This window comes from Tritonibacter sp. SIMBA_163 (assembly GCF_046535935.1).
GTDB lineage: Bacteria > Pseudomonadota > Alphaproteobacteria > Rhodobacterales > Rhodobacteraceae > Epibacterium > Epibacterium scottomollicae.
This window is the reverse complement of sequence record NZ_JAWJBP010000003.1, coordinates 110,869-167,955: the sequence shown is the minus strand read 5'-3', so window position 1 is coordinate 167,955 and position 57,087 is coordinate 110,869. Positions and strand designations below refer to the sequence as shown.

The 57,087-nt window shown below is 61.8% G+C and carries 51 protein-coding genes, 1 other RNA gene, 1 pseudogene and 1 riboswitch (2 of these 54 cut by a window edge); of the genes and pseudogenes, 17 read left to right on the top strand and 36 right to left on the bottom strand.

Features of this window, described 5'->3' with window-relative positions:
• The 4 genes from ubiA to R0J92_RS07685 all read left to right on the top strand — a co-directional run.
• Positions 1-702, top strand: partial view of a 4-hydroxybenzoate octaprenyltransferase gene (gene ubiA / locus R0J92_RS07700; RefSeq protein WP_411051270.1) — the 3' portion only. 261 nt of this gene lie to the left of the window's left edge; 702 of the gene's 963 nt are visible here — the last part of the coding sequence; its start codon lies beyond the left edge, outside the window; it ends in the stop codon at positions 700-702.
• Positions 703-783: 81 nt separating this feature from the next.
• Entirely contained in the window at positions 784-2,706 is a 1,923-nt protein-coding gene (locus R0J92_RS07695; RefSeq protein WP_411051269.1) for an OmpA family protein, read from the top strand.
• Positions 2,706-3,026, top strand: a complete 321-nt coding sequence (locus tag R0J92_RS07690) for a hypothetical protein (protein ID WP_106161581.1) — start codon at positions 2,706-2,708, stop codon at positions 3,024-3,026. The genes R0J92_RS07695 and R0J92_RS07690 overlap by 1 nt, the downstream gene beginning before the upstream one ends.
• A 5-nt stretch (positions 3,027-3,031) precedes the next feature.
• Positions 3,032-3,463 carry a DUF4440 domain-containing protein gene (locus R0J92_RS07685; protein ID WP_411051268.1) on the top strand — a complete coding sequence of 144 codons (432 nt, stop codon included), beginning with the start codon at positions 3,032-3,034 and terminating at the stop codon, positions 3,461-3,463.
• Between the two features lie 333 nt (positions 3,464-3,796).
• Here the strand turns inward: R0J92_RS07685 and R0J92_RS07680 are convergent, their stop codons facing one another.
• The 10 genes and pseudogenes from R0J92_RS07680 to R0J92_RS07635 form a co-directional block, all read right to left on the bottom strand.
• A complete protein-coding gene (locus tag R0J92_RS07680) occupies positions 3,797-4,243 on the bottom strand; it encodes a molybdenum cofactor biosynthesis protein MoaE (RefSeq protein ID WP_411051267.1) in 447 nt (148 codons plus the stop codon).
• 4 nt (positions 4,244-4,247) lie between these two features.
• Positions 4,248-4,493, bottom strand: a complete 246-nt coding sequence (moaD, locus tag R0J92_RS07675) for a molybdopterin converting factor subunit 1 (protein ID WP_106161576.1) — start codon at positions 4,491-4,493, stop codon at positions 4,248-4,250.
• The gene (gene pgsA / locus R0J92_RS07670) at positions 4,493-5,164 is read right to left on the bottom strand and encodes a CDP-diacylglycerol--glycerol-3-phosphate 3-phosphatidyltransferase (RefSeq protein ID WP_106161574.1); all 672 of its coding nucleotides are present in this window, start codon (positions 5,162-5,164) and stop codon (positions 4,493-4,495) included. The genes moaD and pgsA overlap by 1 nt, the downstream gene beginning before the upstream one ends.
• 134 nt (positions 5,165-5,298) lie before the next feature.
• Positions 5,299-7,179, bottom strand: a complete 1,881-nt coding sequence (gene uvrC / locus R0J92_RS07665; RefSeq protein ID WP_411051266.1) for an excinuclease ABC subunit UvrC — start codon at positions 7,177-7,179, stop codon at positions 5,299-5,301.
• A gap of 323 nt (positions 7,180-7,502) precedes the next feature.
• A pseudogene (locus R0J92_RS07660) lies at positions 7,503-8,285 on the bottom strand (SDR family oxidoreductase); the annotation flags it as partial.
• Between the two features lie 30 nt (positions 8,286-8,315).
• The gene (locus R0J92_RS07655; RefSeq protein ID WP_411051265.1) at positions 8,316-9,260 is read right to left on the bottom strand and encodes a calcium/sodium antiporter; all 945 of its coding nucleotides are present in this window, start codon (positions 9,258-9,260) and stop codon (positions 8,316-8,318) included.
• A gap of 171 nt (positions 9,261-9,431) precedes the next feature.
• Positions 9,432-10,229 (bottom strand): S49 family peptidase, encoded by a 798-nt coding sequence (locus R0J92_RS07650; protein ID WP_106161567.1) that lies wholly within the window; start codon positions 10,227-10,229, stop codon positions 9,432-9,434.
• 265 nt (positions 10,230-10,494) lie between these two features.
• Entirely contained in the window at positions 10,495-11,256 is a 762-nt protein-coding gene (locus tag R0J92_RS07645) for an ABC transporter permease (protein ID WP_317384436.1), read from the bottom strand.
• Complete coding sequence (locus R0J92_RS07640; RefSeq protein WP_411051264.1) at positions 11,253-12,182, bottom strand: ABC transporter ATP-binding protein; 930 nt, start codon at positions 12,180-12,182, stop codon at positions 11,253-11,255. The genes R0J92_RS07645 and R0J92_RS07640 overlap by 4 nt, the downstream gene beginning before the upstream one ends.
• Before the next feature lie 181 nt (positions 12,183-12,363).
• Positions 12,364-12,903 carry a CoxG family protein gene (locus tag R0J92_RS07635; RefSeq protein WP_411051263.1) on the bottom strand — a complete coding sequence of 180 codons (540 nt, stop codon included), beginning with the start codon at positions 12,901-12,903 and terminating at the stop codon, positions 12,364-12,366.
• Positions 12,904-13,126: 223 nt separating this feature from the next.
• Between R0J92_RS07635 and R0J92_RS07630 the strand changes: the two genes are divergently transcribed.
• The gene (locus R0J92_RS07630) at positions 13,127-14,224 is read left to right on the top strand and encodes a CaiB/BaiF CoA transferase family protein (protein WP_411051262.1); all 1,098 of its coding nucleotides are present in this window, start codon (positions 13,127-13,129) and stop codon (positions 14,222-14,224) included.
• 124 nt (positions 14,225-14,348) lie between these two features.
• Here R0J92_RS07630 and hemE read toward each other — a convergent pair whose 3' ends face one another.
• Complete coding sequence (gene hemE / locus R0J92_RS07625) at positions 14,349-15,392, bottom strand: uroporphyrinogen decarboxylase (protein ID WP_411051261.1); 1,044 nt, start codon at positions 15,390-15,392, stop codon at positions 14,349-14,351.
• A 121-nt stretch (positions 15,393-15,513) separates the two neighbouring features.
• Between hemE and hemC the strand changes: the two genes are divergently transcribed.
• Positions 15,514-16,470: a hydroxymethylbilane synthase gene (hemC, locus tag R0J92_RS07620; RefSeq protein ID WP_411051260.1), complete on the top strand. Its 957-nt coding sequence runs from the start codon at positions 15,514-15,516 to the stop codon at positions 16,468-16,470.
• A gap of 607 nt (positions 16,471-17,077) precedes the next feature.
• Here hemC and R0J92_RS07615 read toward each other — a convergent pair.
• The 5 genes from R0J92_RS07615 to clpS form a co-directional block, all read right to left on the bottom strand.
• Complete coding sequence (locus tag R0J92_RS07615; RefSeq protein ID WP_411051411.1) at positions 17,078-17,974, bottom strand: GH25 family lysozyme; 897 nt, start codon at positions 17,972-17,974, stop codon at positions 17,078-17,080.
• A gap of 123 nt (positions 17,975-18,097) precedes the next feature.
• A complete protein-coding gene (gene hemF, locus R0J92_RS07610; RefSeq protein WP_411051259.1) occupies positions 18,098-19,000 on the bottom strand; it encodes an oxygen-dependent coproporphyrinogen oxidase in 903 nt (300 codons plus the stop codon).
• Positions 19,001-19,039: 39 nt separating this feature from the next.
• Complete coding sequence (locus R0J92_RS07605; RefSeq protein WP_106161548.1) at positions 19,040-19,843, bottom strand: SDR family NAD(P)-dependent oxidoreductase; 804 nt, start codon at positions 19,841-19,843, stop codon at positions 19,040-19,042.
• Positions 19,844-20,005: 162 nt separating this feature from the next.
• A complete protein-coding gene (locus R0J92_RS07600) occupies positions 20,006-20,992 on the bottom strand; it encodes a methyltransferase (RefSeq protein WP_411051258.1) in 987 nt (328 codons plus the stop codon).
• A 40-nt stretch (positions 20,993-21,032) separates the two neighbouring features.
• Complete coding sequence (clpS, locus tag R0J92_RS07595; protein ID WP_172599694.1) at positions 21,033-21,374, bottom strand: ATP-dependent Clp protease adapter ClpS; 342 nt, start codon at positions 21,372-21,374, stop codon at positions 21,033-21,035.
• A gap of 90 nt (positions 21,375-21,464) precedes the next feature.
• On the opposite strand from clpS, the gene R0J92_RS07590 reads away from it, so the two are divergent.
• Together R0J92_RS07590 and R0J92_RS07585 are read left to right on the top strand one after the other, a co-directional pair.
• On the top strand, positions 21,465-22,178 hold the full coding sequence (locus R0J92_RS07590) for an HAD family hydrolase (protein ID WP_411051257.1): 714 nt from the start codon (positions 21,465-21,467) through the stop codon (positions 22,176-22,178).
• A gap of 329 nt (positions 22,179-22,507) precedes the next feature.
• Positions 22,508-24,211, top strand: a complete 1,704-nt coding sequence (locus R0J92_RS07585; RefSeq protein WP_411051256.1) for a D-alanyl-D-alanine carboxypeptidase family protein — start codon at positions 22,508-22,510, stop codon at positions 24,209-24,211.
• Positions 24,212-24,394: 183 nt separating this feature from the next.
• Here R0J92_RS07585 and ccoS read toward each other — a convergent pair whose 3' ends face one another.
• From ccoS to ccoN, 9 genes are all read right to left on the bottom strand, one after another.
• The gene (gene ccoS, locus R0J92_RS07580; RefSeq protein WP_106161540.1) at positions 24,395-24,553 is read right to left on the bottom strand and encodes a cbb3-type cytochrome oxidase assembly protein CcoS; all 159 of its coding nucleotides are present in this window, start codon (positions 24,551-24,553) and stop codon (positions 24,395-24,397) included.
• 18 nt (positions 24,554-24,571) lie between these two features.
• Positions 24,572-26,758, bottom strand: a complete 2,187-nt coding sequence (locus R0J92_RS07575) for a heavy metal translocating P-type ATPase (protein WP_411051255.1) — start codon at positions 26,756-26,758, stop codon at positions 24,572-24,574.
• A gap of 88 nt (positions 26,759-26,846) precedes the next feature.
• On the bottom strand, positions 26,847-27,323 hold the full coding sequence (locus tag R0J92_RS07570) for a FixH family protein (protein WP_106161537.1): 477 nt from the start codon (positions 27,321-27,323) through the stop codon (positions 26,847-26,849).
• Positions 27,324-27,326: 3 nt separating this feature from the next.
• On the bottom strand, positions 27,327-28,757 hold the full coding sequence (gene ccoG / locus R0J92_RS07565; RefSeq protein WP_106161535.1) for a cytochrome c oxidase accessory protein CcoG: 1,431 nt from the start codon (positions 28,755-28,757) through the stop codon (positions 27,327-27,329).
• Between the two features lie 147 nt (positions 28,758-28,904).
• Positions 28,905-29,789 (bottom strand): LysR substrate-binding domain-containing protein, encoded by an 885-nt coding sequence (locus R0J92_RS07560; protein WP_106161533.1) that lies wholly within the window; start codon positions 29,787-29,789, stop codon positions 28,905-28,907.
• A 624-nt stretch (positions 29,790-30,413) separates the two neighbouring features.
• Positions 30,414-31,298 (bottom strand): cytochrome-c oxidase, cbb3-type subunit III, encoded by an 885-nt coding sequence (gene ccoP / locus R0J92_RS07555; RefSeq protein ID WP_317384448.1) that lies wholly within the window; start codon positions 31,296-31,298, stop codon positions 30,414-30,416.
• Positions 31,295-31,492, bottom strand: coding sequence for a cbb3-type cytochrome c oxidase subunit 3 (locus tag R0J92_RS07550; RefSeq protein ID WP_106161527.1), 198 nt, complete (start codon positions 31,490-31,492; stop codon positions 31,295-31,297). Before R0J92_RS07550 ends, ccoP begins: the two co-directional genes overlap by 4 nt.
• A 15-nt stretch (positions 31,493-31,507) precedes the next feature.
• Positions 31,508-32,236: a cytochrome-c oxidase, cbb3-type subunit II gene (ccoO, locus tag R0J92_RS07545; RefSeq protein ID WP_106161525.1), complete on the bottom strand. Its 729-nt coding sequence runs from the start codon at positions 32,234-32,236 to the stop codon at positions 31,508-31,510.
• A gap of 14 nt (positions 32,237-32,250) precedes the next feature.
• Positions 32,251-33,855 (bottom strand): cytochrome-c oxidase, cbb3-type subunit I, encoded by a 1,605-nt coding sequence (gene ccoN, locus R0J92_RS07540; RefSeq protein WP_106161523.1) that lies wholly within the window; start codon positions 33,853-33,855, stop codon positions 32,251-32,253.
• Positions 33,856-34,083: 228 nt separating this feature from the next.
• On the opposite strand from ccoN, the gene R0J92_RS07535 reads away from it, so the two are divergent.
• A complete protein-coding gene (locus R0J92_RS07535) occupies positions 34,084-34,923 on the top strand; it encodes a universal stress protein (RefSeq protein ID WP_411051254.1) in 840 nt (279 codons plus the stop codon).
• A gap of 295 nt (positions 34,924-35,218) precedes the next feature.
• Here the strand turns inward: R0J92_RS07535 and fnrL are convergent, their stop codons facing one another.
• Positions 35,219-35,959 (bottom strand): transcriptional regulator FnrL, encoded by a 741-nt coding sequence (fnrL, locus tag R0J92_RS07530; protein WP_106161519.1) that lies wholly within the window; start codon positions 35,957-35,959, stop codon positions 35,219-35,221.
• Positions 35,960-36,019: 60 nt separating this feature from the next.
• On the opposite strand from fnrL, the gene hemN reads away from it, so the two are divergent.
• Positions 36,020-37,375 carry an oxygen-independent coproporphyrinogen III oxidase gene (gene hemN, locus R0J92_RS07525; RefSeq protein ID WP_411051253.1) on the top strand — a complete coding sequence of 452 codons (1,356 nt, stop codon included), beginning with the start codon at positions 36,020-36,022 and terminating at the stop codon, positions 37,373-37,375.
• 172 nt (positions 37,376-37,547) lie between these two features.
• On the opposite strand, the gene R0J92_RS07520 is transcribed toward hemN, so the two are convergent.
• The 5 genes from R0J92_RS07520 to R0J92_RS07500 all read right to left on the bottom strand — a co-directional run bounded on the left by R0J92_RS07520 (position 37,548) and on the right by R0J92_RS07500 (position 44,297).
• Positions 37,548-39,143 carry an ABC transporter ATP-binding protein gene (locus R0J92_RS07520; RefSeq protein WP_411051252.1) on the bottom strand — a complete coding sequence of 532 codons (1,596 nt, stop codon included), beginning with the start codon at positions 39,141-39,143 and terminating at the stop codon, positions 37,548-37,550.
• A gap of 58 nt (positions 39,144-39,201) precedes the next feature.
• Entirely contained in the window at positions 39,202-40,308 is a 1,107-nt protein-coding gene (locus R0J92_RS07515) for an ABC transporter permease (RefSeq protein WP_411051251.1), read from the bottom strand.
• A 130-nt stretch (positions 40,309-40,438) separates the two neighbouring features.
• On the bottom strand, positions 40,439-41,527 hold the full coding sequence (locus R0J92_RS07510) for a microcin C ABC transporter permease YejB (RefSeq protein WP_106161514.1): 1,089 nt from the start codon (positions 41,525-41,527) through the stop codon (positions 40,439-40,441).
• Between the two features lie 7 nt (positions 41,528-41,534).
• Positions 41,535-43,475: an extracellular solute-binding protein gene (locus R0J92_RS07505; protein ID WP_411051250.1), complete on the bottom strand. Its 1,941-nt coding sequence runs from the start codon at positions 43,473-43,475 to the stop codon at positions 41,535-41,537.
• A gap of 321 nt (positions 43,476-43,796) precedes the next feature.
• Positions 43,797-44,297, bottom strand: a complete 501-nt coding sequence (locus R0J92_RS07500) for a c-type cytochrome (protein WP_106161510.1) — start codon at positions 44,295-44,297, stop codon at positions 43,797-43,799.
• Positions 44,298-44,417: 120 nt separating this feature from the next.
• Here R0J92_RS07500 and R0J92_RS07495 point away from each other — a divergent pair, with 120 nt between their 5' ends.
• Positions 44,418-45,248 carry a prephenate dehydratase gene (locus R0J92_RS07495; protein WP_411051249.1) on the top strand — a complete coding sequence of 277 codons (831 nt, stop codon included), beginning with the start codon at positions 44,418-44,420 and terminating at the stop codon, positions 45,246-45,248.
• 63 nt (positions 45,249-45,311) lie between these two features.
• Positions 45,312-45,995, top strand: coding sequence for a pentapeptide repeat-containing protein (locus tag R0J92_RS07490; protein WP_411051248.1), 684 nt, complete (start codon positions 45,312-45,314; stop codon positions 45,993-45,995).
• A gap of 191 nt (positions 45,996-46,186) precedes the next feature.
• On the opposite strand, the gene R0J92_RS07485 is transcribed toward R0J92_RS07490, so the two are convergent.
• The 3 genes from R0J92_RS07485 to nudC form a co-directional block, all read right to left on the bottom strand.
• Positions 46,187-48,250, bottom strand: a complete 2,064-nt coding sequence (locus tag R0J92_RS07485; protein WP_411051247.1) for a putative bifunctional diguanylate cyclase/phosphodiesterase — start codon at positions 48,248-48,250, stop codon at positions 46,187-46,189.
• 220 nt (positions 48,251-48,470) lie between these two features.
• Positions 48,471-48,938 (bottom strand): SRPBCC family protein, encoded by a 468-nt coding sequence (locus R0J92_RS07480; protein WP_411051246.1) that lies wholly within the window; start codon positions 48,936-48,938, stop codon positions 48,471-48,473.
• Positions 48,939-49,008: 70 nt separating this feature from the next.
• Positions 49,009-49,992 (bottom strand): NAD(+) diphosphatase, encoded by a 984-nt coding sequence (nudC, locus tag R0J92_RS07475; protein ID WP_411051245.1) that lies wholly within the window; start codon positions 49,990-49,992, stop codon positions 49,009-49,011.
• 272 nt (positions 49,993-50,264) lie between these two features.
• On the opposite strand from nudC, the gene R0J92_RS07470 reads away from it, so the two are divergent.
• From R0J92_RS07470 to R0J92_RS07460, 3 genes are all read left to right on the top strand, one after another.
• On the top strand, positions 50,265-52,163 hold the full coding sequence (locus R0J92_RS07470) for a 5'-nucleotidase C-terminal domain-containing protein (RefSeq protein WP_411051244.1): 1,899 nt from the start codon (positions 50,265-50,267) through the stop codon (positions 52,161-52,163).
• Between the two features lie 75 nt (positions 52,164-52,238).
• An RNA gene (ffs, locus tag R0J92_RS07465) (signal recognition particle sRNA small type) lies at positions 52,239-52,337 on the top strand.
• Between the two features lie 122 nt (positions 52,338-52,459).
• Positions 52,460-52,701: riboswitch (cobalamin riboswitch) on the top strand.
• Positions 52,702-52,822: 121 nt separating this feature from the next.
• Positions 52,823-53,221: a hypothetical protein gene (locus tag R0J92_RS07460; RefSeq protein WP_411051243.1), complete on the top strand. Its 399-nt coding sequence runs from the start codon at positions 52,823-52,825 to the stop codon at positions 53,219-53,221.
• Positions 53,222-53,302: 81 nt separating this feature from the next.
• Here R0J92_RS07460 and R0J92_RS07455 read toward each other — a convergent pair whose 3' ends face one another.
• Entirely contained in the window at positions 53,303-53,833 is a 531-nt protein-coding gene (locus R0J92_RS07455; protein ID WP_411051242.1) for a dual specificity protein phosphatase family protein, read from the bottom strand.
• A gap of 252 nt (positions 53,834-54,085) precedes the next feature.
• Between R0J92_RS07455 and R0J92_RS07450 the strand changes: the two genes are divergently transcribed.
• On the top strand, positions 54,086-55,909 hold the full coding sequence (locus R0J92_RS07450) for a DNA polymerase III subunit gamma/tau (protein ID WP_411051241.1): 1,824 nt from the start codon (positions 54,086-54,088) through the stop codon (positions 55,907-55,909).
• 67 nt (positions 55,910-55,976) lie between these two features.
• Here R0J92_RS07450 and R0J92_RS07445 read toward each other — a convergent pair whose 3' ends face one another.
• Entirely contained in the window at positions 55,977-56,522 is a 546-nt protein-coding gene (locus R0J92_RS07445; RefSeq protein WP_411051240.1) for a cysteine hydrolase family protein, read from the bottom strand.
• Positions 56,523-56,604: 82 nt separating this feature from the next.
• Between R0J92_RS07445 and R0J92_RS07440 the strand changes: the two genes are divergently transcribed.
• A protein-coding gene (locus R0J92_RS07440) for a GlxA family transcriptional regulator (RefSeq protein ID WP_411051239.1) crosses the window boundary here: on the top strand, positions 56,605-57,087 show its 5' portion. Its footprint extends 441 nt past the window's final position; only the first 483 of its 924 coding nucleotides appear in the window; the start codon lies at positions 56,605-56,607; its stop codon lies beyond the right edge, outside the window.

Below are 57,087 nucleotides of genomic sequence, written 5' to 3'. Positions count from 1 at the left end.
TGTACATGGAATGACATCACCGACCGCGACATCGATGGCGGGGTGGAGCGCACGCGCTCTCGCCCCATTCCCTCCGGCCAAGTCTCCGTAAAGGGCGCTCTCACCTGGATGGCACTGCAGTGCCTGCTGGCCTTCGGCATACTTTTGACCTTCAATCAGGCTGCCATTGCCATGGGCATCCTCGCGCTGTTCCCGGTGGCGATTTACCCCTTTGCCAAGCGCTTTACCTGGTGGCCGCAGATCTTCCTCGGCCTGGCCTTCAACTGGGGCGCGATGCTGACTTGGGTTGCCCATAGTGGTCGCCTGGAGTGGCCTGCGGTGGTGCTGTATATGGCAGGCATGGCGTGGACGCTGTTTTATGACACCATTTATGCCCATCAAGACACCGAGGACGACGCGTTGATCGGGGTGAAATCCACCGCGCGGCTGTTTGGGGAGCGCTCTCCGACCTGGCTGCGCCGCTTTATCGTGGCCACCGTCAGCCTGATGGGACTGGCAATCCTCGTGGCGGTGCAGCCCGCAGGATCGGTTCTGGCGCTGGCGCTGGCACTTTGTGCCCCATGGGCGATGGGCTGGCACATGACGTGGCAGTTGCGCGCCTTTGATGCGGAAAACAACGACAGGTTGCTTTCCCTGTTTCGCCTCAACCGTGACACCGGCTTGATTCCGCTCATATTCCTTGGTCTGGCTCTGTTTGCCTGACTGCGCGCTGCCTTGTGATTGATCCCTCGCGGGTGCCCTTGTAAGACCGTTAACATCAAAACTGCCGGAATTCCTTACCTCATGCGCTTATCTTCGCTTCTGCTCTCTACCGCCGCTTTTGCCGGTGCAGCCGGTCTTAGTCTGGTGGTGGCGGGGTTTGCAGCGACCGCACTGGAGGACAATTCGGAAATCGTGGTCCGCCGTACCCTCGACGAGGCCGGACTGTCCTGGGCCGAAGTGGTCGCGGATGGGTTGCGGGTGGAGCTTTCAGGCGTGGCCCCGGACGAGGCCAAGCGATTTACTGCGATTTCGCGTGTGGGTGCCGTGGTCGACGCGACGCGGATCATCGACATGATGGAAATCACCCCATCGAAGGGCATCGCGCCGCCCCGGTTTTCGACCGAGATCCTGCGCAACGATGCAGGCATCTCAATCATCGGCCTGATCCCTGCCGCCAGCAATCACGCCGCGCTGATCAAGCGCCTGAGCGCCATTCGCGGCACGCCGCAGGTCACCGATTTTGTCGAAACAGCCGACCATCCGATGCCCAAAGGCTGGGCCGACGCGATGGCCTATGCATTGAAGGCACTGGCGCTTTTACCGCGGACCAAGATCTCGGTCGAGGCGGGCGCGGTGCGCATCACCGCCATTGCGGACAGCCCGGAGGCAAAGGAACAGCTGGAAACCGAGCTGAACCGCATGCTGCCACCGAATGTGCATGTCACACTTGATATCGCCGCCCCGCGCCCGGTCATCTCTCCGTTCACCCTGCGCTATGTCCTGGGCCCGCAAGGGGGGCGTTTTGACGCCTGTTCGGCCGAGAGCGAAGACAGCCGTCGCCGTATTCTGAAAGCCGCAAAAGACGCCGAATTGCGGGTGGAGACAGAATGCACCATTGGCCTTGGCGTCCCGTCGGCCAGTTGGTCTCGTGCAGTTGAGGTCGGCCTTTCGGCACTCAAAGAGCTCGGTCAGGGCTCGATCACCTACTCTAACGGCGAGGTGACGCTGGTGGCCGCACAAGGCACGGCGCAAGCAAGGTTCGACCATGTGGTGGGCGAGCTGGAGAATGCATTGCCGCAGGTCTTCGTGCTGCACGCCGTGCTGCCGGAACCCGAGGAACAGACATCCGATGCCACCCCGGAGTTTTCCGCCACCCTCAGCCCCGAAGGACAGGTACAGCTGCGCGGGCGACTGAGCGATGATGCCCAGCGGCGCACCGTTGACAGCTACGCGAAGGCCCGGTTTGGCACCGGTGCCATCCATCTGGCCACCCGCAACGTGCCCGATTTGCCAGCTGCCTGGCCGATCCGCGTGCTGGCCGCACTGGATGCGCTGGCACAGCTGGAACGTGGCGCAGTCACCGTCACACCGGATCTGGTGACCGTGCGCGGCATGACCCATCTGGAAAACGCCAGCGCCGAGATTTCGCGCATGCTGTCGGCCAAGCTGGGCGAGGCCGAGGATTACGAGCTGGACATCACCTATGAGGCGCCTCCCGAGCCAGAAGACCGGTTGATGGCACCCGCCCTCTGCGAGGCCGAGCTGGCCGCGATCCAGCGGGCGGACAAGATCGCATTTGAACCGGGCTCTGCCACCGTCGCCGCCGACAGCGCCCGCGTGATCGACAAGATCGCCAAGCTGTTGCAGCAATGTGGCGAAATCCCGTTGGAAATCCAGGGCCACACCGACAGTCAGGGCCGCGAGGAAATGAACCAGAACCTCAGCCAGGCACGGGCGCAATCGGTGCTGAACGCACTGCGCGCCCGGCGCATTCTGACCGGTAGCTTTGTCGCCAAAGGCTATGGCGAAGACACCCCTATCGCCACAAATGACACCGAAGAGGGCCGCGAGGCCAACCGCCGCATCGAGTTCCGCCTGATTGAAAGCGAACTGCCCGAGGCTAGCAGCGGCGACGCAGCCCCAGATACGGACGATACGGCAGAGCCTGACGACGCCGAAGCCGATTCCACTGACGCCGGCACCAACGAGGAGACCGACGGATAATGAACAGAACAGAGTTCATCCTCACGACAGCCATCATCCTCTTTGTCGCCTTTGCGATGGGGTGGTTTGCCAATTGGCTTATGCACCGCTTTACCCGTGTGCGGCAGAGCGACGTGGCCGATCTGGACCGCATGAGCCAGGAGCTGCACGAGGCGGAAGAGACCCGCGATCAGGCGATCACCTATCTGCAGCAGCGCGAAGCCGAACTGACCAACCAGCTGAGCCAGACCGAAGCCGAGCTGCGCGCCGCCATGGATGGGCTGCGCGAGGCGCGTCACGAGGCGGAAGAGCTGCGCAATCAGCTGCATGGCGCGGGCTGACCCGCGTGGGCGCTCTTCAGGACGCCGATGTGCTGCTGCAAGAGCTATCCGCCTGTGAGCGGGCAGTCTGGGACGCGCTGGTCCGGGGGGATGCCGATGCTGATGCCGCGCTGCTCTGCGAGAGTTTTCTCGGGGTCTATTCGAGCGGGTTCGCAGATCGAGCCGACCACAGCGCACAGCTACACCACGGCCCCACAGTAGAGGCCTACGACCTTACTGAGCTGCAGGCACGGGCACTGGGGGCGGGCCACGGCCTGCTCAGCTATCGCGCGTCGTTTCAGCGGACTGGCCGCCAGAACCCGGAGGTGATGTTCGTCAGCTCCATCTGGCAACGCCGGGGCGCAGGCTGGATCAACATTTTCAGCCAAGACACCCCCGCACTGCCCGAGACCCACGATGGAATACAGCGTGCGTCCTCAGAGCCGACGCCAATCTAAGCTCAGTATCGGCGCGAATGTGCCATGATGATCGAGCCAGATTTGCTGCGCGCGCATAGCTTTTGAAACTGGCCTCGCCCCAGGCGAGCATGGCAGCCGTTCCGTCCCGTCTTTGCAGGACCGCAGCACGCGCATGCCCCTTCGTTACAGTCGGCCATCGCCGCGCCGCAGGTGCGGCGCCCGGCCCAACGGGCGCGGCTGCATTTTCAATGCAGTTGCAACGGGCGGGAGCCTCCCCCGTCCGGATCAGCAAGCGATATAAAACTTGGGATAGAAAGTGGCCGGGCGTCACGGCTCATAGCGCCTCTCCACCGGTCGGCCTGCAACGGCTTATTACCAGCGACGGAGCGCGTCCTCGTCGGCATCCTTTGCCGCAACCCAGTCGGCGCTGCCATCCTGAAGGATTTCCTTCTTCCAGAACGGAGCGCGGGACTTCAAGTAATCCATCAGATATTCCGCCGCATCAAAGGCGGCGACGCGGTGGCGCGCGGCGGTGGCGACCATCATGATCTGCGCGCCGGGCGCAAGCCGCCCGTAGCGGTGTATCACCAGCGCATCCGTCAGATCCCAGCGGCTCATCGCCTCTGTTGCGATCTGTTCCAGCGCCTTTTGCGTCATGCCGGGGTAATGCTCAATTTCCATACACGCCATGGCGCCGCTGTCAGCCTCTCGGACCACGCCAGTAAACGTCACAACGGCCCCGGCGCCCCCCGCCCCGCGGGCAAAGGCCTCGGCTTCGGCGCCGAAATCGAAGGGCGCCTCCTGCACAGCGACCCGCATGGCCTCAGCCACCGGTCATTGGTGGAAAAAAGGCCACCTCACGTACGCCCGCAAGCGGCGCATCAAACTCCGCCAGCTCCTGGTCCAGCGCCACCCGCAGGGCGGAAAGGTCGGCAAAGGCGGCAGCATAGCGTTCTTCGCGCGCCTTCAGTTCCTCGACCAATTCCGCAACGGTTACGGCAGACGTCTCAACGCGCTCTTTCGGCAGGCCGATGCGCTCGCGCACCCAGGCGAAATACAGAACCTCCATCAGCGCGTCTCCTTCAGGTGTGGCAGGGCCTTCTTCAGGTAGTCAAAGCCGGTGATCAGCGTCAGCGCCGCGGCAATCCACAACAGCCACAACCCAAGCCGACCGGACCAGACCATGCCCTCGTAATAAAACCGCAGCCCCTGTGTATCTTCGACCGCGCCGGACAGCACATCCTGCACCATCTGGCGATCCATGCCAAAGCCACCCATGCCGAGATGATGTTCAAAGATGCCCTGCGAGAACAAGGTCGCGATGGCAATCATCTGGGCCGTGGTCTTCCACTTCGCAAGCTTGGTCACCTTCAGCGTGCCCGCCGTGTCGCCCAAGAACTCACGCAAGCCCGAGACAAAGACCTCGCGGAACAGGATGACCGTCGCAGGCAGCACCAGCCAAGCCGTCCAATGCGAGGTGGCATAGCCCACCAGGATCATCAACGCGATCACCACCATCGCCTTGTCGGCGATCGGGTCGAGCATCGCCCCCATCTTGGTCTCCTGCTTCCAGCTGCGCGCCAGATAGCCGTCGAACCAATCAGTGACCGCCGCGCTGACAAACAGGATCAGGGCAAACCAATCCGCGTGCGGGCGCGAGAAGAACAGGAACATCACTGCCAGTGCTGGCGCCGCCAGCAACCGCAGGACTGTGAGGACATTGGGTAAATTCCAGATCATGAGCGCATACCTACAGGCTGCCGCGCGGGTCGGGAAGGGTCAATTCGTCCCGAACCGCCACTTGGCCCTTCACCTATTGCCAAATATCTCGGGGAGTTTGAGGGGCAGCGCCCCACAATCCTGAACCGGTCTCATCAGCGGTCCTGAAAATAGTTATAGATGGTTTCCGCCAGCGCCCCCGAGACCCCCTCGACCGCCTTCAGATCCGACAGATTGGCCCGGCTCACTGCCTTGGCACTGCCAAAATGAGTCAAGAGCGCCTTCTTGCGCCGGGCGCCAACGCCGGGGATCTCGTCCAGCGGGTTGGCGGCCATGGATTTGGCCCGTTTGGCGCGGTGCGTGCCAATCGCAAACCGGTGCGCCTCGTCACGCATCCGCTGGATAAAATAGAGCACCGGATCATTGCGCTGCAGGGCAAAGGCATTCTCGCCGGGGCGGTGGAACTCCTCCTTGCCATGGTCGCGATCCACGCCTTTGGCCACACCGACCATGGGTATGTCCATCACCCCATGCTCCTGCATGATCTCCGCCACCGCCGAAACCTGCCCTGCACCGCCATCGATCAGCAGCAGGTCGGGCCACATGCCCTTGTCGCGGTCCGGATCTTCCTTCAGCAGGCGTGAGAAGCGGCGGTTCAGAACCTCCTTCATCATGCCGAAGTCATCGCCAGGGACCAGCTCGTCGCCCTTGATGTTGAACTTGCGATAGGCGTTCTTCATCAGCCCCTCGGGGCCCATCACGATCATGCCGCCCACCGCGTTGGTGCCTTGAATGTGAGAGTTGTCGTAGACCTCAATCCGCTGCGGCGGCCCCTCCAGTCCAAAGGCCTCCGCGAGGCCGCGCAGCAGTTTCGCCTGCGTGGCGCTCTCGGCCATGCGACGGGCGAGGCTTTCGCGGGCGTTGCGCACGGCGCTAGAGACCAGCTCGGTCTTTTCGCCCCGCTGCGGCACCACGATCTCCACCTTGCGGTCGGCCTTGTTGCCCAGGGCCTCGCTCATCAGGTCGGTGTTCTCGATGTCGTCGGACAGGATCAACTGCCGCGGCACGTCCTTGTTGTCGTAGAACTGGCCGATGAAGGCCTCCATGACCTCAGCCGGGGACATGTCAGCCGAGACGCGCGGGTAGAAGTCCTGATTGCCCCAATTCTGATTGGCACGAATGAAGAAGACCTGCACGCAGGCCTGCCCGGCCTCCATATGCAGGCCGATCACATCGGCCTCGGCGACGCCGCGCGGGTTGATGCCCTGGGCCGACTGCACCTGCGTCAGCGCCTTGATCCGATCCCGCAGGGCAGCGGCACGCTCAAACTCCATCGCTTCGGAGGCCGCCATCATCTGCTCGCCCAGCTCCTCCTGGATCTTGGTTGAGCGGCCCGACAGGAAGCGTTCGGCATCACGCACGCTTTCGGCGTATTCCTCACGCGAGATCAGCCCGACGCAAGGGCCGGAGCAGCGCTTGATCTGATATTGCAGGCAGGGACGTGAGCGGGCCTCGAACATGCTGTCGGAACAATTACGCAGGAGAAACGCCTTCTGCAGCTGGTTGAGCGTCCGATTGACGGCACCGGCGCTGGCGAAGGGGCCGAAATAGCTCCCCTTCTCCTTGCGCGCGCCGCGATGCTTCTTAATCTGCGGATAGTCATGGGTCTTGCCGACAAGGATATTGGGAAAGCTTTTGTCATCGCGCAGCAGCACGTTGTACTTCGGCTTCAGCTGCTTGATGAGGTTCTGCTCCAGCAGCAGCGCCTCAGTCTCCGTCCGGGTGGTCAGGAACATCATCGTCGCGGTCAGCGAGATCATCTTTTCGATGCGCGGGCTGTGACCGGGACGGGAATAGTTCGACACCCGGGCGCGCAGGTTGCGGGCCTTGCCGACATAAAGCACGCGGCTTTCGCTATCCAGCATCCGATAGACCCCCGGCGAGGAGTCGAGCGTCCGCAGGTAGTCCTGAATTACCCCGTAGCCAGTACGGGGGACCTCGGCAGGGCCGGGCGATTCTGCGCTGGGTTCATCCATGGTATCTGACATATGATTCTGGCGTCACCGCTGCAATCTTCGGGCGTGGATTTCAAGCTGTGATGAATCCACCGTTCCTGTGGATAACTGCTCTGATAACTTTGGGCTTGTTTGGAATTTCCTTTTAGATTTGGCGACTTCGCTGAATTGCCTAAATTTTAAGCGAACAGTCAAGGGGCTGATTTTTTTCAATATTTCCATATGCACCTTGCAAATGATTGAAAGTATTAGAGTTTCTGTAACGCTTGTGTGACGGTCCCATCTCTCGTGCATAAGTTGGGACGACTTCAGCACGATTGCCGCTCTGCACCCGGAATTTTGAACTATTCCGGCAGCAGCGCATCCGGGGTCTGCCAGGCCAGATGTTGCCCCCCGTCGACACAGATCAATTGGCCGGTAATGGCAGGAGACGTCACCAGATATCGCAGGGCAGCCGTGATATCCGCCTCTCCTGCTCCGCGCTGCAACGGCGTGGCGCCACGCTGCGCAGCGAAGTCCTGCGGCGTCTGACGGGGGCCAGCCAGTGTCGGACCCGGCCCGATGGCATTGACACGGATCCGCGGCGCCAACGCTTGGGCCGCTGTTTGTGTCAGTGTCCAAAGCGCGGATTTCGCAAGTGTGTAGCTCATGAATTGCGGCGTCAGCTTGCGCACGCGCTGATCCACCATGTTGATGGCGACGGCCGCCGACAGCGGCTCTCCGGCTGCATCCCTGAGGTCTGGCAGGTCCTGAGCCGCAAGCGCCTGCAACAGCAGCGCAGGGGCGCGCAGATTGCTCTGCATGTGGCGATCCCAGCTGCTACGCGTCATGCCTGCCAGATCATCGGATTCAAAGATCGACGCATTGTTCACGAGACATGTGATCGGCCCACCAAACATCTCCGCCGCGCGGGGCAGGAGCATTTCGGTCTGCGCGTCCTGCAACAGGTCGGCCTGTAGGGCAACGGCCCGCCGGCCGCGCGCCTCGATCTCAGCGACGACATTCACCGCCGCCTGCTCGGAGGACGCATAGTGCACCGCAACATCGTACCCGTCGTCGGCCAGGGCAAGCGCAATTGCTTTTCCCAGACGTTTCCCTGCGCCAGTCACCAATGCTCGCATGTCCGTCCCCTTAGTCCGTTTTGCTTTGAACCAGACTTAGAGCAGCAACCACATGTAGACCACATAAAGCGCCGTCAGAACGAAACCCCAGAGGCGCGTGATGTCCTGTCGCAGGAACACAAAGGGGATGATGATCAGCGAGGACGCCAGCATCACCCACAGATCGAACTGCAAGAACGCAGGATCGACGGAAATTGGCCCGATAAATGTGGTAAGACCAATGATCGCCAGCAGGTTGAACATATTCGACCCGATCACATTGCCAAGCGCCACATCGGCCTGACGACGCAGGGCCGCCATCACCGTGGTTGCCAACTCCGGCAAGGAGGTGCCAATGGCCACCAGCGTCAGCCCGATCACAGTCTCGCTCAGACCATACATGCGCGCGATGATGGTGGCGTTTTCGACCAGCAGCTCCGCCCCGAGCGGCAGCCCGGCCAGACCCAGCACGAGATAGATCCCGATGCGCCAGTAGGGCATGTTCGGATCGGCTTCCTCGATGTCCTCAAGGTCGTCCTCGACCCCCGCGGCGCGATGGGCTCGTGCCTCGCGAAAGGCGACAAACAACACCGCAAACAGGGCCAGCAGCAGGATCACGCCGGACACCCAGGTAAATGTGCCAAAGAAGGCCAGCGCGATGAACAGCACCGTCGCGGCGATCATGAAGATGTAGTTCTTGCGCGTGTTGCACTCGCTGGTGTGCAGGGCGCGCATCATTGCAGGCAACCCCAGCACCAGCAGGATATTCGCGGTGTTCGATCCCACCACGTTGCCCAGTGCGATACCATCGGCGTTCTCATGGACCGCCTGCACCGCAATCAGCAGTTCCGGCGCAGATGTGCCAAGAGCAACGATGGTCAGGCTGACGATCAGCGCGGGGATACCAATCCGCAGGCTCAGGTTCACGGCACCACGCACCAGCGCATCACCCGCCAGCAACAGGATTACCAGGCCTAGGGCAGAAAACAGCCAGGGCATCATGTCTTGGGACCTCCTCGTCCACAGTCACAGCCGCTTTTGCCGATCCTGAAACGTCCACAGGACGGGCAGCGGGCTGATTTGAGTTTCTTTTGTCCCGGGAAACGCAAACGTCCGAACATGGCCAGGACGGCCATGGCCACTAGAAACAAGGATACAATCTTGAAAATCACGTCAGAGGCCAAACCGCGCGAACTGCGCGCGTTCCTCGACCGCCCCAAGCGCATCATTGGCCAGCGAAAGGCCAAAACGGCTCAGGAACGGTTTTTTGACACCATAGCGGCGCAGGCGAACCTTCTTGCCAAAGCGCGCCTCCAGCACGGGGTTCAAGTGACCGATCCCATCGATCAGACCCAGCGCCTCAGCGCGTCGCGCCAGCCAGACTTCGCCGGTGAAGAGCTTCTCCTCACCCGACAGTTTCTGTCCGCGCCGTTCGGTCACGTGGTCGATGAAATTCGTATGGATGTCATTCAGCAGCACCTTCAGGCGCGCCACATCCTCTTCGTTTTCCGGTCGGAATGGGTCGAGCATGCTCTTGCTCTCACCTGCCGTGTGAACCCGCCGCTCCAATCCCTGACGATCCAGGAACACATGCGCCCCAAATCCGGAAGAGATCACTCCGATGGATCCCACGACAGAGCTGGCATCGGCGAAAATCTCGTCCGCCGCTGCCGCCAGCCAATAGCCACCCGACGCCGCCACATCCTCGACAAAAGCGATAACCGGGACGTCGTGCTCTTCGGCCAAACGGCGAATGCGGGCCCCGATCAGCGCGCTTTGCACAGGGCTGCCACCCGGAGAGTTGATTTCAAGCGCCACGGCTTTGGGCTTGCCCTTCTTGAACGCGCGCTCCAGCACCGGGGCCAATGTGGTGTCATTGAGGCTACCACGGCCGGTCATGCCGATGGCTCCGGAGAGGCGCACAACCGCCACGGTGGGCGGGCGTTTCTTGAAGGGCAATCTGATACTCATGGCGCCGATGTAGAATGCCCACCCCCCGGAAACAAGGGATCGGCACGGAGGAATTCTTGCGATGTTACCTTTGGCGGCATCCGGCGGGTAATTATGCAACGTCTGGCGACGCGCCCCGCGCATTTCCGGCTGAGGACATGACGCCCGTCCTGCGTCCGAACGCAACCGCGCCGCCCTCTCAGGGAGGGGGCGGCGCCGGGCCCAACGGGCGGGGTTGCATTTCAATGCAGGCGCGCCGGGTGGGAGCCGCCCCGCCCGCGCAAGATCACGACCGCAGACGCCAGCCGGTGCGGAAGATCCAGCCGATCACTGCAAGGCACAGGCCAGTGAACAGAGCGATCGCCAAGAGGCTGAAGCCCACGGGCACATCCGATACCCCGAAGAAGGCCCAGCGGAACCCCGAAATCAGATAGACCACCGGGTTGAACAGGGTGATCGTCTGCCACACCGGCGGCAGCATCGAGATCGAATAAAACGATCCCCCCAGAAAGATCAGCGGCGTGATGATCAACAGCGGCACCAGCTGCAATTGTTCAAAGTTCTTCGCCCAGATCCCGATGATGAACCCCAGCAGCGAAAAACTCACGCAGGTCAGCACCAGGAACAGCACCATCGCCAGCGGATGCAGGATGGTGATGTCGACAAATAGATGCGCCGTGGCCAGGATCACCACCCCTATGAACAGCGCCTTGGTGGCCGCCGCCCCCACATAACCCAACACGATTTCGAGGAAGTTCACCGGCGCAGACAGCAACTCATAGACTGTGCCGATGAACTTTGGAAAATAGATCCCGAAGGACGCGTTGGAGATGCCTTGGGTGATCACGCTCAGCATGATGAGCCCCGGCACGATGAAGGCCCCGTAGGACACGCCTTCGACCTGATCGATCCGGCTGCCGATGGCGGCACCGAAGACCACGAAATAAAGCGAGGTCGACAGCACTGGCGACAGGAAACTCTGTGCCAACGTGCGGAAGAAGCGCGCCATTTCAAACTTGTAGATTGAGGCAACAGCTGTCCAGTTCATGCGTCTTCTCCCGAAACAAGATCGACAAATATGTCTTCGAGGCTCGACTGTCGCGTCGCCACATCCGACAGCACCAGCCCCGCCGCCGCCACATCGTTCAACAGCGCAGTGATGCCGGTGCGTTCGGCCGTCACGTCATATGTGTAAACCAGCGACTGCCCATCGGCGCCCAGCCGCAAGTCATGTTCCGCCAGCGCCGCCGGCACAGTGCTGATCGGCTCGGTCAGCATCACCTGCAGCTCCTTCTTGCCCATGCGGGCCATCAGGTCGGATTTCTCCTCCACCAGCAGGATCTCTCCCCCCGCAATGACACCGACGCGGTCGGCCATGGCCTCCGCTTCCTCGATGTAATGGGTGGTGAGAATGATGGTGACGCCGCTCTCGCGCAGCTCTCGCACCACCTCCCACATGTCCTTGCGCAGCTCCACATCAACACCCGCTGTCGGCTCGTCGAGGAACAGAACCCGCGGCTCGTGGCTCAACGCCTTGGCGATCAAGACCCGGCGCTTCATACCGCCGGAGAGTTCCTTGATCTGACTGCTGCGCTTGTCCCAGAGCGACAGTTTCTTGAGGATGTCCTCGATCAGCGCCTCATTTTTTGGCTTGCCGAACAGGCCGCGCGAAAACCTGACGGTGTTCAACACGGTCTCAAAGGGCTCAAGATTGATTTCCTGCGGCACCAGACCGATCATGGCGCGCGCCGCGCGATACTCCTTCTCGATGCAGTGCCCCCCAACCGTCACGCTGCCGAAGGTCGCCGTGGTGATGCCACAAACAGTTGAAATCAAAGTGGTCTTGCCAGCGCCGTTGGGACCAAGGAGCGCAAGAATTTCGCCTTCCTCGATCTCGAGGTTCACGCCTTTCAGCGCCTCGAACCCACCTGCGTAGGACTTTCGCAGATCGGAAATGGACAGGATGGTGCTCATGCGGCCTCCGGTTCGGATAGTGCGCGTATAGGGACAGATGACGGGTGAACAAAACAGTTCACGCTTCATGTTAGTGGTAACGGCGCAAGGGTAGCGGGACCACCCCCAATCCCCGCGCAGGCCCATGTGCATGGGTGCAGTCTTGAACTCACCCGGAGCAATTCCCTGCAGTCGCCGCAGGTTATCCGTCGTCGCTGGACTTTTTACCCGTGAGTGATTTGAACCAGCCCTGCTTTTCGGCACCCGCGTCAGTGCTCTCCTCATCCGCAGCCTCGGCTGTCTCGGGGGCCAGTGTGTCCTGCAGGTTGGTAAAGAACTGATCCGCCATCTTTTTGGCAAACCCGTCGATGATCCGACTGCCAAGCTGCGCCAGCTTGCCGCCCACCTTTGCGTCTACATCATAGGAGAGTAGTGTACCGGTCTCACTCGGCGTCAGCGTGACCACAGCGCCGCCCTTGGCAAAACCAGCCGCACCACCCTTACCCTCACCGGTGATGGTGAGTTTTTCGTTCTCAACCATGTCCGACAGCGTCACCTTGCCCGTGAACGTCGCCTTTACGGGCCCAACCTTCTGGGTCACCTTGGCCTCGTATCCCTCCTCGGGCGAGCCGGTCACGTCTTGCGCGCCCGGCACACAGGCCTGCAACACGTCCGCGGTCAGAAGAGCCGCGTACACACGGGCGGGATCCGCCGCAATTTCCTTCTGATCACTCATCTGCATGGCGCATCTCCCTCTGTCTCACTCTGGGTTGTTCACACCTAGCCCCATTTGGCAGCAACTGCCAAGGACCATGGACGGCATCCGCGACTAAGCACGGACATCGCGCTGCCGCAGCAAACGCAGTAACGCAGCGTCAACGAGACCAGGCGCGATTGACAGACCGGCCCTCAAATTGCGCGAATGGAGGAGGTCCTCCCCCCCAGGCTCCATAAGGAGAACACAAATGCTCGACGGTATCCGCATCATTGAAATCGAGGCGCTGGGACCGGCGCCCTTTGCCGCCATGATGCTCGCCGATCTGGGCGCCGAGGTGATCTGCATCCACCGCAAGGGCGGCGGTGTGGCCCCCGGGATGCCTGAGCATTCGCTGCTGGATCGCGGCAAATCCTCCATTGAGCTGGACCTCAAGGACGCCGATGACGCCCGCACTGCCCGCGCGTTGATTGCCACCGCCGATGGGCTGATCGAAGGCTTCCGCCCTGGGGTTATGGAACGGCTGGGTCTTGGGCCGAAGGAGATGCAGGCGCTGAACCCGCGCCTGGTCTATGGCCGCATGACAGGCTGGGGGCAGGACAGTGCGCGGTCTGCACAGGCGGGCCATGATCTCAATTACATTGCGCTGTCGGGCGCGCTCTGGTCCGCCTCAGCGCCGGGCGATGTGCCCCTGACGCCGCCCACACTGGTGGGCGATATCGGGGGCGGCGCGCTCTACCTTGTCGCCGGGATGCTGGCCGGTCTCCTGCGCGCCGCGCGTACCGGCGTGGGCGCCGAGGTCGACGCGGCGATCTACGATGGCTCGGCGCATATGATGAACCTGCTGATGGCGATCCGTCAGGCGGGCGGTTTTGGCGACAGGCGCGGCGAGAACCTGCTCGACGGCCCACATTGGAGCCGCACCTACGCCTGCCGCGGCGGCGGGCACATTTCGGTGCAGTGTCTGGAGCCGAAGTTCTACGCGATCTTCCTCGACAGGATGGGCCTTTCGCAGGACACGGATTTTGCCCAACAGTTCGCAAGACCTCTCTGGCCCGAACTGACCGCCCGCCTTGCGGGGCGCTTTGCAGAACACACCCGCGATCACTGGACGGCGCTTTTCGAAGGGTCGGATGCCTGTGTCGCACCGGTGCTGTCCCCATCAGAGGCTGCGCTAGACCCGATGAATGACCGCAACACCTGGATCACCCAAGGCGGTCATCTGCAGGCTGCCCCGGCACCACGTTTTGACAGGAAAACCTCCACGCCGGGGCCGGTGCCCGTCCGGGATCAGAATCGCGCCGAGATCCTCGAAGATCTCGCCCAGCGTTTTCCGTCGTATGATTGAGGCATCGTGGCGCAACCGCTCGGGGGGAGTTTGAGGGGGCATCGCCCCGTCGAACTCCCCCAACATCTGCGCGCGGGCCGACAGGCCCGCGCTCCGCTGGATTACGCCAAATGGGTTGCCAGACCTACCCGACCGCGCCTTCGCGCACGGTGTCTATCATCAGCTGCACGTTCTCGGGATCCGCATCAGGCGTGATCCCGTGACCGAGGTTGAAGATATGCGGCCCCTTGGAAAACGCTTTCACGATCCGGCGCGTATCCGCCACCAGCTCGTCACCCCCAGTGACCATGTGACGCGACGCAAGATTGCCCTGCACACAGCCATCAACCTGCACATGTGCCGCTGCCCATTCCGGGTCCACGGAGTTATCAAGCGCCACGCAATCCACACCGCTGGCGGCGTGGAAGCCTACATATTTCTCACCCGCCTCGCGCGGGAAACCGATGATCGGAATGCCGGGATGGCGCGCCTTCAGCGCCGCGGTAATTTCGCGGGCAGGCTCCAGCGCGTATTTTTCAAACGCGTCGCCCTTCAACGACCCAGCCCAGCTGTCGAATATCTTCACCACCTCAGCGCCCGCTTCAATCTGGGCGGACAGATAGGCGATGGTGGCTTGCGTGACGCGCGACAGAAGTGCCTCGAACAGGGCGGTATTCTCCATTCTCAGCGCGTGCGCGGGCCCCTGATCGGGGGTGCCGCGACCGGCGATCATATAAGTGGCCACGGTCCAGGGCGCGCCGGCAAAGCCGATCAGCGTAGTCTCAGACGGCAGCGCCCGCGACAAGATGCGTACGGTCTCGTAGATCGGGTTCAAGGTCTCGTGCACATCGCTCGCGGGGCCAAGCTTGGCAAAATCCGCTTCCGAAGTGATGGTGGACAGCCGCGGGCCCTCGCCGGTCACGAACCACAGATCCGCGCCCAGCGCCTGCGGCACCAGAAGGATATCCGCGAACAGAATCGCCGCGTCGAATCCGTATCGGCGGATCGGCTGCAGCGTCACCTCGGCGGCCAGTTCCGGATTGTAGCACAGGCTCAGGAAATCACCGGCCTGCGCCCGCGTCGCACGGTACTCGGGCAGGTAGCGGCCCGCCTGACGCATCATCCAGATTGGCGGCACATCCTGTGTTTCGCCTGCCAATGCGCGCAGGATCGTCTTCTGTTGGCCCATGCTCTGCCCCTTTCATTGCGGTCCCCCTGAGGTCTAGCCTCAGCGGCAAATTGTCAAGGCTCGCCCCTCTTCGCGCGTCGAGTGCTTGCCACGGCATAATGTCGCGATTAATCCTGTGCCCATGAACCTGACCCTGCCCTCTCCCGCTTCGCCCCTGAAGATCGGCACTCGCGGCTCGCCGCTGGCGCTGGCCCAGGCCTATGAGACCCGCGACCGGCTGGCCCGTGCCTTTGAGCTGGAGCCCGCAGCCTTTGACATCGTGGTGATCAAGACCACCGGCGACAACCGCGCCATGATCGACGCAGACCGGCCGCTGAAGGAGATCGGCAACAAGGGGCTGTTCACCAAGGAGATCGAAGAGGCGCTGACCTCCGGCGCCATCGACCTGGCCGTGCATTCGATGAAGGACATGCCGACAGAGCAGCCCGAGGGGCTGATGCTGGACTGCTATCTGCCGCGCGAGGACATGCGCGATGCCTTTGTTTCACCCGGGATCCGCAGGATTGGCGATTTGCCGACCGGCGCGGTGGTGGGCACGTCCTCCCTGCGGCGCCGTGCGCAGCTGCTGAACCGTCGTCCGGACCTTCAGGTGGTGGAGTTTCGCGGCAATGTGCAGACCCGCCTCCAGAAGCTCCACAACGGCGTTGCCAGCGCCACGTTTCTCGCCATGGCCGGCTTGCGCCGCCTGAACATGGCCGAAGAGGTCCCAGCGACCCCCATCGAGGTCGAAGACATGCTCCCCGCAGTGGCACAGGGCGCCATCGGCATCGAACGGCGCAGCGACGATATGACAGCCGCCACCATGCTGGAGGCGATCCACCACGCCGAGACCAGCCTGCGGCTGGCTGCCGAACGGGCCTTCCTCGCCGCGCTTGATGGGTCTTGCGAAACCCCGATCGCGGCGCTGGCAGAGTTGTCCGGCGGCACCTTGCGTCTTCGCGGCCAAATCCTGCGCCCCGATGGGTCCGAGGCTTTGGCGGATGACCAGAGCTGTGCCATTGAGGATGGCGCCGACCTCGGTCGCGGCATGGGCGAGGCGCTGCGGGCGCGGGCGGGCGACGGTTTTTTCAGCCACTGACGCCGGGGCCCGCGCGTCCGACGCCCGCGAGACTGACCTGCCAGCACGGCCGAGGCACACCCCTGCGACGGCATCCGTTGGTTGAATTCAATGTACTGAAGCTGGCAGTCAAATGATCGCTGGCCTTCCAACTGTGGCCAGGCCCGACCAGGCCACTGGGCGGCTTCCGCTGGTGCATTTTCGCCAAACATGGCGCGGCAAAAACATCAAAAACAGCCTCTGAGCTTGCGCGGCGTCTATGCCGCTTCGCCCGGCAGTGCTGGCATCAAATCAGGTGAAGGATTTTTCGCACATCACATGGTCAATCATGTGTCCAGCTGGCAGCTCCCAAGGTTCGCGCGCGGAGGCTGAAAAGCCGGGAGACCAACCGCCTGCGGATCGCAACGGGCTCGGCTTGGTCCCGGATCGAGGCTGACCATACCGACACAACGCCTATCCGCCTTCAGTGCCGTCCGGTTTCGGCTGGCGGGCGCGCTCCCGCCCCTTTGTGGATGAGCCAAAGGCTCCCCAAAAGCGTTGGGCCCGGCAGGGGCGGCGCCGAAGGCGCCGCCCCTGCCCCCGGCGATCCGCGCAAGCGGAGCGCAAAACCTCCTGGTTTCCTTGCAGCCTAGTTCGACACCGTCACCGTTTGCGCCTCGCCGCCTGCGGGCGCCTCAAGTGGCAGATACTTGCGATAGCCCAGCCATTGCAGCCAGTTCTCGGCACCGCCCCCGAAGACGTTCAGGTCCACATTGCCCTTGATCCCCGGCACCGACCCAGTGCCGGTATATTGCCAGAACGCCCAATGCGCACCCGGATAGACCTGCTCCGGGTGCCCGGCCACCGAGCGCAGCCAGAAATCCACCCCCTTCAGCCGACCGATGTCAGTGTCGCGGTAGAAATCCACCGTGGTGTAGACCACCGGGCGGCGGCCATAGTGGGCAGTGATTTTCTTGATGAATCGCTCGGCTTCATGCCGGGCTTCGGCGCCGGAAGGACGCCGTTTGCAGCTGGGCGAGGCATGGTTCCACTCGATGTCCAGCACCGGCGGCAGGCTGCTCGCCTCCTTGGGCACATTGCGGATGAACCAGCGCGCCTGCTCTTCCGGTGTGCGGCAGAAGTAGTAGAAGTGATAGGCCCCGCGCCTCATCCCCGCACGACGGGCGCCGCGCCAGTTCGACTTGAACTCCGGGTCCAAATGATCTCCGCCCTCGGTCGCCTTGATCCAGGCGAAGGACACGCCCGCTCCGCGCACTGCACTCCAGTCGATATCACCCTGATAGCGGGCCACGTCGATACCATGGATCGGATAGGCCCAAGGCTCTCGCATGTCCCAATCGTGGGGGTCATTGTCGCCGTATTTCGGATAGGTCGCCAGCGCCGCATAGGCTCGGGAGAACACCGGGTCGATCACCCGTTCAACCTGCCCCTCCAACGGCGGTGGCGGCACCGGTTCGCGCGTTGTGCTGCCACAGGCCGTGAGTACAGCCAAAAGTCCGAATCCAATAATGCGACGGAATGTCATCATATACCTGCCAAAGAACACTGCCTGCCTTCATAGAGCCGAAGGCAGGCAGTTTCTTCAACGACGAATGAGGCCGACACGCCCCAACCGCGCAGAATGCGCGGGATTACACCGATGCGACAATCAAACCCACTTTGCCAAGGGTGGCAGGCTCATCAGCACCGCGTTGGCGTCATGACCGGTCTCCAGACCAAATTTGGTGCCGCGATCATAGACCAGATTATACTCCGCATAGAGCCCCCGGTGGATCAGCTGCGTATCCTTGTCCGCATCATCACACGCCATGCCGCGACGCGCCTCCACCAGTGGCACATAGGCCGGCAGGAAGGCGCGGCCGATGTCCTGGATCAGCGCAAAATCCGCCTGCCAGTCACCGGTGTTGTGATCGTCGAGGAAAATGCCACCGACACCGCGCGCACGGCCCCGATGCGGGATGTAGAAATACTCGTCCGCCCAGGACGTCAGTCGCGGGTAGAGATCGCCGCCATGCGGGTCGAGATGCGCCTGCTGCACGCCATGAAAATGCGCGGTGTCTTCGGCATATTCAATACAGGGATTGAGGTCAGAACCACCGCCGAACCACCAGCCATGCGGCGTCCAGAACATCCGGGTGTTCATATGCACCGCAGGCACATGCGGGTTGCGCATATGGGCCACCAGCGAAATCCCCGACGCCCAGAAGCGCGGATCATCCTTCATGCCCGGCAGGCCCTTACGTGCGGCCATCGCATTCTGCGCACGCTCCCCAAGGGTGCCGTACACCTCGGAGATATTGACACCGACCTTCTCGAACACGCGACCGCCGCGCATCACGCTCATCAAACCGCCGCCCGCGTCCGATCCATCTTCGGCTGTGCGTTTGGTTTCGGACACATCAAACCGGCCCGCGTCCATCTCTGTGAAAGGGCCCTCGGCGTGGCTGTCCTCCAGCCCCTCGAAACTGGCGACAATCTGGTCACGCAACTCGCGGAACCAGGCCGCCGCGCGTGCCTTTTCCGCACGCATCTCTGTCGTGTTCTCCGCCATCTGGGCCTCCTGAATGGGATCGAAATTCGGGTCGCGCCCTCAATGCACCGGCGCGGTGACGGGATCAAGCAGGGTGCGGCCACCATCCAGCGTCAGCACCTGTCCGGTCATGAAGCCAGAGGCCTCGGAGGCCAGGAACTGCGCCGTCTCGGTCAACTCGGTTGGCGGCGCGATGCGGTTCAGGGGCGTGTGCTCCTCGATGTCCTGACGCAGCGACCTGTTGCCCTTCAGTGTGAGCTGCATCGAGGCACTCATCACCGACCCGAAGGCGATGGAGTTCACCCGAATCTTGTGCGGTGCCAGCGAAACCGCCAGCGAGCGGGTCATCTGGTCCAGCGCGGCAGAGGTCACGGAATAGCCCATCAGGTCCGGGTGGGTGCGGCGGGCGGCGATCGACGACAGGTTTATGATCGCCCCGTTGGCGCCTTCGTCGTCGCGTTCTTCGCCCTGACGGATCATCCGCTTCGCCACATGTTGCGATAGGCGCAATGTGGACATCAGGTTCTGATTCAGCAGGAAGTCCAGACTGTCATCATCGGGGTTGAGCGGGTCACTCGGGACGACCCTGCGGGCCCCGTTGACCAATATGTCGATCCGGTCGAAGGCGTCGATCGTCGCCGACAGCAGATTGGCGATGGTCAGGCGTTCGCGCAAATCCCCGGCAAAGTGCCGGATGTTGCTGTCCTCCACATCGCTGCCGAGTTCCTGCAACAGCGCAGACTCGTCATGATCCACAAACATAACATTGGCGCCTTCGCGCGCAAATTGCCGCCCGATCGCCAGACCGATGCCGTTGGCCGCGCCGGTCACAATGGCGGTTTTGCCGGAGATGGAAAAACTCATGGGAAAGATCCTTGCTTGCGTCAGGCGTCGCGCCTGTTCCTTGGGCCAGGTTGCAGATCGGCGGCCCGGTCAGGGCCACGCGTCCCGGCGACGATAGCCGGAAGACACTGAGAATAGAACAGGTTTTGCACGGCGCATAGAGCGGCGGCGGGATCCCGATATTTAGCGGCTTCGGCGGGGGCGCGCTGCACGCAGAATCTTGAAGCGGTTGTCACCCGTGACCTCTTCCACGGTGACAAAGAGCTCATCCATTGTGGTCTCATATGGCAAATGCCGATTGGCCACCAACCACAGCTGCCCCGACGGTTTCAGCAGCCGCGCCGCATTGGCAATGAATGCCTGCCCCAGCGATGGCTCTGCCGCGCGACCGGTATGGAACGGCGGGTTCATCACCACCGCATCGAGACTGCCCTTGGCGCCCCAATCACGGGCATCCGCCCAGTGGATCTGTGCGCGCGCATCATCGATGTTGCGTCGCGCACAGGCCAGCGCAATATGGTCGGCCTCCACCAGATGCAGCGTTGCGACACTGTCACGGGTCAGGATCTGTGCTGCCAGATACCCCCATCCGGCGCCAAGATCGGCGATCTCCTTGCCCAGTTTGGCGGGCAACGCCTGCGCCAGCAGGCGCGAGGCCGGATCAACCGCATCTGCCGAGAACACACCGGGCGCGGTAACATACCCCTCAGCAATCTCTTGCGCGCCCATGATCCAGTCTGACAGGTCCAGCCCACCGTCGATGCAGAACGCCTTGCCGTGCGCCTTAGAGAGCGCAGCCGAGGGCGTGGTGTGCTTTTTCAATTCCTTGAACATGGAATCGATGCCGTCTGTCTTCAGCCCATCGATCAGAATCGGCCCGTCCGTCGCAGCCGCCGCTTGAGCCACCAACTGTCGCGCCTGCGGCTTGGCACGTGGAATGAACACCACCGCCGCCGCGTAGCGTGCATCCGCATCTCCCTCGGCACTGCACGCGAAACCGCGACTGGTCCAGCTGTCGAACTCTGGTTTCAACGGTTGGATGATTTCCACCTGCGCCTGTGGCAACGCAGAAAGGTCATGGCCTTCACGCGGATGAAAGACGGCGATTCGCCCCGTTTCGGGAACAGCGAAATCGCCCGATTGAACCGCAAGGCTCAGGCGTTGGGACATCGGTTTGGACCTTTCATGGACTGTTCCGCAGGGGGCGCGATCAGTCGTCTTTTTCCATTGTGCACTGCAGAGGGTGCTGGTGGCGCCGGGCGTAATCCATCACCTGCGCGACCTTGGTTTCTGCCACTTCATGGCTGAACACACCTACAACGGCGAGACCCTTTTTATGCACAGTCAGCATGATTTCAAAGGCTTGCGCGTGATTGAGGCCAAAGAACCGCTCCAGCACGATGACAACGAATTCCATCGGTGTGTAGTCGTCATTGAGCAGCAGCACCTTGTAGCGCGGCGGCCGCTGCGTCCGCGGGCGAGTCTTGGTCAGAACACCAAGGTCGCTCTCGTCATCCGGATTGTCCGACATCATCACGGGGTGCTTTAGCATGGGATCGTAAGTTTCCAGTCGTGCATCTGCGTTCTTCACCGGCTTATATAGAGGAAGAGACAGTAAGGAAAAGAGATTGAGGTCAGGATAATGTCACGCGCGCTCACCACTATCGGTTTTGATGCTGACGACACACTTTGGCACAATGAACGCTTTTTCCGCGTCACTCAGGACCGCTTTGCCGAACTGCTGATGGATCACACACCTGATGACATGGGTCCCGACACCCTGGAGCGCAAGCTGCTGGACGCAGAAAAACGCAACCTTGGCGCCTATGGGTATGGGGTAAAGGGCTTTACCCTGTCGATGATCGAAACCGCGATCGACGTCACCGAGGGGCGCGTGCCCACCGCGGTGATCAAGGAACTTCTGGAAGCCGGGCAGATGATGTTGTCCTTCCCGATCGAGCTGCTGCCCCATGCCCGTACTGCGGTCGAGGCCGTGGCCGAGGACTACCGCGTGGTGCTGGTCACCAAGGGCGATCTGCTGGATCAAGAGCGCAAGCTGGCGCAATCGGGGTTGGGTGATTTGTTCGACGCCGTCGAAGTCGTCTCGGAAAAGACGCCGCAGGTTTATGTCGACATCTTCAATCGACACGGCAACGGGGTGGAAAATGCGCTGATGGCCGGAAACTCCATGCGCTCGGACGTGGTCCCCGTGGTCGAGGCCGGCGGTCATGGCGTATATGTGCCTCACGGTCTGGTGTGGGAGGTCGAACACGCCGAAGCCCCCGCTCACAGCGCCAGGTTTCACGAAATCCCGAATCTGGGCGCGTTGCCCTCACTTGTCGCGCGCCTCGGCTAACTCCCGCCGATCCGGGCGATTCCTGTTAACCGTTTGTTCACTACTGTGGTCAGAAGGCCTCATCTGTTAGGAAAACATGGCCTAGACTGCTGCCGAGCACGGTAGCCTGTGACAGAAAATTACGCGCCCTCCGCGATGTCGCGCCTCTGAATATAGAGAACGGGCTGCTGCGAACCACTACATCTCGTCACACAAAAACGTCTGCATATCGCAGAACGACGCGTGGCGTTTTTTGTTCCTTCACAACTGGTTTCGTCAGCATACCAGCTATGATACGCTTATCAGAGCAGACAAAAGGTCAGCCGAAAAACCGGCGGCACGAGGCAGACATGGCAGTGATTTTTCAGGTCGATGGCGGTCGTCCCTCCTCCTTTTGGGCGGGTATTGATCGCGTGAAACGTCGAAACGCAGGACAAACGATTCTCAAAACAGCGACGCGTGCATGCAGGCGGGCCGCTCAGGGACTGGCGCTTGCCGTCGGCATGGTGGCCCTGCAGCCCGATGTGGCAAGGGCCGCGCCCTATGCGGCGATGGTGATGGACGCGCGCACCGGCGAGGTGCTGCATTCGCGCAACGCCGACACCAGGCTGCATCCCGCCTCTCTGACCAAGATGATGACGCTCTACATCGCCTTTGAGGCGGTACGGAACGGCGAAATCGACCTCGACACGATGATCACCGTCTCTCGCAACGCCGAGGCAGAGCCGCCCTCAGAGCTGGGCCTGCGCCGGGGGCAGAAGATCGCACTGCGTTATCTGATCCGTGCCGCAGCGGTAAAGTCCGCCAACGACGCGGCCACCGCCATCGGCGAATCGATCTCTGGCTCCGAAGCCGCCTTTGCCCGCCGCATGAACCGTACGGCCAAGGCCCTGGGCATGACGCGCACCACCTTCAAGAACGCCCATGGCCTCACCGCGAGCGGGCATCTGTCAACGGCCCGGGACATGTCGCTTCTGGGGCGCCATATGCTCTATGATTATCCCGAATATTATAACCTCTTCTCGCGCAGATCGACCAATGCGGGAATGAAGGTGGTCTACAACACCAACCGGCGCTTTCTGGCTGCCTACAGAGGTGCTGACGGGATCAAGACCGGCTACACCCGCGCCGCTGGGTTCAACCTCGTGTCCTCGGCAAAACGCGGCGACGAACGCATCATAGCCACCGTCTTTGGCGGCACCTCGACTGCAGCACGCAACGCCAAGATCGCTGAACTTCTCGACCTCGGCTTCCGCCGGGCCCCGGCCTACGCGAAACTGCAGAAACCGTCGCTGCCACCGTACACGGGCAACAGTGGCCTGGGGGTCCGTCTGGCAGAGGAAGACAGCCATGGCCTTGCAGGCAAGACCATTCGCGTCAGTGGTGTAATTTCGGAAACCCTGCGTCCTCGGGCCCGCCCCGTTCCGGAGGTTGATCCTGCAATGTTGGTGGCTGAAGCCGTCGTGCCCGAACAGGACGCCACCGAGGAGGTCGAAGACATCCAAGTGGCAGCACTGGACACGGACGCGTTGCAATCCGGGATCAACAGCGCGCTTCTTGAGGTTACCGAAGTCTCGGAGGTTTCCGCCATTCAGCCGGTTGCCCGCCCTGACAGTCGGCAGTCGGACATCGACGGTGAGGACGCCCTCAAAGCCGAGATCAGCACCGCTGTTGCCAAGGCTGTGTCCGCACCAACGCCAACCCAACGTCGCTACACCGGCCCGCGTCCACAAGTCCGCCCGTCGTCGCTGGAAACACAGATCGCCTCAGTCGAGGAAGAACCCGTTGTCGTGACACGCCTCTCGACTTCCGGAGGGCGCTATTGGGGCATCAACGTCGGTCGCTACCCCAACCGTTTCCAGGCGGAAAAGGTTCTGCTGCGCACCGCATTGGCAGAGATGGAAACGCTCGATGGGTCCCTGCGCAAGGTCGTACAGAACCCGCGTGGATTTGACGCCAACTTCCTCGGCATGACCAAGGAGGGTGCAGCGCTTGCCTGCCGTCGCCTGAACTCGCGCAATGTGACCTGTGAAACTCTGGGTCCGGCATCGTGACCTGACGAAATGCGCAACCCACCGGAGCGCCTGTTTCGGTGGTTGCGAGCGCGCTCAAGATGCGTAACGACAATTGGGCCCGGTGCCGCGATCACGGCATCGGGCCCTTTTTGTGTCTTGGCGCTGAGGAAAACCCTCGAACGCGTTGCGCTTGTTGCGGCAGGGCAGTCGCCCGCCCGCTTGTCACGGCTTGGGGTGATCATCCCATTCGTCACTCAGGATCCGCCGCGCGTCCCCTTCCGGGTCGTCATACTGATCAGAGCGCACGGTATAGATAAACGCGATCAGCCCTGCCCCGCCAAGGATCAGGGAGATCGGGATGAGATAGGACAGGACGGTCATGTGGAGCTCCTTTGCCCCTCAGCGCAGGCGCAACGCGTTGAGAGACACGGTGATCGAAGAGGTAGACATCGCCAGCGCCGCAATCAGCGGGGTCGCCAGACCAGCAATCGCCAGCGGCACCGCGATGATATTGTAAAGCGTGGCGATGCGAAAGTTCTCGCGGATGCGCCGCGTGGCACGTTCCGCCACGCCGCAGGCCTCGGCGATCGGGGTCAGATCCTTGCCCAGCAAAACGATATCAGAGGCCACCCGCGCCGCGTCCAGCGCCGAGGCAGGAGAGATCGACACATGCGCGCCGGCCAGTGCGGCCGTATCATTGAGCCCGTCACCGACCATCAGAACCTTGCGGCCCTCCTCGGTCAGTTGCGCCACCCGCGCGGCCTTGTCTTCGGGCAGCGCGTCCGCCACCCAGTTTTGAATACCGAGGCGACTGGCCATGTCTTCCACCGCCGCCGTTGTGTCACCAGATAGCAGGATCACCTTCTTGCCGCTGTCCTGCAGGGCGCCCACCACCTCTGCGGCACCGGGGCGCAGGGCGTCGGCAAAGCGGATAGCCACCGGCGGCACGCCCGCGCCCAGATCCAGCCAGGTCGCGGTTTGCGTCAGCTGCGCCTCTGCCCCGACCCAGGCCGCGCGGCCCAGACGCACGCGCACGCCCGCCAGCGTCGCCTCGGTGCCGTAGCCGGGCACCTCTTGCAGATCCTGCACGGAGGCCGCTGCTACGCCTGCCTCACGCGCCGCACGGCTCAGCGCCAGTGCCAGCGGATGCGAAGACCCTTCGGCCAGTGCCAGCGCCGCAGACAGTTGATCGGCGCCAAGATCGCCAAGATTCACCACCTCGGGCGTGCCTGCAGTCAGGGTGCCAGTCTTGTCGAACACCACCGTGTCGACCTGTGCCAGCCGTTCCAATGCGGTAGAATGTTTGACCAGCAGCCCGGCGCGGAACAGCCGCCCGGAGGCCGCCGTGGTCACCGCTGGCACCGCCAGCCCCAGCGCACAGGGACAGGTGATGATCAGCACCGCCGCGGCGATGTTCAGCGCCGTGCGCATGTCGAACGTGTAAAGATACCAGCCCACAAACGCGAGTGCGGAAAGGATATGCACCCCCGGCGCATAGAGTTTTGCGGCGCTGTCGGCCAGTGAAGTATAGCGCGAACGGCCCGACTCGGCGATGGCCACCAGATCGGCCATACGATGCAGCGAGGTCTCCTCTCCGACCGCCAAGGCGCGAATGGTGAGCGGGCCGGTCAGGTTGACCTCCCCTGCGGAAACCTGCGCGCCGGGTTCCCCCAGAACCGGCAGGGTTTCCCCGGTCAGTAAAGACCGATCCAGTTCAGAGCGCCCCTCCACGATCTCGCCGTCCACCGGCATGCGGCCGCCCGGTCGCACGCGGATCAGATCACCGATGGCCAGATCCGCAACCGAGACTTCTTCCTCCTGCCCCTGAGCGTTCAGGCGCCAGGCACGGGGCACCTCCAGCGCGGACAGCTCTTCGGCGGCAGACCGCGCCGCCGCACGCGTGCGGTGATCGAGATAGCGGCCCGCCAACAGGAAGAAGGTCAACGTTAGCGCCGCGTCAAAATAAGCGTGTTCTCCCGACAGCGAGGTTTCCCACAGCGAAGTCACCAACGCCAGAAACAGTGCCAGAACAATCGGCACATCCATATTGAGGCGCCGTGCTCGGAGCGCGCTCCAGGCGCTGCGGAAAAACGGCTGACCACAATAGAGGATCGCGGGAAAGGTGATCGCGGCGGAGATCCAGTGGAACATATCGCGGGTGGCATCCGACGCCCCGGACCAGACCGAGATCGACAGCAGCATCACATTCATCGAGGCAAAGCCCGCGACCGCCAGCCGCAACAGCAGTTCACGTCCAGCGCGATTGGTCTCTGTCGCGGCAAGGGCCGCGAGATCAAGCTCGTGCGCCTCAAAGCCCAAGCCCTCACAGACCGGGATCAGGTCGCTGGCGCACATCTCCGGCTCGGCCTCCACTAATGCCCGCTTCAGTGTCAGATTGACGCGCGCGGAGCGCACTCCGGGCGTCTGGGACAGGCCGCGCTCGACCGTAGAGATACAGGCCTGACAATGGATCGTGGGCAGGGAAATGGCGAGGCGCGCCTCGGTCGGGGCAGTCTCAACCGCCTCGGACGGGGCCGCCACGCAGCCGGGGCACACGGCAGTCTGATGGCGCAGCACGGTGGTCATAGAACCCTCTCACATGACAGGTCGCTGAAGACACCCCATCCGAACAGGGGACGCACCCGTTCGTCAGCCTGCAGCATCAGCATTGGTTTCATTTCTGCACATGCAGGATCACGCGCTGGGAAAACTCAGTGCCGTCCTCGGCCCGCGCAACCATGCGGATGTTCCAGTTGCCCGGCGCCAGTTTCGCCGGGGCAACATAAGCATCCCCGTCAAAGACGAACGCAGGTGTCTGGTCGTCTTTGACATGGGTCGCGCGCCCCAGCGTTGCGGTCAGGGAGGCCGCCTCCACCGGTGCGCCGTTGCGATCCGTGATCTCCAGCTTTACCCGATCCCCGACGGCGGAGGCGTAGACCGACCAGCCCAGCGCCTCCTGTGCCGCACGGCGGATATCGAATTCCTGGCTGGCGACATAGGAGTTCTTCACTTCCAGCCCCGGAAATGTCCGCACCGCGCTCACCGCCATGTAGATATTCACCGCGATGATGATCCCAAAGCAGCCGACGCAGAGCGCGAGCATGTGCTTGCCGGTAAATTCACGCTGCTTCGCCGGTGTCTCAGTGGTCATGGGTCAGTTCCCCCGCCCGTTGAATGTGGTGTCGCGATAGGCGCGCTCGCCCGAACTCAGATCCTCGACCCAAAGCCGCAAACCGGTCGTATCCGCCTCAGCAGGTGCCGTGCCCCGCGGTGCAGTGACGTAGACCCGCTGCAGGCTGGCGGTATCGGCGGGCACCTCAACCGTAACACCCTCTTCGCCCTCGAGCGAGACCGCCAACGACTGATCGCCCACCAATGACAGCTCGAACATCCGGGCCTCGCCATTCTTGTTCGACAGACGCACGTCATATGTGTTGCGGATCGTGCCGTCCGACAAGGTCACAAAGGTCGGATTGCGAACCGGAGCCACGGTCATGTTGATGTCAGCGCGGATGAACAGCGCAAACACCAGCGCCAACCCCACGCCGCCCCAAAGCAAAGTGTACATCACGGTGCGTGGGCGCAGGACATGCTTCCACACAGGGCGCGGTGTCTTGCCCGCACGTTCGTTTGTCTCATCCGACAGTGCCATGTAGTCGATCAGACCGCGCGGCTTGCCCACCTTGTCCATGATGTCGTCGCAGGCATCAATGCAGAGCGCGCAGGTGATGCACTCCATCTGCTGACCCTTGCGGATATCGATGCCCATCGGGCAGACATTGACGCAGGCCATGCAATCGATGCAATCGCCCAGGTTTTCAGCCTCTTCCGACTTGCGATGCTTGCCGCGTGGCTCGCCCCGCCAGTCGCGGTAGCCAACGGTCAGCGTGTCTTCGTCCATCATCGCCGCCTGGATGCGGGGCCAGGGGCAGGCATAGATGCAGATCTGCTCGCGGGCAAACCCGCCAAAGAAAAACGTGGTGAAGGTCAGGATTGCCATGGTGGTATAGGCTGCGGGATGCGCCTGCCCGGTCACCAGATCCTGCAGCAAGGTCGGCGCGTCGGCAAAGTAGAAGACCCAGGCCCCGCCCGTGGCGAGACCAATAAACAGCCAGGCCACCCATTTGGTCAGCCGCAGGCGTATCTTCTTGAAGTCCAGTTTTTTCTGCCGGTGCAAGCGCAGTCGGGCGTTTCGGTCGCCCTCGATCCAGCGCTCCACCAAGATAAAGAGGTCAGTCCAGACCGTCTGTGGGCAGGCATAGCCACACCAGACGCGACCCAATGCCGAGGTGAACAGAAACAACCCAAGGCCCGCCATGATGAGCAGGCCGGCAACGAAGTAGAATTCATGCGGCCAGATCTCGATCCAGAAGAAATAGAACCGCCGCCCGGCCAGATCCAGCAACACCGCCTGATCCGACAACTCAGGGCCGCGATCCCAGCGTATCCATGGCAGCAGATAGTAGATACCCAGGGTGACCGCCATGATCACCCATTTGAGAGTGCGGAACTTTCCCGACACCCGGCGAGGAAAGATAGGCTCCCGCGCGGCATAGAGGCTGGGGGTTTGGCTCGAATCGCTCAACTTCTGGCTCCGATCCTGTGACAGGTCTGATTGTGTTCTCCCAGAGGCCGCGGGTCGAGACTTTGACGTGGATCAAAAATCGCATCCCAAATGTGCATTTCGCACAAGTCGCGCGGCCCGCCGGGAGACCGCACTCGGTTTGTGCAGTCAGCTCAAAGCGGTAGATGCCCGCTCTCGGCGCAACCAGTTGACGAAATGCCGCGCACCAGGGCGCAACACGCCGGGACGGTGCACGATATGGTAGCCACGCCCTTGTTCTTCTTGGAAAAGCTCGATCAGCCGGCCCGCCTTGACGTCCGGCGCGACGAAATCGCGCACCGAGACGGCGACCCCCTGCCCGCCTCGTAGCGCCTCCATCAGAAGGTTTCCCGGCAATACGACTCGTCCCGCCTTCAGCCCGTCCTCAACCCCGCGTGAGCGCAGCCAGACGGAGGCCTCGTTGGTCCCAATCTCCTCGAGCCAGGGCAGATCGAGCAAATCTTCAGGCCGGTTCACGCGCCGCTGGTCCAGCAGCCCGGGCGCAGCAACCACCGCCATTGGCGAGGGCAGCAGCATCTCGGCCTCAAGGCCCGGCCAATTGCCGTGCCCGTAGCGCAGCGCCACGTCGATCCCGCCCGGCGTCAATTGCACCACCTCGCCAGTGGGGTCGATGACCAGATCCACTGCCGGGTAGGCCTGTCGGAAACCAGCCAGTCGCGGCATCAACCAATGGGTCGCAAACATCGGTGTGCAAGTGACATGCAGCGGCTGCCCCGCCCCGCGCGTTGTCAGATCTTGCACCGCGACCCGAATGGCACCGAACCCCAGCGTCAATGCCTGTGCCAGCTGCTCGCCTTCGACCGTCAGACGCAGCGCCCGTCCAGAGCGATCCAGCAGCGGCACGCCCATATGCGCCTCCAGCTGCCGCAATTGCTGGCTGATCGCAGCGTGGCTGACGTTCAAAGCCACGCCGGCCTGTTGCAGCGTGCCGCTTTCGGCAAAGACCGCAAAAGCGCGCAGAGCGGAAAGCGAGGGCATGTCACGCCATTGCATGTGTAAGCTATCCTTACATGTTGGATTTCTTCCTGACTCGCATAACCAGGGCCATCAGGCAAGTATGAGCGCAGATCCAGCGTATGGATCCGCCGAAAAGGAGAGCGCCCATGTTAGTTGATATTTATGCTCGTACGATGCTGAACGCGACCCGTCACAGCGATCTGCCACAACGCCCACTGCCCGAGGCCTACAGCACTCCGCCCGCGGCCCCCGGCCTGCTGCGGCGTGTGTGGCGCCGGCTGACGGCGCTTCGGTCCCCTCTGGTCACACCGCCCAAGCCTTGCGAGCCCATGCCAGCGCCGTGCAAATAGAGACACGACGATAATGAGAGACGTAGTGGCACCGATCTCCCGGGAAACGCACAAACAAGCGGGGGATCGGTGCCAGACGCGCCCGCCCTCAAATTGGGGGCGAGACGAAGCGGGGTTCAGACCTGACACGATAGTCTTCCCAACCATGGCCTGACCCCGTCTTAGGTCAAAATTGCCAGCAGTCGGGTACCGTCGCCTTGATGCAAATCAATCTAGGCGCGTTTTCGACGCGATCACCGGCGTCGACAGCAACGAAAAAGGCCGCCCCCGATGGGAGCGGCCGGTCATTTACGTTTGGACAATCTCGCGATTACTCGCCGCCGCCCAATTGGTGCACATAGGCGCTGACCGCGCGAATTTCCGCCTCGCTCAGGCGTGTGTCCCAGTTCGGCATCACGCCAAAGCGGGAGTTCCACACCGTCTCGTAGAGGGTGTCGTAGTCACCGCCATAGAGCCAGATCGCGTCCTTCAGATTCGGCGCGCCCTGATAGATGTCGCCGGACGCATCCTCGCCGTGACACGCAGTGCAGTTCTCCTCAAACACCACTGCACCGGCCTGTACTTCGGAGGCATCATCAGGCGTGCCCGACAGCGACATCACGTAGTTGACCACCTGGCTGACTTGCTCTTTCTCCAGCAGCTCATCGCGACCAAAGGCCGGCATCGCGGAGTAGCGCGCGTCATCGCTTTCCTCGTTGCGAATACCGTAGGAGACGGTGGTGTGGATATCCTCCATCGTACCACCCCAAAGCCAGTCATCATCCAGCAGGTTCGGATAGCCCTTGGCCCCCGCCGCGCCGGAGCCGTGGCACTGGGCGCACCACGTCTTGAACACAGCAGAGCCAGCAGAAACGGCGTAGCCCTCAAGCTCCGGATGCCCCGGGATCGCAGCCAGTTCCAGCGCTTCCAGCTCTGCGTTGATGGGCGCGTTCGCGGTTTCAACCGCAGCGATCTCTGCTTCGACCTTGGCGCGCGAGGACCAGCCCAGCATGCCAGAGGTTGCTTCGCTGACCATCGGCCACGCGGGGTAGGCGATGGTATAGCCAACCGCCCAGACGATGGTGGCGTAGAAGACCAGGAGCCACCAGCGTGGCATCGGGTTGTCGAACTCCGTGATGCCGTCCCACTCATGGCCGGTGGTGTTGGGATCACCTTCTTGGATTTCGACTTTGTTGTCTTTGCCCGTATCACTCATTTCTGGGCCTCCGATTGAGCGGCGCTCTCGGTCGCCGGCTTGTCCGCATTGCGGAAGGGGATATTGGCTGTGTCCTCGTAGGCCTTGGTCGATCCGGGCCGAAAGGCCCAGATGATGACACCCACGAAGAACAGGAAGAGGAACAGCAGCATCCAGCTGTCAGCGAACTGGCGCAGCAGGGAATATGTTTCCATGGCTCTATCCTCCGCTTAACGGTTTGCGTCCGGCGTGAAGGTCGAGAAATCGACCAACGTACCGAGCATCTGCAGATAGGCGATCAGCGCATCTGCTTCAGAAACACCAGGCTGACCGTCGAAGTTACGCACATTTACGTTCTCCCCATAGCGTTCCAGCAGCCCGTCATAGTCACGATCAGGGTCCGCCTGTGCCAGGAAGTCACGTTGGGCCTGCTCTACCATGTCGTCCGTATACGGCACGCCGACGATGGCATTTGTGGCGAGCAGATCGCCGATGTATTTTCCGTCAACGCGGGTGCGTTCGAGGAAGTCATACTTCGGCATCACCGATTCCGGCACCACCGACTGCGGGTCACGCAGGTGATCAACATGCCAGTCATCAGAGTAGCGACCGCCGACGCGGGCCAGATCCGGCCCGGTCCGCTTGGACCCCCATTGGAACGGGTGGTCATACATCGACTCCGCCGCCAGCGAATAGTGACCGTAGCGTTCGACCTCATCGCGCATCGGGCGGATCATCTGACTGTGACAGACGTAGCAGCCTTCGCGGATGTAGATGTCACGCCCCGCCAGCTCGAGGGGGGTGTAGGGACGCATGCCCTCCACCTCCTCGATGGTGTTTTCCAGATAGAACAGCGGGGTGATCTGAACCAGGCCACCGATGGTGACAACGAGAAAGGAACAGATCAGCAGAAGCGTCGCGTTGGTCTCGAGGATTTTATGCTTGTCGAGAATTGCCATCTCTCCGGCCCTCCTTATTCAGCCGGGACCGCGACGGACAGGCTGGCCTCTTTGGCCGGCGCCCGACGAACGGTCATCCAGAGGTTGTAGCACATGACCAGCGACCCGGAGAGGAACAGAACCCCGCCCAAACCACGCATCACATACATCGGAAGCTTCGCAGCAACGGTGTCGGCAAAGGACCACACGAGGAAGCCGTTTGCATCCACTTCACGCCACATCAGGCCTTCCATGATACCAGTCACCCACATGGACGCCGCGTAGAGCACGATGCCGATGGTGGCGAGCCAGAAGTGCCAGCTGACCAAGCTCAGGGAGTAGAGGCGCTCGCGCTTCCACAGAACTGGGGTCAGGTAATAAAGCGCACCAAATGTGATCATACCGTTCCAGCCCAACGCACCAGAGTGCACGTGACCAATGGTCCAGTCGGTGTAGTGGCTCAGCGAGTTCACGGCGCGGATCGACATCATCGGACCCTCAAACGTGGACATGCCATAGAAGCCGACCGAAATCACCAGCATCCGCAGAACGGGGTCGGTGCGCAGCTTGTCCCAGGCGCCCGACAGCGTCATCAGACCGTTGATCATGCCGCCCCAGCTGGGCATCCACAGCACGATCGAGAACACCATACCAAGGGTCGAAGCCCAGTCAGGCAGGGCCGTGTAATGCAGGTGGTGCGGACCGGCCCAGATATAAAGGAAGATCAGCGCCCAGAAGTGGATGATCGACAGTTTGTAACTGTAGACCGGACGATTGGCCTGCTTCGGGATGAAGTAGTACATCATGCCGAGGAAGCCCGCCGTCAGGAAGAAGCCCACCGCGTTGTGGCCATACCACCACTGTACCATGGCATCCTGCACGCCCGGCCAGACGATCACCGACTTGGAGCCCCAGATCGACACCGGGATGGTCAGGTTGTTGACCACATGCAGCATGGCCACGGTCACGATGAACGCCAGGAAGAACCAGTTCGCCACATAGATGTGCGGCTCCTTGCGGCGAATAATCGTGCCCAGGAAGACCGCCAGATATGCGACCCAGACCACTGTGAGCCACAAGTCGGTATACCATTCAGGCTCGGCATATTCCTTGGATTGCGTGCCGCCCAGCAGGTAGCCCGTGGCTGCCAGCACGATGAACAGCTGATACCCCCAGAACACGAACCACGCCAGATTACCGCCCCAGAGCCGCGCTGCGGACGTCCGCTGCACGATGTAGAAGGACGTCGCGATCAGCGCGTTGCCACCGAAGGCGAAAATCACCGCCGAGGTGTGAAGTGGCCGCAGGCGACCGAAGTTCGCAAACCCTTCGGACCAGTCGAAATTCAATACCGGAAAGGCGAGCTGAAACGCGATAAAGGTCCCCACGAGGAACCCGACCACACCCCAGAATGCGGTTGCGACAACACCCGCACGCACAACTCCGTCGAGATATTCTCCAGTTACCGGAACTGGAACCGGTTCATCCGTCTTGCGCAGGGTTGCCAGAAACAGCCCCGCTGCGACGCACATCAGAATCACAGCATGCACCTGATAGGCCAGATCTCTGGCGTAGCCGGCGGCGACCATGAAGAAGATCGTCAATACGCCAAGCACTAACAGCTTGAGATAATTAGACATTTCATGCCCCTTTGAATGGTTCACCCGTTTTCACATCCCATGCAGGCAGAGGTCGGGCGTTGTTTTCTAAGACTCTGATGCCAGAGCCATCACTCTAAAACATTGATCTGCATCAAGATGCTCTCCTATGGGATGTGTCATGTCACCTCATGGGGAAAACCTGGCACGCGACTGTTGCAATGCCACACTCCTTCGCCGGAACCATTTGATTTGGGAAAGGGTCAGTCCATGACATACAAAACAATTCTCACCGTCCGCACCACGCCCGATGGCACCACAACCGCATTGGATCAGGCCGAGGCGATGGTACGCCGCAACAACGGCCATCTCGATGTGCTGTGCCTCGGCGTCGACCGCACCAGAGTCGGGTATTACGATGGTGGCGCAAATGCGATTGCAATCAACACAATGATCGAGCGCGCCCGCGAAGATATGCAGGCAACCGAAGCAGCCGCCACCCGACATTTGCAAGCCACCGATGTGCCTTACACAATCTCCAACGCGATCACTCCGCTCGGCGACATTACCCGCGTCATGGCACATCACGCACGCTTCAGCGATCTTGTGGTGATGGAGCTGCCCTACGGTGAGGGTCAGGGACCGGAAGTGGAACCGATCGTCGAAGCGGCGCTGTTCGATGCCCGCACGCCGGTCCTCGTACTCCCGGAAAACAGCAGCTTGCCGGCGTCTCCCAAGACCGTGGTCGTGGCCTGGGACGAGAGCATTGAAGCGTTGGTTGCCGTGCGCAAGGCCTTGCCTGTCCTGCAGGCGGCAGATCTGGTGCGGATCGCGGTGATTGACCCGCCGCAACATGGCACGGAACGGTCTGATCCGGGTGGCCTGCTGTGCCAGATGCTGGCGCGACACGGCGTGGCCTGCGAGATTGATGTGCTCAGCAAGACCTTGCCGCGGGTCTCGGATGTGCTCAGCCGTCACGCGACCGACACCGAGGCAGAGCTGATCGTGATGGGGGCCTATGGCCACTCTCGCTTCCGCGAGTCGATCCTGGGCGGGACCACCCGTAATATGCTGGAACACGCGCAGCTTCCGGTGCTTATGGCACATTGACCCTGATAGCAGGGCGCGCGCGGCTTGCGGCTGCATCCCCGTGCGTTTCAGGCGCTCCATCTCGTTGGGGTGGCCTTTCGCCCCTCGGCTGACCGAACCGTTGCCATCCCGCAGCGGTTCGGCGGGCACGCAATTCAGCATCCCAGGAGTGCTGGGTCTGCGCGGCTGCGAAACAGTGCAGTCAGTGCGTTGGCCTCACGAACGAGAGCAGAACCGCCATTGTTCAGCGGGATTCCAGAACCTGGCCGCCCTCAACAAAACAGGTCCGACAGGTCGCCGAGCGGGCAGCGGACGTTTAGCCGACCAACCCACCATCACTGTCATCACCCGCTTCCTCGATCAGGCGGCGCATATCTGGCACTGTCACATGCCGCTTGCCCTCCAGCGAGATCACGCCAGCCTTCTTCAGCGCCGAAATCTGCCGACTGACCGTTTCCAGCGTCAGGCCGAGATAATCCGCCATCGCCTCCCGTGTCAGCTTGAGATCAAAGCTCACGGCGCCGGAGGATGGATCGGTGCTGAGAGACGCATCTCTCCGCGCGATGATTGACAACAGGCTGGCGATCTTTTCGCGCGCAGTCTTACGACCCAACACCAGCATCCACTCACGCGCCGCATCCAGCTCGTCCAGCGTCATTTCCAGCAGGCGATGCGCGATATGCGGTGTCTTCGCCAGCAGATCTTCGAAAGGTTTCTTTCTAAAGCAGCACATGACCACGTCTGTCGTGGCGACGACGTTATACGCCGCCCCCGCGCGCCCCGGTCGCCCCACAAAATCGCTTGGCAACAACAGCCCCACCATCTGGGTGCGCCCGTCCTCCATCGTCTGGGTCAAAGTTGCGATGCCAGAGACGACGGATCCGACAAAATTCATCTGGTCGCCTGACCAGATCACGGCCTGGCCAGCTTCATAGCTGCGATAGTATTTGATCGCATCCAAAGCTTCCAATTCGTCGCTCTCGCACCGGGCGCAGACAGCCCGATGGCGAATCGGACAATCCGCGCAGTCGGTCAATTTGTACTCTGCAAGGGTCATGCGCGCCTCTGGTTGATCTGTGTCAAAGCCGAAACTTTCGGTCGCCCCTACCTTATGCGCATGACACAGGAATCTCAATTGGCCCAGCTCGGACTATTCGACGCAAAGGTGCCCCGCTACACAAGCTATCCCACCGCGCCTCACTTCAACAATGACGTGAGCGCCGACCGCTTTGCATCCTGGATCGGTTCGATCACGCCCGGGTCAGAGATCTCCCTTTACGTGCATGTGCCGTTCTGCCGGAGGCTGTGCTGGTTCTGCGCCTGCCGCACGCAGGGCACGCAATCGGCTTCTCCAGTGCGGGCCTATGTCGAGGTGCTTATGCAGGAACTTTCCCTGCTGGCGCAACATCTGCCCGAGAGGGTGACCCTGTCGCGCCTGCACTGGGGCGGCGGCACGCCGACACTGCTGACGCCGGATCTGATGACAGAGTTGGCCGAGGCGATCTTTGCCGTCGTGCCAATGGCCAAGGGCGGCGAATTTTCAGTGGAGATCGACCCGAACGAGATCGACGCCGCGCGTCTCGATGCGCTGGCGACAGCGGGGATGACCCGCGCCTCCATTGGCGTTCAGGATTTTGATCCGGACATTCAGGAGACCATTGGCCGCATTCAGTCCTTCGATCTGACACATGACGCGGTCGAGATGATCCGCGCGCGCGGCATTGCCAGCCTCAACGCCGATATCCTCTTCGGACTGCCGCATCAGTCCGTCATGTCGATGACCGAAAGCGTGCAAAAACTTCTGTCGCTCTCGCCGGATCGGGTGGCTCTTTATGGTTACGCTCATGTGCCGTGGATGGCGCGGCGTCAGAACATGATCCCGACGGACAGCCTGCCCACGCCACAGGACCGCCTGAAGCTGTTCGAAACCGCGCGGCGGTTGTTCCTCTGGGATGGCTATCGCGAGATCGGGATCGATCACTTTGCAGCCCCGCATGACGGGCTGGCGATGGCAGAGCGCACCGGCAACCTGCGGCGCAACTTTCAGGGCTATACCGATGACCGGGCCGACGTGCTGGTCGGGCTTGGCGCATCGTCCATCTCCCGCTTCCCGCAGGGCTACGCACAGAACGCGCCGTCCACCTCCGCCTATACAAAGGCAGTGCGCGACGGGCAGTTCGCAACCACGCGCGGTCATATGTTCAGCGCCGCGGATCGGCTGCGTGGCCGCCTGATCGAGGCGTTGATGTGTGATTTCGCGATCTCATCCGACGACATCTTGTCCCGGTTTGCGATTACCCAAGCCGAACTGAGCGCGATGTATCGAGATGTCGCCGCCGCCTTCCCGGACATGCTGGACGTGTCGGCGGATGGCCTGCGCATCCGATCAGAGGGAAAGCCTTTGACCCGAATGATCGCGCGCCATTTCGACGCCTACGATCTCAGCAAGGCGGGCCACAGCTCGGCCATCTGACGCCTGCAGCCGGTCCCGCGCCGCGTCAGCGGCGCCCGGCCCAACGGGACGGGCTGCATTTTCAATGCAGCGTGGACGGGCGGGAGCCTCCCCCCTGCCCTTGGCGCCGTGTCGAAGGCGCAGCTGCGAGACCGTACAACACATCATAGCTCAGCCGAGGACGACCCGCGTTCTAAGGCGTCCCCGTCACCGCCGACAACAGATGCCGCGTGTATTCCTGTTGCGGGTTGGCGAAGACCTCTTCCGATGGGCCCTGCTCCACCACATCCCCGGCCTTCATCACCAGGATCTCATGCGACATGGCACGCACCACGTTGAGGTCGTGGCTGATGAACAGATAGGCCAGCCCATAGCGCGCCTGCAGGTCACGCAACAGGTCGACGATCTGCACCTGCACCGTCATGTCGAGCGCCGAGGTCGGTTCATCCAGCACAACCAGTTTGGGACGCAGCACCATGGCGCGGGCGATCGCGATGCGCTGGCGCTGGCCGCCGGAAAACTCATGCGGGTAGCGGTCCATGGCCGCCGGATCGAGCCCGACCTCCTCCATCACCTCTGCCACCAGTTCGCGCGGTTTGCGGTGCTGGTCCACCTCGTGAATCGCGAGCCCTTCGGCGATGATCTGCTGGCAGGTCATCCGGGGCGAGAGCGAGCCGAAGGGATCCTGAAACACGATCTGCATATCCTTGCGCAGACGGCGCAGGTCGCGCGTCGACCATTGGCGCAGATCCTGCCCCTGAAAGCGCACCTCGCCTTCGGACGCGATCAACCGCATGATCGCCAGCGCCATCGTGGTCTTGCCGGACCCGGATTCCCCCACGATCCCAAGCGTTTCGCCCGCCCGAACCGAGAGCGACATCGGGTTCACCGCCTTCACATGTCCCACCGTGCGTTTCAGAAAACCGCGCTGGATCGGGAACCAGACCTTCAGGTCCTTGGTCGAGACCAGCTCCTGCGCGTCCTGTGGCACCGGTCCCGGTCGCCCCGAGGGTTCAGCGGCGAGCAGCTTTTGCGTGTAGGCGTGCTTGGGATTGGCAAACAGCTCCGCAGTAGGGCCTTCTTCGACGATCTCGCCAGATTTCATCACGCAGACCCGATCCGCGATGCGGCGCACGATCGACAGGTCATGGGTGATAAACAACAACCCCATGCCCTCGCTTTCCTTCAGCTCGGCCAGCAGGTCCAGGATTTGCGCCTGGATGGTCACATCAAGCGCCGTTGTGGGCTCGTCCGCGATAAGAACGTCGGGTTTGTTGGCCAAGGCCATGGCGATCATCACCCGCTGGCGCTGCCCGCCCGACAGCTGGTGCGGATAGGCGCCAAGGCGGCTTTCGGCGTCGCGGATGCCGACCTTGTTCAGCAGGTCGAGAATGCGGCCACGGGCGTCCTCGCCCATCACGCCCTGATGCAGCGCCAGCGCCTCTCCCAGCTGTTTTTCGATAGTATGCAGCGGGTTGAGCGAGGTCATCGGCTCCTGAAAGATAAAGGAGATGTCATTGCCCCGCACCTGCCGCAGGGTGCGCTCATTTGCGCCGATCATCTCCTGCCCGTCGTAGGTGACAGAGCCGGACACATGCGCACTATCGCCCAAGAGCTGTACGGTGGAGAGCGCCGAGACAGATTTTCCGGAGCCGGATTCGCCCACCAGCGCCACGGTCTCACCGCGTGACAGCGAGAAGGAGACGCCCTTGACCGCCTCGGTCAACTGGCCGTCCTGACTGAAGGCAACGCGCAGGTCCTTGACCTGAAGGATGGGGGACTGCGTCATTGGCCTTGCCTGCCCCGGCCGGTTGGCGAACGGTTCTCAAACCTCATGTCTACACACGTCATGAAAAGGTCTTTCTCGGATCAAACGCATCCCGCACGCCCTCAAAGATGAAGACCAGAAGCGAGAGCATGATGGCAAAGGTGAAGAAGGCGGTGAAGGCAAGCCAGGGCGCCTGCAGGTTCTGCTTGGCCTGCAAGGTCATCTCGCCCAACGACGGCGCCGAGGACGGCAGACCGAAACCGAGGAAATCGAGACTGGCCAGCGTGCCGATGGTGCCGGTCACGATGAAAGGCAGCATGGTCAGCGTCGCCACCATCGCATTGGGCAGCATGTGGCGGAACATTATGGTCATGTTGCCGACGCCCAATGCCTTGGCCGCGCGAACATATTCCAGGTTGCGGGCGCGCAGGAATTCGGCCCGCACCACGCCCACCAAAGCGGTCCAGCTGAACAGGATCATCAGGAACACCAGAAGCCAGAAACCGCGCCCCAAGATCGCGAACATGATGATGATGACGTACAGCGAGGGCGTCGCCGACCAAATCTCGATCAGGCGCTGGAAGATCAGGTCCAGCCAGCCGCCGAAAAAGCCCTGTACCGCACCGGCAACAACGCCGATGAGGCTGGCCGCCGCCGTGACGATCAGGGTGAAGACGATCGACAGCCGAAAGCCGTAAATCACCCGCGCCAGCACGTCACGCTTGGTATCATCAGTGCCCAGCCAGTTCTGGGAGTTGGGCGGCAGCGGCGCCGCACCAGAACGGTTCACCGGCGTGTCAAAGCTGTAGGGGATTGGCGGCCAGAGCGACCAGCCCTCGACAAAATCCTCGCCCGCGTAGCTCCCGGCGTCGATCTGCGCAAGGATGTCGTCGGGGGTATCAAAACAGTCAAGACTGCCACCCGACGCGATCAGGCATTGCACTTCTGGATCGCGATAGACCGCCTCGGTCTGAAAATCGCCGCCGAAGTCCGTTTCCGGGTAGAAGTTCCAGATCGGGGTAAAGTAGTCGCCGCGGTAATTCACCAGGATCGGCTTGTCGTTGGCCAGCACATCGGCCAGCAGCGACAGGCCAAACAGGACCACAAAGATTCGCAGCGACCAGAGCGCGCGGCGGTTGCGACGGAAGTTGTTCCAGCGGCGCTGGTTGAGGGGAGAGAGAGCCATGGCGTCAGGTTTCCCTCTGGATTTGTGTCCGAAGTGGGTCGTGTCCGGGCACGAGACGGGACATCCCGCGCGCGCCTCCCGCCGTCGCGGTCGGGTTCCAGTTCAAAAGAGGTCGGTCGAAGATCACGCCTCAGCCCTCCCGCTTTTCAAAGTCGATGCGCGGATCAACCAGCACATACATGATGTCCGACAGGATCCCCACAACCAGCCCCATAAGGCCAAAGATGAACAGCGTGCCAAAGACGATCGGGTAATCCCGCGCCACTGCGGCCTCGAAGCCGAGACGGCCCAGCCCGTCGAGCGAGAAGATCGTCTCGATGATCAAGCTGCCGGAAAAGAAGATCGAGATGAACACGCCCGGAAACCCCGCGATCACGATCAGCATCGCGTTGCGGAACACATGCCCATAAAGCACCCGGTTTTCGGTCAGACCCTTGGCGCGGGCGGTCATCACATATTGCTTCTTGATTTCGTCGAGGAAAGAGTTCTTCGTCAACAGCGTCAGCGTCGCAAAGGCCGAGATGGTGGAGGCCAGCACCGGCAGGGCGATGTGCCAGAAGTAGTCACCGATTTTGCCCATCAGGCTGAGGCTCTCCCAGTTTTCCGAGGTCAGCCCCCGCAGTGGGAAGATCTGCCAGTAGGAGCCCCCCGCCAGCAGCACCAGCAGCAGGATCGCAAACAGGAAGCCGGGGATCGCATAGGCCGCGATGATGACGCCGCTGGTCCAGCTGTCAAAGCGGCTGCCATCACGCAGCGCCTTTTTCACGCCAAGCGGGATTGAGATCATGTAGGCGATCAGCGTCGACCACAGGCCCAGCGAGATCGACACCGGCATCTTTTCCAGCACCAGATCTATAACGCTGATATTGCGGAAATAACTCTCACCAAAATCAAACTGCACGTAGCTCCACAGCATGTTGAGGAAGCGTTCCAGCGGCGGCTTGTCAAAGCCGAATTCACGCTCCAGTTCCTCGATGAATTCCGGCGGCAGGCCACGGGCCCCGGCATATTGGCTTTCGGCCTGACCGACGGTTTCGGCGCCCGCGTCATTGGACGCCCCGGAAAAGCCGCTGAAGACATCGCCGCCGCCTTCAAGCCGCGCGATCATCTGTTCGACCGGACCACCGGGGACGAATTGCACCAGCGCAAAGTTCACCACCATGATCCCGATCAGCGTCGGGATCACCAGCAGAAGGCGCCGCAGGATATAGTTGAGCATCAGGGAGTTACCTCAGCGCGCCAGCATCGCGCAGCGCTTTGGCCTTGTCCTCGTTATACCACCAGAAGTCCAGATACCCGAGGCTGTAGGGCGGGATTTCCGCCGGGTGCTCGAACTGGTCGTAATAGGCCACCCAATGATCCGGATTGTACCACAGCGGGATCATGATGAATTCGTGCCGCAGCGCCCGGTCGAGCGCGGTCATGATGGCGACCTCCTCTTCGCGGGTCTCCGCCCGGAGGGATTCCTCGATGATGCTGTCGATCAGCGGCGAGGCCAACCCGGCGGGATTGAACAGCGAGTATTCCGCCGCCTCAGAGCCGAAACGCTGCGCCAACCCGGTGCCGGTACCAAGGAAGGAGGTATAGGAGTCCACCACCAGATCATAATCCCGCGCACGCTCGCGGCTGGTGTATTGGGCGGTGTCCACCACCTCGAAGTTCACAGCGACGCCAAGGCTTTCGAGGTTGTTGACGAAATTCTCCATCACCCCGCGCGTGGTCGGCGAGGACGACGAGGAGAACAGGAAGTCCAGTTCAAACGGCGCGCCTTCCGGCGTCACCCGCTTGCCATCGCTACCAACGGGATATCCGGCCTTTTCCAGCAGCGCGGCGGCCTTGCGGGCGTTGCGGCGGTCGAACAGGCGGGACGGCTCGGAGGTCGCAGGCACATAGACTTCTTCCTCCAGCATCTCCGACGGCACCAGATCGCCGAGGCTGTCGAGAAACGCGCGCTCCGCGCCCGCCGGCACCCCTGTGGCCATCAATGGCGAATTCTGGGTGAAGGAGGCACGGCGTTCAAACAGGCCATAGAGCAGGCTTTCATTGGACCATTCAAAATTGAAGGCCAACGCCAGTGCTTCGCGCACGCGCCTATCCTGGAAATCCGGCGACGCGAGATTGAAGATGATGCCTGAGGGGCTGGGCGGCGCGCCATTGGGCAGTTCCTCCAGCTTCACCGCACCGCTGTCGACCTTGGGAAAGTCATAACCGCTGGCCCATTTCTTACTGTCGCCCTCGGCGCGGAAGGTATATTCGCCCGCCTTGAACGCCTCGAATGCGGCGGTGTCATCGGCAAAGATCTCCACCCGCAGCGTGTCAAAGTTGTGCCGCCCCTGGTTCACCGGCAGATCCTTACCCCAGTAGTCCGGATTGCGTTTCAGTACGAGACGGCGGGACAGGTCGATTTCGTCAATGACGTAGGGGCCGGAGCCCGGCGGGCCTTCAATCCAGTTCTCGCTCAACTTCTGGCCGGTTTCATCAAACCACTTCTTCGACCAGGCCGGCACCCCGCCCACCTGCTCGATCAGGCTGCGCCGAGAGATGCCGTCGGCGAAGTAGAACTTGATGGTGTGATCGTCGATCACCTCCACCTTCGGGATACGTTTGCGCACCGCGTCGGCATAGGATTTCAGCCCCTGATCCAACAGAAGGTTATGACTGAAGGCGATGTCATGGGCGGTGACCGGCGTGCCATCAGAAAACTTTGCCTCCGGACGCATGTGGAAGATCACCCAGGATTTGTCCTCCGGGTACTCCACGCTTTTGCACAGCAGGCAGTAGGACTGGCCGTATTTATCCGCAGGCGCGGCATCGGCCAGCAGGCTCTCGTAAGGGTAGACGGAAAACGCATGCGCCCGCCCCTTACCCGAATAGGGGTTCATGCTGTCGAGCGTGCCGATGAAGGGAATCGCCAGCTCGCCGCCCTTTGGGGCCTCCGGGTTCACATAGTCGAAATGGGTGAAATCCGCCGGGTAATCGAGATCACCATAGAAGGAATAGCCATGACTGGTGATCACAACCGCCTCGTCAGCGCTGCGGGCGGTCACAGCGGAGGTCAGGAGCGCCGCGGCAGACAGGAGCGCCGCACTGGCCAGAGGCTTGATCCATGATCGGTCGCGGGATTTCGCAGTCACTCTTGTCGTCACATGCACGCGTCTGATCGTCATCTGCCTAACCCTTCTTATGCGGCACCTCTTCATCGGGGCTCTGTGGTCCCGGTGCCTTGTTCTGTTACCGTCGAAGCTAAATGTCCGGAGCTGTTGTTTTCAAGCCGAGAATGCGCGCTCGCATTGATTTGAAAGCAGATCACCGCCGATGTGGCGCAGCAACGAAGCATTTCAATACCACCACCACCCAATGGCCTTGGAATCCGGCGCGACTTGGGTGGTGCAACTCATGCGCCACATCCGAATGCAAAAAGGCCACAGCAGAAGCTGCGGCCTTTTGAGAATATTCCGATATTCTGACTGGGTTAGAGACTGATCCGATCAGTTCCCCAGGCTTTCAAGGTAGGCAATCAGGTCTACCCGATCACCAACTTTCTTCAGGCCTGCAAAGGACATGGTTGTGCCGGAGGCATAGGCCGAAGGCTTGGTCAGGAATTCGTTCAGCTCTTCTGGAGTCCAAGCTCCCTCGAGCCCGGCCAGAGCGCCAGAATAGCTAAATCCACCGATCGACGCGATGTCGCGACCGACGACTCCGTCAAGATGCGGACCCGTTGCGTCGGTGCCATCAACCTTGTGGCAAGCCGAGCACTTGCGGAACACTTTGGAACCCTTGTCGACATCTGCCTCAGCCATCAGCGTTGCAAAGTCCACTTCGGGTTCGTCGCTCGCAGCGCCAGCATCGGCCACTTCGATGACGTAGGACGCCTCGCCGTGTGCTTCAACGTGGTAAAGCTCCTCGGCAACCCATTTGCCCAAGAGGAACACAAGGAACGCGCCGCAAAAGCCTGCAGTCGCTTTGGTGAGTGTCATCGTGTCAAACATGATAGCGAGTCCATTTCAGCTGTCTTGCAGGCTGTGTAAGGGTTCCCCTGACAACTGGCAAGGTATAGACACCGCGACTAAACGACCATTTCCTCAAGTTTTTGCAAAGATGACGCAACCATGAGACAGAAAATCGCGATCCAGGGCGAACTTGGTTCCTATAGCCACGAAGCCTGCCGCAACAAGCGCCCCGATATGGAGGTGCTGCCCTGCCGTGGTTTCGAGGATGCGATAAATGCTGTCCGCTCCGGCGAAGCGGAACTTGCGATGCTTCCGGTGGAAAACACCACATATGGCCGGGTTGCGGATATTCACCGGCTGTTGCCGCATTCCGGGTTGAGGATCATTGATGAGGCTTTCGTGCGGGTTCACATCAACCTGCTTAGCGTGCCCGGTGCGACGCTGGAGGATATCAAGGAGGCCCATTCCCATCTGGTCCTGCTGCCGCAATGCGCGGGCTTCCTGCGCGAGCATGACATTCGCGGCCGGGTCAGTCCCGACAACGCCCGTGCCGCACGCGAAGTCTCTGAACGCGCCGATGTGACCCATGCCGCGCTGGCTTCGGAGTTGGCGGGCGAGATCTACGGCCTCAACGTGTTGGCGCGCCACATCGAGGATCAGGGCAACAACACCACGCGCTTTCTGACAATGTCCCGCACAGCTGATCTCAGTCGACGTGGCGACAAGGGCATGATCACCAGCTTTGTCTTTCAGGTCCGCAACATTCCCGCCGCTCTGTACAAGGCCATGGGCGGCTTTGCGACCAATGGCGTCAACATGACCAAGCTGGAAAGCTATATGGTCGGCGGCTCTTTCACAGCGACACAGTTCTACGCCGACATTGACGGCCATCCAGAGGACGAGAACGTCAAGCGTGCGATGGATGAACTGGCCTATTTCACCACCAACATAGAGGTTCTTGGCGTCTACCCTGCCGATCAGATCCGTTGACCGGATTGCCTCCAAATATGGAGCGACAAATCCAATCGGCGCGGTAGAGCGGTTAGGTATGACATGGAAACCGAAACGACAGTCTCCAATCAAAATCTCCGACGTTCCGACCTGGAGCGCATCGTAGAGACCGGCGAGGTCGCGCGTCTCGAAGACTGTGATCTCTCCGAACTTGATCTGGCGCGGCTTGAATGCTCCGGCTGGCAATTCGTGCGATGCAACCTGAGCCGAGTATCCTTCAATGGCGCACAGCTTGAGGAGGCCGGTTTCGTCAACTGCCGGGCTGGTGGCAGCAGCTTTATCGACGCTTCCCTGCAGGAGGCCGAAATCGAAGGCGGAGATTTCAGCAACACGGACTTCAGAGGAGCGACGCTGACCTCTGCCGAACTGCGCCAATGCAAGATGACAGGCGCGGACTTCACCGATGCACGTACGCTCGGGCTTCAGCTGGAAGCAGTGCTATTGCGATTTGCGATCCTGCCGAAGCTGTCCTTTCGGAAAACAACCTTGAAGGACGTGGATTTCACGGAGGCCGACCTCAGAGGCTGTGACTTCCGTGATGCTGTTTTCGAGGCAAGTTCGCTGCGCGATGCCCATCTGCCTGAGTGCCGGTTCGAGGGTGCCGACCTACGCGGCGCCGATCTGGGTGGAGTAAAGCTCACGGATGCCCGACGTTTCGCAGGGGCCGTGATCTCAAAGCGACAGGCCGCTGATCTGCTGGGCCAACTTGGACTGACGGTCCTGTAGCGCGCGCCGCACCCTCAGTGACATCGGCTCTTGTGAGTGCGATCTGCAACGACGCAGGAGGCCCGCGTAAGGCCCAATTTCAGTGCGCAGGCCTCCCGCCAGCCTGGCGCAACCGCGCATGCCGGATGTGGACAGGATGTGAAGACCAAGCCACATTCAGATCAGGCCCGATTTCCTCTTAAACAAAGGCGTCAGGCCACATGCGTCGCCGTCTCGGTATCCTCATTCTGCTCGCAGGCGATCAAACGCATATCATCGCGTGTCATCGGCTGACCAAAGTAAAAGCCCTGCACGGAGGCGCAGCTTTCGCCGCGCAAGAAGTGCAGCTCGTCTTCGACCTCGACCCCTTCGGCGAGCACCGGAATGTCCAGCGCCGCGCCAAGAAGCAGGGTTGAGCGTACGATAGCGGCCCGCTGCGCATCCTTGTGCACATCCTGCACAAAGCTGCGGTCGATTTTGATCTTGTCGAACGGAAAGGCCTGCAACGTGGCAAGCGATGAATACCCTGTGCCGAAATCATCCATGGCGATACGGATACCAAGCGCCTTGAGCTTGTGCATGACCTTTAGGGTATGCGCCTGATCGTCAATGATACTTGCCTCCGTGATCTCCAGCTCCAGCCTCTCTGCGCTGACGCCGGTTTCCATCAGGATATCCATCACGTCCTCGATGAAGGAAGGCTGCACCAATTGTTGTGGCGCCACGTTCACGGCAACGCTGAAGGGGCGACTCCAATTGGCGGCTTCACGGCAGGCTTCGCGCAGCACCCATCGGCCGATATCGCGAATAAGCCCGGTTTCTTCCGCGACCGGAATGAACTCATCCGGCGAGATCCGACCACGCACCGGGTGGTTCCAGCGCAGCAGCACCTCGAACCCAACGGGCGCCAACGTTTCAAGCGCATTCTGCAGCTGATAGACCAGCTCGAATTCATCCCCCTGAAGTGCCAGACGTAGATCATGCACCATCTGGGTCTTTTCACGACTGCTGCGATCCATCTCTGCGTTGAACGTGCAGATGGGCGTGTCCGGTTCTGATTTGGCCCGATACATGGCGACATCGGACTTATACAGCAAACCTTCGGGATCGCGGCCATCCTCCAGCGTCGTGGCGATTCCGATGGACGCACCGACCCGCAGCGAGACCTCCTCAAGATCAATCGGCTCGATGATTTCAGCATGCATACGCTCGGCAAAGCTCAGCACTTCTTCGATACGGCGAAAGCCCTCTTTTATGGCCACAAACTCGTCGCCCCCAATTCGGGTAAGATACTCCCCCTCGCTCAGCTGCCGGGTCAGGCGTTGCGAGACCTGCATCAGCACGGTATCGCCAACAGCATGGCCATAGACATCATTCACCTCCTTAAAGAGGTCGAGATCGATGGTCATGATGGCAACCCGTGCGACTTCGTTCTCGTTCAGCCGGAGTTTGAGGGCTTCCAGCCTGCGGGTAAGCCACATGCGATTGCGCAAGCCGGTCAGCGGATCATGCATCGCCGCAAGTTGCAGCTGATTGCGGGTCTCGTCCTCCATATTCACCTCGATGCTGGCGGAGGCGACCGCAATCAGCAGGATGATCCCGGTGACACCGAAGATAAGCATCGCCATTGCCGCTTCAGACATGGCCTTTGGCGGCACCTCGACAGCAGAATCCAGACGTATTTCGATCGCGCTCATGCCGGTGAAATGCATGAGACAGATCGCAACGCACATCAGCAGCGCAGGCAAAATCCGCCCGCGCAATCCGCTCCGCTGTCTGGCGATCCCCCAATAGGACGCCGCCCCGAACCCGATGCCCAGAAGCACTGACACCACGACAGTTCCCAAGCGCCAGTCGATGGTGCCGGGCAGCTGATAGGCCTGCATCCCCACGTAGTGCATCGCCGAGACTGTCAGCCCGAAAATCGCGCCCGCCAAGATCGGTCCAACCGCACCGCGCGCGAAGGCGAGCCCCGCGTTGGCGGCTAGCGAGCCAAGCACTCCGACTAGAAGCGACACCCCGGTCAGTACCGGCTCATATGCGTGGTCATAGCCCGGCTCATAGGCCAGCATCGCGATGAAGTGGGTCGACCAGATCGTGGCACCCGTGACCAAGCCGGCCAAGGGCAGCTGCACCAGACGCCGTTTTCCGGTCCATTGGGTCAACCGTGTCGACATATGCGCGGACAGGGCCGAGCCGACGATACAGATCAGGGCCGCGACCGCGACAAGACCATAGTGGTGTTCCTGCGTGATGCAGTCCAACAAGCGGTACATTTGTGTTTCCTCAGGCCGTGCCGTCCATGCTCCGACCCTGAGGTACGCTCCTTAACAAATGTTCTAATCGGTTGTGGAAAGGCGTAAAAAATGCATACAAATATAGTCTTTTTCAGCCACAAATTGGCCTAGGGTCAGAGCCCCGAGGTTTGCTCTCACAAATATACTGATCGGTCCAAGCGCAGGCGGCCCTGCTGGTCCAGGTGTTTTCTTTTGCACATCAAGCAGATCGGGCCCGACGCTCTTCGGTCTGCCTTGCAAATTCGGCCACGCGCGTGCGGAATTTGCGGTTAAGCTTATTACGCGCCAGTTTTAGCGATTGCAGCAGCAGACGTGCCGCCAGGGTCTTGGGCTTAAGATCCACCCGGACGGTCATCCGCGTCCGTTGCGCAGACAGCGCCATCAAGTCCACCTTCAGATCACCGCTCATGCCGTTCCCGACCGCTGCAAAGGAAATCGTGTTTGGAACGTCGTAGTCGGCGACATCAATCCGTACCCGGCGTTCTGACCCGCGAAAGTTAAAAGTGACATCCCAGTACAACCCGTCGCGTGGCGCCGCAGTGTCGCCATGGCGTTGCACATCAACACCACGCCGAATCGCGGAGCGTTCGAAGCTTTCAAAATCCGAAATTGCCACGAACAGGTCCTGGATCGGGCAATCTGTGTCTTCTTTGGTTTCGAAATGCATAAGCGATGGAGCTCCGTAGCGTTACAACCAGCCGCAAGTGCGACCGCCGGACATTCCTAAACTATGTCGGTTACCCGAGTGTGTCCGCAACCCAGTTTTCCAATAGAAACCCCGCAATTGCACCTTTGCGTGGCGCGCGCACTTTTGGATGGTCGCCGGCGATCGCATCCATGACCTCCTGACGGGTCAACCAGATCGCATCTTCGATTTCTGACGGATCAATGGCGATTTCATCATTCAGGGCAACGCCGTGACAGCCGAACATCAATGACATTGGAAATGCCCACGGCTGGCTTGCAAGATACCCGACGTCGCCAACCTGGATGCCGGATTCTTCCAGAACCTCGCGCCGCACGGCGGCCTCCAGCGTCTCCCCCGGCTCGACGAACCCTGCCAGAAGCGAATACATCCCTTCTGGCCAGCCAGGTGAGCGGCCCAGCAACACGCTATCCCCCCGCGTGATCAGCATGATCACCACGGGATCAGTGCGCGGGAAATGGGCTGCGCCACAACTTGGACACCGACGCTGCCACCCGGCTTGCTCGATCCGGCTGGCCGCACCGCAGCAGGCGCAAAACCCGTGTGTTGCATGCCAACCCAGCAAGGCCTTCGCGGTCGCCGCCAGCTCCGCCTGTCGCGGTGTAAGCCGTGTCATCACGGCCCGCAGCTCTGCAAAAACATGGGTCGATGGCAAATCGGGGTGACGCTGTTCGCTGGGATCGAGAAACGTATCAAGCGTAGACAAGTCGGCTTCTTCCGGCTCCCATTCTCCCAGATCGAGGGCAAAATACCCCGCGGCCTGCGCACCGCGCCCGAGAAAGATTGCCTCTGCCCGCCGCTGCGCCACCAGCGGGTGGCTGGTTGGCAGAAACGCTAGCCCCGCCGCATGATCCTGTCCGGTATCATGCAGGCAAAGCGGCTTGCCCCGCCACAGGAGTACAACCAACGCCTCCGCTGTCGACCATATCCGATCCAGCTCTTCGGGAACGGTCCGCAGATGGGCTGCGCGATCCAGGCCGCTACCGCCGAATGTGACTTGCTCTGCCCGTTTCATACCTGCCTCGCTGTTTGCATGTCACACCGGGTTCTCGCGCCCTGCCTCGATGCGGGCGACGGCGACAACACGGTGTTTTACACAGGCGATGCCGCATTCCCCGAAGCGACTCAAGCAAAAATGCCACGCTTCACAAAAACTCGAAAAAAGCGCGACGTGAGGGTTCCGCGCAACGCTTAAGCCTGCTCTTCTCGACGTTAACTAATTCGAGAAGCCCCGGAACGCCCCGGACATGGTGGCAAACGGTGCCGACGACTGGCGATGAATGGCGCATGATGACTGGATCCGACCAAGGCCCCACAGGGACGAATGGGGCCGATGAAGACGTGACAGAGGTGCCAGCGCGCCTCCGATTGCTTGCGACGTCTGATGTACACAGTCACCTCCTTGGCCATGATTATTATGCGGACACCCCTCATCCGGGCATCGGTCTGAGCCGGACTGGAAGTCTGATCGCCCAGGCGCGTGCCGAAGTGGCGGCAGAAGGCGGCATCGACTTGCTTGTCGACAATGGCGATTGGCTTCAGGGCTCACCACTGGCGGAAACTGATGCCGCAAACCCCGACGCACCTCCGCCTGCCATCCACGCATTTGATATACTGCGCTATGATGCAGTCGGACTGGGAAATCACGAGTTCAATTTTGGCCTCGACACGCTGAACCGCGCATTGCGCGCGCTGCCGTGCCCTGCGATTTGCAGCAACGTACACCCCTGCGCGCCTGACGTTGCATTGCATGTGAAACCGCACCTGATCCTGTCGCGCCGTATTCCGGGCGCTGCGGCGGATGCGCCCGAGGTGCGCGTCGGCCTGTTCTCCGTCCTGCCACCGCAAACCCTGTTGTGGGATGCCGACCACCTCGCAGGGCGTGTGCGCATCGACGATATGGTCGACAGCGCCCGCGCTGCCATTGCAACGCTTCGTTCAGCGGGCGCTGACGTGGTGATCGCCTTGGCGCATACCGGGCTTGCGGCAGCCCAGGCCGCGCCCGGAATGGAGAACGCCCTGCGCCCGCTCTCACACTTGCCAGGCCTCGATGCTGCGGTCGGCGGGCACACGCATCTGCTGCTGCCTTCGGCCAATGGTTCCGAGGACGGATTGGGCGTGCCTGTTGTGATGCCCGGCTCCAGCGGCTCTCACCTCGGCGTGGTGGATCTGTTTCTGGAGCAGACCGCGGACGGCTGGCAGGTGCAGCATGCGACCTGTGACCTGCGCGCGGTGAGCACCCGCTCGTCAAAAGGTCTGCAGCCGCTCGTACCCGAAGCGCCAGAGATGGTCGCAGGCCTTGCCACGGCGCACACCCGCACCCGCGCCGATATGGCAACCCCGGTTGGAACCTTGTCAAAGCCGCATCATTCCTACTTCACCTTCTTTGGAGAGGATCGGGCTCTGGCGTTGACGGCACAAGCGCAGGCCGCTGCGGTTCGCCCATTTCTCGAAGCTTCACCGCATGCTGAGCTGCCGCTTCTTTCCGCTGTGGCACCGGCGAAATTCGGCGGGCGGGCCGGGCCGCTTAACTATACGCATGTGCCCGCTGGCAAGGTGTCCCGACGCCATGTCGCCGACATTTATATCTACCCGAACGAGCTGCGCTGCGTGATTGTCAACGGTGCCCAGCTGACGGACTGGCTGGAAATGTCGGCCGGGCTGTTCAATCAGCTGACCCCGGATATGCCAGGGACCCTGCTGGCCAACCCGGATCGTGCGGGACATAATTTCGATGTGATTTTTGGGCTGGAGTATGAGATCGACCCAACCGCCCCCGCGCGTTTTGATGCGGACGGGCGACCGGTCAGCGATGCGCCGGGACGTGTCAGGGACCTGCGCTGGAATGGGGCACCCCTGCGACAGGACCAACTGTTTGCCGTTGCCTACAACAGCTATCGCAGCAGTGGCGGGGGCAACTTCCGCATGCTGGAGGACGCTCCGACCTTGCAACTTGCGCCGATGATGATCCGGGATGCGGTCACGGCCTATGTGACCGGTGCAGTGCAAAAGGACCCGCTGGCAACACTTCCCTACCCCTGGCAGCTCCGTCCTGACCTAGGGGTGCAGGCGGTCGCCATCACCGGCCCCGGCGCACGCAGTTTCCTCTACGAGTTGCCGGACCACGTCGCCGCCAGCGCCACGGCAATGGAAAGCGGCTTCCTGTCGCTGACCCTGGATCTCTGAACGGACACGGCAGACCTGCCAGGAATCCCACGGCGCCGGGTTGTCATCATTCCATCATTTCCCTATATCGGGATTCGAGGGGTTGGCGCGGGCAAGCGCCTCGCCAACCTGGTCAGGTCCGGAAGGAAGCAGCCACAACGAGCCCCGCTTGGGTCGATGTCCAACCTCTCACTTCACGAAGCCCCGCCATTGGCGGGGTTTTGTGTTTAGAAGACCCCGCCGTATCTCTCGCCCGCCTGCGTGCGAGTATTATGCAGCTGCAGCGATAACATCGTTGACGACTCGGCGGGCAGCTCGCTACCCATATTGGTGATGGTTTCCAGCCGGCCCGCTTTGGCTGTTTGGAATGAAAAGGGAACATGGTGAGGCGACGGGTAACAGACCCAGACCCAAGTCCATGACTGCCCCCGCAACTGTAAGCGGCGAGCAACCCGGTATGACCACTGGTTCCAGAGGCCAAGGCGGCCAGTTGGACCGGGAAGGACCGGCACGCAGCGACCCGCAAGTCAGGAGACCTGCCATCACCGAAAGAACCTGAAACCGGGCGGGGTGTCCTGGATGAGGTCTGATGGCACGCCGCAGGTTCACTGCATCCCCGCTGCCAACGGTCTCTCCTGCCGCACCGCCCCGACATGATACTTTGTGCGGAGGGCACTTTGATGGAAAATCCCGAACAGACACATGATTTTGTGGCGACAACCTGTATGCATCTGGGCCGCCCCTGCCCGGCGGCAGAGCGTATGTTGCGTGCCCTTGCCGGAGCGCTTGACCGCGCACGGGCCGTCACCCGTGACGATTTTGAGATTTCGGGCGATAGCCAGCTCGACGGCTGTGAAAAAGCCTGTCCGGCGCGGTTCGCCGCCAGTCATGATCGCATCCGGGTGTTCTGTGATGTCTCAGCGACCACCGAGACCGAAACACTGGACCGGTTTGCCGATGCCATGCTGTCGCCGGACATGGCCGATCTGTCGGCCCGCAGTGCGGCAGAGGTGCCGCGCGCCTTTGGTGAAGCCCGGCCCCTCAGCCTGACACGCGCCGAAACCATTGTGCCGATGTAGCCTCCCGCGACCCGGCCAGAGCGCCTGCCGCTCCACGCGAACATCCAGCCCTGCCGATCAGCTAGAGCTGCCATCGCGCGACTAAGGGGCGCTGCGAAGCCCTTGGGCCCAGATCAACTGCGCATCGGTTTCCACAGCGCAGGGGCGCTGCGCCCGCAATCGTGCCAATGCGGCATCCGGGCGCTCCCCGCTCTCGATCATCAATCGCAAGGCAACCATACCGGAGCGCCCGCAGCCGCCCCTGCAATGCACCAGCACTCGACCGCCACCTGACATCGCCTGACGCGCCAACGCGCTGACATCGGCCCAGCGATCCTGCATGTCGTCGCCAGGGGTTTGAAAATCATCCACAGGCAAGTGGAACCAACGACTGCCGAGCCCCTGAAGATCGCTGCCGATATTCTCGACCCCCAGGATGACGTGCTCCACGCGGGTGGTCATCGAGATTACGATCGAGGGTTTCCATTCTCCGATCAGTCGAAGATCACCAGCGTAATCGCCCCCTGCCCCAGGTGCCTGGCTGAGCGCAAGAATGCCGTCACCAATCGACAGCGCATGAAGCACAAGAGGTTGCGCAGCCGGGTGCGGCTGCAGTTCAGAAGCACTCACCATTTAATCTCCCCCCCGGGAGGCGCGACCCTAAACCCGCGATACAGTACAAGATACCATAGCCTCGGCAAGCAGCTGATCGGTAGCCTTTTTTGCACGCGGCCAGATTCACCCTGCTCAGTGTGCGCCTTGTAACACGCAGGCCGCGCAACAGCGGTGGACGAAGCGCGCGGTGCCGCTTAGTTTGCACGGGATCATTTCGGCGCCGTCCACGAATCCGGGCAGCGCCCCTCAAAGACCATCCGAAAGGCCCTCATGAGCGAGCATAGCCCCGAGACCGCCCCCGCCCCGCAAGGCGGACAATATCAGGTTCTGGCACGCAAGTACCGGCCCGAGACCTTTGCCGATCTGGTTGGTCAGGACGCCATGGTGCGCACGCTGAAGAACGCCTTTGCCGCGGATCGGATCGCTCAGGCCTTCATCATGACCGGCATTCGCGGCACCGGCAAAACCACCACCGCGCGGATCATCGCCAAAGGCATGAACTGTATCGGCGAGGACGGTACCGGCGGCCCCACCACGGAGCCTTGTGGCAAATGCGAGCATTGCCTGGCGATCATGGAGGGGCGCCATGTGGACGTGATGGAGATGGACGCCGCCTCGCGCACCGGGGTTGGCGACATCCGCGAGATCATTGACAGTGTGGCGTATCGTGCGGCGTCGGCCCGCTACAAAATCTACATCATCGATGAGGTGCACATGCTGTCGACCTCCGCCTTCAACGCGCTGTTGAAGACGCTGGAGGAGCCGCCGGCGCATGTGAAATTCATCTTTGCCACCACCGAGATCCGCAAGGTGCCGGTGACGGTGCTGTCGCGCTGTCAGCGATTTGACCTGCGCCGGATCGAGCCGGAGGTGATGATCGCGCTGCTGCGCAAGATCGCCGGGGCCGAGAGTGCCGAAATCGCCGAGGATGCGCTGGCGCTGATCACCCGCGCCGCCGAAGGCTCGGCCCGCGATGCGACCTCGCTTCTGGATCAGGCGATCAGCCATGGTGCGGGTGAGACGACGGCGGAGCAGGTCCGGGCGATGCTGGGGCTGGCCGACCGGGGCCGGGTGCTGGATCTGATGGACATGATCCTGCGCGGCGACGCGGCGGCGGCGCTGACGGAGCTGTCCGGGCAATATGCCGAGGGCGCCGACCCGATGGCGGTGCTGCGCGATCTGGCCGAGATCACCCATTGGGTTTCGGTGGTGAAGATCACGCCCGATGCCGCCGACGATCCAACCATAAGCCCGGATGAGCGGTCGCGCGGTCAGGACATGGCCAGCCGCCTGCCGATGCGGGTACTGACGCGCATGTGGCAGATGCTCTTGAAGGCGCTGGAAGAAGTCGCCGCCGCACCCAATGCGATGATGGCGGCAGAGATGGCGATCATCCGCCTGACCCATGTCGCCGACCTGCCCTCGCCCGAAGAACTCGTGCGCAAGCTGCAGGATACACCGCCGCCTCCGCCGCCGGGTCCAGGCGGCGGACACCCCATGCAGGGCATGGGGTCGCCTGCGGCGGGCGGGGGGGGCGGGGCTCCGGCTTACGCCTCCGCCCCGCCGCAGGGCGCCCCCGGCGGTGGCCCCAATGGCGGGCATACGATGTCGGCAGGGGGCGGGCAGGCCGCCGCAGTGGCCCCGCGCCTCGACAGTGCATTGGCGCGGTATCCGAGTTTTGAACATGTGATCGAGCTGATCCGCAAACACCGCGACGTGAAACTGCTTGTCGAGGTCGAAGGCGGCGTGCGGCTGGTGTCCTACCAACCCGGGCGGATCGAATTCACCCCTGCTGCGAAGGCTCCGCAAGATCTGGCAGCCCGCCTGGGCACGGCGCTGCAGAACTGGACCGGCAGCCGCTGGGTGGTCTCCATCGCCTCGGACGGCGACGCGCCGACCATTGCGGAGCTGCGGGATGCCGCCGAAAACGCCCTGCGCGAGGAGGCCTCGACCCATCCGCTGGTGCAGGCAGTGCTGAAGAATTTTCCCAGCGCCAAGATCACCAAGATCCGCACGCCTGAGGAGCTGGAGGCCGAAGTGCAGGCCGAGGCCCTGCCCGAGGTCGAGGACGAATGGGACCCGTTTGAGGAATGAGATCAGCCCCGCGAAGGCTTCGGCGTAGATTTCGCGGGGCTGAACGGGCAGCTGTGGTCTGCTCGCCCTATGCGAGGTGGGCGGCGGTCTGGGTCACTGTCGCATAGCTCATCGCCAGCGGTGCCATAAAGGCGGCATGCACCTGTTCAGCCGGGACCGTGACACCGCCGAACTCCATGGCGCGGGCGGCGCAGGCATCCTCGACCACGGTCACCGCAAACCCCAGATCCGCCGCAGCGCGGGCGGTGGCGTCGATGCACATCTGGCTCATCGCTCCGCAGAGGGTAACGGCCTCCACCCCGGCCTCGCGGAGCAGCTCCAGCAAACCCGTCTCATAAAAGCTGTTGGGCCGGTGCTTGGTCAGCACCACTTCGCCCTCGATGGGCGCAACAGAGGCATGGATTTCAGCACCCGGCATGCCAGAACGGAAAAACGGCGCCTCGGACGACGGGTTCTCGTGCCGGATGTGCACCACAGGGTCACCGTTCACCCGTGCCGCCGCCAGCAGGCGCGCCGCATTGGCGCTGGCCGCGTCCATCTTGTGCAGCTCCCAGTCGCCACCGGGGAAATAATCGTTCTGGATATCCACCAGGATCAGTGCCGTCCTTGGCATGGTCATACTCCTTTGTCTGATCTGTCCCGGCGAGATTGGCGCAGGTTGACTGCCGCTGCACTTGGCGCATATGCCTAACATCATGCAGGTTACGCCAAACATGCCGATCATCTTGCTGGACGCGCCGGGTGCGCAGCGCGCGGCGCTCTGGGGACTGCAGGATCTCTTTGCGCTGGTTCCAAGACTGGACCCCACATGCACACCGCTGGATGTGCGCATTCTTGCACCGGACGCGCTGCCGCAGGCACCAGTGGCGGCTTTCGTATTCGCCCCCTCCATCGAAGGCACACGGCCCGTGCCCGATCATCCGCTGGTCGCCTGGGCCGTGCAACAGCACGCGCAGGGGGCGCTGGCCTGTTCGGTCTGCGCGGGGGCATTCTGGCTGGGTCAGGCGGGGCTTCTGTCCCAGCGCCCAGCGACCACCCATTGGGCGCTGGAGGAGGAGTTTCGCCAAAGCTTCCCGGATGTGCGCCTCGCACCGGAGCACATCCTCGTGGACGACCACGACGTGATCACCGCTGGCGGGTTGATGGCCTGGACCGACCTCGGCCTGCATCTGACCGGA

Excerpts from the sequence above, each read along its gene's own strand:
- hemF (WP_411051259.1), bottom strand. The coding sequence starts at position 19,000 with ATGGCGGAGAACACGACAGAGATGCGTGCGGAAAAGGCACGCGCGGCG.
- R0J92_RS07680 (WP_411051267.1), bottom strand. The coding sequence starts at position 4,243 with ATGCGGGTCGCTGTGCAGGAGGCGCCCTTCGATTTCGGCGCCGAAGCC.
- R0J92_RS07500 (WP_106161510.1), bottom strand. The coding sequence starts at position 44,297 with ATGTTTGACACGATGACACTCACCAAAGCGACTGCAGGCTTTTGCGGC.
- nudC (WP_411051245.1), bottom strand. The coding sequence starts at position 49,992 with ATGAAACGGGCAGAGCAAGTCACATTCGGCGGTAGCGGCCTGGATCGC.
- R0J92_RS07510 (WP_106161514.1), bottom strand. The coding sequence starts at position 41,527 with ATGCTCAACTATATCCTGCGGCGCCTTCTGCTGGTGATCCCGACGCTG.
- ccoP (WP_317384448.1), bottom strand. The coding sequence starts at position 31,298 with ATGAGTGATACGGGCAAAGACAACAAAGTCGAAATCCAAGAAGGTGAT.
- R0J92_RS07605 (WP_106161548.1), bottom strand. The coding sequence starts at position 19,843 with ATGAGTTTTTCCATCTCCGGCAAAACCGCCATTGTGACCGGCGCGGCC.
- R0J92_RS07490 (WP_411051248.1), top strand. The coding sequence starts at position 45,312 with ATGGAAACCGAAACGACAGTCTCCAATCAAAATCTCCGACGTTCCGAC.
- R0J92_RS07495 (WP_411051249.1), top strand. The coding sequence starts at position 44,418 with ATGAGACAGAAAATCGCGATCCAGGGCGAACTTGGTTCCTATAGCCAC.
- R0J92_RS07550 (WP_106161527.1), bottom strand. The coding sequence starts at position 31,492 with ATGGAAACATATTCCCTGCTGCGCCAGTTCGCTGACAGCTGGATGCTG.
- hemE (WP_411051261.1), bottom strand. The coding sequence starts at position 15,392 with ATGGGCCAACAGAAGACGATCCTGCGCGCATTGGCAGGCGAAACACAG.
- R0J92_RS07535 (WP_411051254.1), top strand. The coding sequence starts at position 34,084 with ATGACATACAAAACAATTCTCACCGTCCGCACCACGCCCGATGGCACC.
- R0J92_RS07640 (WP_411051264.1), bottom strand. The coding sequence starts at position 12,182 with ATGAGCACCATCCTGTCCATTTCCGATCTGCGAAAGTCCTACGCAGGT.
- R0J92_RS07585 (WP_411051256.1), top strand. The coding sequence starts at position 22,508 with ATGGCAGTGATTTTTCAGGTCGATGGCGGTCGTCCCTCCTCCTTTTGG.
- clpS (WP_172599694.1), bottom strand. The coding sequence starts at position 21,374 with ATGCTAAAGCACCCCGTGATGATGTCGGACAATCCGGATGACGAGAGC.
- moaD (WP_106161576.1), bottom strand. The coding sequence starts at position 4,493 with ATGGAGGTTCTGTATTTCGCCTGGGTGCGCGAGCGCATCGGCCTGCCG.
- R0J92_RS07590 (WP_411051257.1), top strand. The coding sequence starts at position 21,465 with ATGTCACGCGCGCTCACCACTATCGGTTTTGATGCTGACGACACACTT.
- ccoS (WP_106161540.1), bottom strand. The coding sequence starts at position 24,553 with ATGACCGTCCTGTCCTATCTCATCCCGATCTCCCTGATCCTTGGCGGG.
- uvrC (WP_411051266.1), bottom strand. The coding sequence starts at position 7,179 with ATGGATGAACCCAGCGCAGAATCGCCCGGCCCTGCCGAGGTCCCCCGT.
- R0J92_RS07655 (WP_411051265.1), bottom strand. The coding sequence starts at position 9,260 with ATGATGCCCTGGCTGTTTTCTGCCCTAGGCCTGGTAATCCTGTTGCTG.
- R0J92_RS07470 (WP_411051244.1), top strand. The coding sequence starts at position 50,265 with ATGATGACTGGATCCGACCAAGGCCCCACAGGGACGAATGGGGCCGAT.
- R0J92_RS07450 (WP_411051241.1), top strand. The coding sequence starts at position 54,086 with ATGAGCGAGCATAGCCCCGAGACCGCCCCCGCCCCGCAAGGCGGACAA.
- R0J92_RS07645 (WP_317384436.1), bottom strand. The coding sequence starts at position 11,256 with ATGAACTGGACAGCTGTTGCCTCAATCTACAAGTTTGAAATGGCGCGC.
- R0J92_RS07505 (WP_411051250.1), bottom strand. The coding sequence starts at position 43,475 with ATGACGATCAGACGCGTGCATGTGACGACAAGAGTGACTGCGAAATCC.
- R0J92_RS07575 (WP_411051255.1), bottom strand. The coding sequence starts at position 26,758 with ATGACCACCGTGCTGCGCCATCAGACTGCCGTGTGCCCCGGCTGCGTG.
- pgsA (WP_106161574.1), bottom strand. The coding sequence starts at position 5,164 with ATGATCTGGAATTTACCCAATGTCCTCACAGTCCTGCGGTTGCTGGCG.
- R0J92_RS07445 (WP_411051240.1), bottom strand. The coding sequence starts at position 56,522 with ATGCCAAGGACGGCACTGATCCTGGTGGATATCCAGAACGATTATTTC.
- R0J92_RS07600 (WP_411051258.1), bottom strand. The coding sequence starts at position 20,992 with ATGTCCCAACGCCTGAGCCTTGCGGTTCAATCGGGCGATTTCGCTGTT.
- ccoO (WP_106161525.1), bottom strand. The coding sequence starts at position 32,236 with ATGGCAATTCTCGACAAGCATAAAATCCTCGAGACCAACGCGACGCTT.
- R0J92_RS07460 (WP_411051243.1), top strand. The coding sequence starts at position 52,823 with ATGGAAAATCCCGAACAGACACATGATTTTGTGGCGACAACCTGTATG.
- R0J92_RS07515 (WP_411051251.1), bottom strand. The coding sequence starts at position 40,308 with ATGGCTCTCTCTCCCCTCAACCAGCGCCGCTGGAACAACTTCCGTCGC.
- R0J92_RS07615 (WP_411051411.1), bottom strand. The coding sequence starts at position 17,974 with ATGACATTCCGTCGCATTATTGGATTCGGACTTTTGGCTGTACTCACG.
- R0J92_RS07650 (WP_106161567.1), bottom strand. The coding sequence starts at position 10,229 with ATGAGTATCAGATTGCCCTTCAAGAAACGCCCGCCCACCGTGGCGGTT.
- R0J92_RS07690 (WP_106161581.1), top strand. The coding sequence starts at position 2,706 with ATGAACAGAACAGAGTTCATCCTCACGACAGCCATCATCCTCTTTGTC.
- hemN (WP_411051253.1), top strand. The coding sequence starts at position 36,020 with ATGACACAGGAATCTCAATTGGCCCAGCTCGGACTATTCGACGCAAAG.
- R0J92_RS07635 (WP_411051263.1), bottom strand. The coding sequence starts at position 12,903 with ATGCAGATGAGTGATCAGAAGGAAATTGCGGCGGATCCCGCCCGTGTG.
- ccoN (WP_106161523.1), bottom strand. The coding sequence starts at position 33,855 with ATGTCTAATTATCTCAAGCTGTTAGTGCTTGGCGTATTGACGATCTTC.
- fnrL (WP_106161519.1), bottom strand. The coding sequence starts at position 35,959 with ATGACCCTTGCAGAGTACAAATTGACCGACTGCGCGGATTGTCCGATT.
- R0J92_RS07630 (WP_411051262.1), top strand. The coding sequence starts at position 13,127 with ATGCTCGACGGTATCCGCATCATTGAAATCGAGGCGCTGGGACCGGCG.
- R0J92_RS07480 (WP_411051246.1), bottom strand. The coding sequence starts at position 48,938 with ATGCATTTCGAAACCAAAGAAGACACAGATTGCCCGATCCAGGACCTG.
- hemC (WP_411051260.1), top strand. The coding sequence starts at position 15,514 with ATGAACCTGACCCTGCCCTCTCCCGCTTCGCCCCTGAAGATCGGCACT.
- R0J92_RS07455 (WP_411051242.1), bottom strand. The coding sequence starts at position 53,833 with ATGGTGAGTGCTTCTGAACTGCAGCCGCACCCGGCTGCGCAACCTCTT.
- R0J92_RS07485 (WP_411051247.1), bottom strand. The coding sequence starts at position 48,250 with ATGTACCGCTTGTTGGACTGCATCACGCAGGAACACCACTATGGTCTT.
- R0J92_RS07695 (WP_411051269.1), top strand. The coding sequence starts at position 784 with ATGCGCTTATCTTCGCTTCTGCTCTCTACCGCCGCTTTTGCCGGTGCA.
- R0J92_RS07560 (WP_106161533.1), bottom strand. The coding sequence starts at position 29,789 with ATGCAATGGCGTGACATGCCCTCGCTTTCCGCTCTGCGCGCTTTTGCG.
- R0J92_RS07520 (WP_411051252.1), bottom strand. The coding sequence starts at position 39,143 with ATGACGCAGTCCCCCATCCTTCAGGTCAAGGACCTGCGCGTTGCCTTC.
- R0J92_RS07570 (WP_106161537.1), bottom strand. The coding sequence starts at position 27,323 with ATGACCACTGAGACACCGGCGAAGCAGCGTGAATTTACCGGCAAGCAC.